At 41.3% G+C, this 57,671-nt stretch carries 50 protein-coding genes (1 of these 50 running past the window's edge); 35 read left to right on the top strand and 15 right to left on the bottom strand.

The window, feature by feature from the left end; all coding sequences use genetic code 11:
* Position 1 precedes the first annotated feature (1 nt).
* The 9 genes from R2Q16_RS18225 (at position 2) to R2Q16_RS18185 (ending at position 7,586) form a co-directional block, all read left to right on the top strand.
* The gene (locus R2Q16_RS18225) at positions 2 to 130 is read left to right on the top strand and encodes a hypothetical protein (RefSeq protein WP_316739193.1); all 129 of its coding nucleotides are present in this window, start codon (positions 2 to 4) and stop codon (positions 128 to 130) included.
* A gap of 409 nt (positions 131 to 539) precedes the next feature.
* Positions 540 to 1,886, top strand: a complete 1,347-nt coding sequence (locus tag R2Q16_RS18220; RefSeq protein WP_316739192.1) for a HAMP domain-containing sensor histidine kinase — start codon at positions 540 to 542, stop codon at positions 1,884 to 1,886.
* Between the two features lie 203 nt (positions 1,887 to 2,089).
* Positions 2,090 to 2,809, top strand: a complete 720-nt coding sequence (locus tag R2Q16_RS18215) for a LytTR family DNA-binding domain-containing protein (protein WP_316739189.1) — start codon at positions 2,090 to 2,092, stop codon at positions 2,807 to 2,809.
* 303 nt (positions 2,810 to 3,112) lie between these two features.
* The gene (locus R2Q16_RS18210) at positions 3,113 to 4,387 is read left to right on the top strand and encodes an OmpA family protein (protein WP_316739187.1); all 1,275 of its coding nucleotides are present in this window, start codon (positions 3,113 to 3,115) and stop codon (positions 4,385 to 4,387) included.
* Positions 4,388 to 4,404: 17 nt separating this feature from the next.
* Positions 4,405 to 4,986, top strand: a complete 582-nt coding sequence (locus R2Q16_RS18205) for a hypothetical protein (RefSeq protein WP_316739186.1) — start codon at positions 4,405 to 4,407, stop codon at positions 4,984 to 4,986.
* Between the two features lie 78 nt (positions 4,987 to 5,064).
* The gene (locus tag R2Q16_RS18200) at positions 5,065 to 6,078 is read left to right on the top strand and encodes a hypothetical protein (RefSeq protein WP_316739184.1); all 1,014 of its coding nucleotides are present in this window, start codon (positions 5,065 to 5,067) and stop codon (positions 6,076 to 6,078) included.
* Positions 6,079 to 6,102: 24 nt separating this feature from the next.
* Positions 6,103 to 6,489 (top strand): hypothetical protein, encoded by a 387-nt coding sequence (locus tag R2Q16_RS18195; RefSeq protein ID WP_316739183.1) that lies wholly within the window; start codon positions 6,103 to 6,105, stop codon positions 6,487 to 6,489.
* Positions 6,490 to 6,541: 52 nt separating this feature from the next.
* Entirely contained in the window at positions 6,542 to 6,727 is a 186-nt protein-coding gene (locus R2Q16_RS18190) for a CsbD family protein (protein ID WP_316739181.1), read from the top strand.
* A 403-nt stretch (positions 6,728 to 7,130) separates the two neighbouring features.
* A complete protein-coding gene (locus tag R2Q16_RS18185) occupies positions 7,131 to 7,586 on the top strand; it encodes a PA2169 family four-helix-bundle protein (protein ID WP_316739180.1) in 456 nt (151 codons plus the stop codon).
* A gap of 73 nt (positions 7,587 to 7,659) precedes the next feature.
* Here the strand turns inward: R2Q16_RS18185 and R2Q16_RS18180 are convergent, their stop codons facing one another.
* Positions 7,660 to 8,190 carry a sigma-70 family RNA polymerase sigma factor gene (locus R2Q16_RS18180; protein ID WP_316739178.1) on the bottom strand — a complete coding sequence of 177 codons (531 nt, stop codon included), beginning with the start codon at positions 8,188 to 8,190 and terminating at the stop codon, positions 7,660 to 7,662.
* A gap of 409 nt (positions 8,191 to 8,599) precedes the next feature.
* Here R2Q16_RS18180 and R2Q16_RS18175 point away from each other — a divergent pair, with 409 nt between their 5' ends.
* The 3 genes from R2Q16_RS18175 to R2Q16_RS18165 are packed head-to-tail and all read left to right on the top strand — an operon-like array spanning position 8,600 to position 12,028.
* Positions 8,600 to 9,154: a ferritin-like domain-containing protein gene (locus R2Q16_RS18175; RefSeq protein ID WP_316739176.1), complete on the top strand. Its 555-nt coding sequence runs from the start codon at positions 8,600 to 8,602 to the stop codon at positions 9,152 to 9,154.
* A gap of 13 nt (positions 9,155 to 9,167) precedes the next feature.
* On the top strand, positions 9,168 to 11,360 hold the full coding sequence (locus R2Q16_RS18170; RefSeq protein ID WP_316739175.1) for a catalase: 2,193 nt from the start codon (positions 9,168 to 9,170) through the stop codon (positions 11,358 to 11,360).
* Between the two features lie 56 nt (positions 11,361 to 11,416).
* Positions 11,417 to 12,028, top strand: a complete 612-nt coding sequence (locus R2Q16_RS18165; protein ID WP_316739174.1) for a hypothetical protein — start codon at positions 11,417 to 11,419, stop codon at positions 12,026 to 12,028.
* On the opposite strand, the gene R2Q16_RS18160 is transcribed toward R2Q16_RS18165, so the two are convergent.
* Positions 12,025 to 12,501, bottom strand: coding sequence for an ankyrin repeat domain-containing protein (locus tag R2Q16_RS18160; RefSeq protein ID WP_316739173.1), 477 nt, complete (start codon positions 12,499 to 12,501; stop codon positions 12,025 to 12,027). The two genes, R2Q16_RS18165 and R2Q16_RS18160, sit on opposite strands and share 4 nt — an antisense overlap.
* Positions 12,502 to 12,779: 278 nt before the next feature.
* Between R2Q16_RS18160 and R2Q16_RS18155 the strand changes: the two genes are divergently transcribed.
* From R2Q16_RS18155 to R2Q16_RS18145, 3 genes are all read left to right on the top strand, one after another.
* On the top strand, positions 12,780 to 14,489 hold the full coding sequence (locus R2Q16_RS18155; protein ID WP_316739172.1) for an ATP-binding protein: 1,710 nt from the start codon (positions 12,780 to 12,782) through the stop codon (positions 14,487 to 14,489).
* Between the two features lie 176 nt (positions 14,490 to 14,665).
* Positions 14,666 to 16,177 (top strand): PAS domain-containing protein, encoded by a 1,512-nt coding sequence (locus R2Q16_RS18150; protein WP_316739171.1) that lies wholly within the window; start codon positions 14,666 to 14,668, stop codon positions 16,175 to 16,177.
* Positions 16,152 to 16,529, top strand: coding sequence for a PleD family two-component system response regulator (locus tag R2Q16_RS18145; protein WP_316739170.1), 378 nt, complete (start codon positions 16,152 to 16,154; stop codon positions 16,527 to 16,529). The genes R2Q16_RS18150 and R2Q16_RS18145 overlap by 26 nt, the downstream gene beginning before the upstream one ends.
* Positions 16,530 to 16,534: 5 nt before the next feature.
* On the opposite strand, the gene R2Q16_RS18140 is transcribed toward R2Q16_RS18145, so the two are convergent.
* Positions 16,535 to 16,906: a response regulator transcription factor gene (locus R2Q16_RS18140; protein WP_316739169.1), complete on the bottom strand. Its 372-nt coding sequence runs from the start codon at positions 16,904 to 16,906 to the stop codon at positions 16,535 to 16,537.
* Positions 16,907 to 17,381: 475 nt separating this feature from the next.
* Here R2Q16_RS18140 and R2Q16_RS18135 point away from each other — a divergent pair, with 475 nt between their 5' ends.
* From R2Q16_RS18135 to R2Q16_RS18060, 16 genes are all read left to right on the top strand, one after another.
* Positions 17,382 to 18,710, top strand: coding sequence for a putative sensor domain DACNV-containing protein (locus R2Q16_RS18135; RefSeq protein WP_316739167.1), 1,329 nt, complete (start codon positions 17,382 to 17,384; stop codon positions 18,708 to 18,710).
* Between the two features lie 631 nt (positions 18,711 to 19,341).
* A complete protein-coding gene (locus R2Q16_RS18130; protein ID WP_316739166.1) occupies positions 19,342 to 19,746 on the top strand; it encodes a single-stranded DNA-binding protein in 405 nt (134 codons plus the stop codon).
* A 39-nt stretch (positions 19,747 to 19,785) separates the two neighbouring features.
* Complete coding sequence (locus R2Q16_RS18125) at positions 19,786 to 20,871, top strand: DUF932 domain-containing protein (protein ID WP_316739163.1); 1,086 nt, start codon at positions 19,786 to 19,788, stop codon at positions 20,869 to 20,871.
* Between the two features lie 44 nt (positions 20,872 to 20,915).
* Positions 20,916 to 21,143, top strand: coding sequence for a hypothetical protein (locus R2Q16_RS18120; protein ID WP_316739161.1), 228 nt, complete (start codon positions 20,916 to 20,918; stop codon positions 21,141 to 21,143).
* Complete coding sequence (locus R2Q16_RS18115) at positions 21,140 to 21,652, top strand: PRTRC system protein E (protein ID WP_316739159.1); 513 nt, start codon at positions 21,140 to 21,142, stop codon at positions 21,650 to 21,652. Before R2Q16_RS18120 ends, R2Q16_RS18115 begins: the two co-directional genes overlap by 4 nt.
* Positions 21,653 to 21,663: 11 nt before the next feature.
* Positions 21,664 to 21,882: a PRTRC system protein C gene (locus R2Q16_RS18110; protein ID WP_316739157.1), complete on the top strand. Its 219-nt coding sequence runs from the start codon at positions 21,664 to 21,666 to the stop codon at positions 21,880 to 21,882.
* A gap of 20 nt (positions 21,883 to 21,902) precedes the next feature.
* Positions 21,903 to 23,057: a hypothetical protein gene (locus R2Q16_RS18105; protein WP_316739156.1), complete on the top strand. Its 1,155-nt coding sequence runs from the start codon at positions 21,903 to 21,905 to the stop codon at positions 23,055 to 23,057.
* A complete protein-coding gene (locus tag R2Q16_RS18100) occupies positions 23,054 to 23,767 on the top strand; it encodes a PRTRC system protein B (protein WP_316739155.1) in 714 nt (237 codons plus the stop codon). The genes R2Q16_RS18105 and R2Q16_RS18100 overlap by 4 nt, the downstream gene beginning before the upstream one ends.
* Entirely contained in the window at positions 23,764 to 24,552 is a 789-nt protein-coding gene (locus R2Q16_RS18095) for a PRTRC system ThiF family protein (RefSeq protein ID WP_316739152.1), read from the top strand. The genes R2Q16_RS18100 and R2Q16_RS18095 overlap by 4 nt, the downstream gene beginning before the upstream one ends.
* Positions 24,553 to 24,926: 374 nt before the next feature.
* Positions 24,927 to 29,321 (top strand): two-component regulator propeller domain-containing protein, encoded by a 4,395-nt coding sequence (locus R2Q16_RS18090; RefSeq protein ID WP_316739149.1) that lies wholly within the window; start codon positions 24,927 to 24,929, stop codon positions 29,319 to 29,321.
* A gap of 129 nt (positions 29,322 to 29,450) precedes the next feature.
* On the top strand, positions 29,451 to 32,711 hold the full coding sequence (locus tag R2Q16_RS18085; RefSeq protein WP_316739148.1) for a TonB-dependent receptor: 3,261 nt from the start codon (positions 29,451 to 29,453) through the stop codon (positions 32,709 to 32,711).
* A gap of 10 nt (positions 32,712 to 32,721) precedes the next feature.
* Complete coding sequence (locus tag R2Q16_RS18080) at positions 32,722 to 34,578, top strand: RagB/SusD family nutrient uptake outer membrane protein (RefSeq protein WP_316739146.1); 1,857 nt, start codon at positions 32,722 to 32,724, stop codon at positions 34,576 to 34,578.
* Between the two features lie 59 nt (positions 34,579 to 34,637).
* The gene (locus R2Q16_RS18075) at positions 34,638 to 35,411 is read left to right on the top strand and encodes a rhamnogalacturonan acetylesterase (protein ID WP_316739144.1); all 774 of its coding nucleotides are present in this window, start codon (positions 34,638 to 34,640) and stop codon (positions 35,409 to 35,411) included.
* 7 nt (positions 35,412 to 35,418) lie between these two features.
* The gene (locus R2Q16_RS18070; RefSeq protein ID WP_316739141.1) at positions 35,419 to 36,225 is read left to right on the top strand and encodes a rhamnogalacturonan acetylesterase; all 807 of its coding nucleotides are present in this window, start codon (positions 35,419 to 35,421) and stop codon (positions 36,223 to 36,225) included.
* Between the two features lie 3 nt (positions 36,226 to 36,228).
* Positions 36,229 to 37,251 carry an alpha/beta hydrolase gene (locus R2Q16_RS18065; protein ID WP_316739140.1) on the top strand — a complete coding sequence of 341 codons (1,023 nt, stop codon included), beginning with the start codon at positions 36,229 to 36,231 and terminating at the stop codon, positions 37,249 to 37,251.
* A gap of 167 nt (positions 37,252 to 37,418) precedes the next feature.
* Complete coding sequence (locus tag R2Q16_RS18060) at positions 37,419 to 37,985, top strand: hypothetical protein (RefSeq protein ID WP_316739138.1); 567 nt, start codon at positions 37,419 to 37,421, stop codon at positions 37,983 to 37,985.
* A gap of 330 nt (positions 37,986 to 38,315) precedes the next feature.
* On the opposite strand, the gene R2Q16_RS18055 is transcribed toward R2Q16_RS18060, so the two are convergent.
* Both R2Q16_RS18055 and R2Q16_RS18050 read right to left on the bottom strand, forming a co-directional pair.
* Positions 38,316 to 39,200 (bottom strand): helix-turn-helix transcriptional regulator, encoded by an 885-nt coding sequence (locus R2Q16_RS18055; RefSeq protein WP_316739137.1) that lies wholly within the window; start codon positions 39,198 to 39,200, stop codon positions 38,316 to 38,318.
* A gap of 87 nt (positions 39,201 to 39,287) precedes the next feature.
* A complete protein-coding gene (locus tag R2Q16_RS18050; RefSeq protein ID WP_316739135.1) occupies positions 39,288 to 39,698 on the bottom strand; it encodes a nuclear transport factor 2 family protein in 411 nt (136 codons plus the stop codon).
* Between the two features lie 308 nt (positions 39,699 to 40,006).
* Between R2Q16_RS18050 and cynS the strand changes: the two genes are divergently transcribed.
* A complete protein-coding gene (cynS, locus tag R2Q16_RS18045; protein ID WP_316739133.1) occupies positions 40,007 to 40,450 on the top strand; it encodes a cyanase in 444 nt (147 codons plus the stop codon).
* Between the two features lie 561 nt (positions 40,451 to 41,011).
* On the opposite strand, the gene R2Q16_RS18040 is transcribed toward cynS, so the two are convergent.
* Positions 41,012 to 41,878 (bottom strand): LysR family transcriptional regulator, encoded by an 867-nt coding sequence (locus R2Q16_RS18040; protein ID WP_316739131.1) that lies wholly within the window; start codon positions 41,876 to 41,878, stop codon positions 41,012 to 41,014.
* An 81-nt stretch (positions 41,879 to 41,959) separates the two neighbouring features.
* Here R2Q16_RS18040 and R2Q16_RS18035 point away from each other — a divergent pair, with 81 nt between their 5' ends.
* Positions 41,960 to 42,928 carry an alpha/beta hydrolase gene (locus R2Q16_RS18035; RefSeq protein WP_316739130.1) on the top strand — a complete coding sequence of 323 codons (969 nt, stop codon included), beginning with the start codon at positions 41,960 to 41,962 and terminating at the stop codon, positions 42,926 to 42,928.
* 545 nt (positions 42,929 to 43,473) lie between these two features.
* Here the strand turns inward: R2Q16_RS18035 and R2Q16_RS18030 are convergent.
* From R2Q16_RS18030 to R2Q16_RS18015, 4 genes are all read right to left on the bottom strand, one after another.
* The gene (locus tag R2Q16_RS18030) at positions 43,474 to 44,613 is read right to left on the bottom strand and encodes an acyltransferase family protein (RefSeq protein ID WP_316739129.1); all 1,140 of its coding nucleotides are present in this window, start codon (positions 44,611 to 44,613) and stop codon (positions 43,474 to 43,476) included.
* A 116-nt stretch (positions 44,614 to 44,729) separates the two neighbouring features.
* Positions 44,730 to 45,359 (bottom strand): LytTR family DNA-binding domain-containing protein, encoded by a 630-nt coding sequence (locus tag R2Q16_RS18025; RefSeq protein ID WP_316739127.1) that lies wholly within the window; start codon positions 45,357 to 45,359, stop codon positions 44,730 to 44,732.
* Between the two features lie 642 nt (positions 45,360 to 46,001).
* Entirely contained in the window at positions 46,002 to 46,700 is a 699-nt protein-coding gene (locus tag R2Q16_RS18020; RefSeq protein ID WP_316739125.1) for a LytTR family DNA-binding domain-containing protein, read from the bottom strand.
* A gap of 18 nt (positions 46,701 to 46,718) precedes the next feature.
* On the bottom strand, positions 46,719 to 47,789 hold the full coding sequence (locus tag R2Q16_RS18015; RefSeq protein WP_316739124.1) for a sensor histidine kinase: 1,071 nt from the start codon (positions 47,787 to 47,789) through the stop codon (positions 46,719 to 46,721).
* Positions 47,790 to 47,996: 207 nt separating this feature from the next.
* On the opposite strand from R2Q16_RS18015, the gene R2Q16_RS18010 reads away from it, so the two are divergent.
* Positions 47,997 to 49,199 (top strand): serine hydrolase domain-containing protein, encoded by a 1,203-nt coding sequence (locus R2Q16_RS18010; RefSeq protein WP_316739123.1) that lies wholly within the window; start codon positions 47,997 to 47,999, stop codon positions 49,197 to 49,199.
* Between the two features lie 705 nt (positions 49,200 to 49,904).
* Positions 49,905 to 50,774, top strand: a complete 870-nt coding sequence (gene bla / locus R2Q16_RS18005) for a subclass B3 metallo-beta-lactamase (RefSeq protein WP_316739122.1) — start codon at positions 49,905 to 49,907, stop codon at positions 50,772 to 50,774.
* A 546-nt stretch (positions 50,775 to 51,320) separates the two neighbouring features.
* On the opposite strand, the gene R2Q16_RS18000 is transcribed toward bla, so the two are convergent.
* The 5 genes from R2Q16_RS18000 to treZ all read right to left on the bottom strand — a co-directional run.
* Positions 51,321 to 51,920, bottom strand: a complete 600-nt coding sequence (locus R2Q16_RS18000; RefSeq protein WP_316739121.1) for a ferritin-like domain-containing protein — start codon at positions 51,918 to 51,920, stop codon at positions 51,321 to 51,323.
* 205 nt (positions 51,921 to 52,125) lie between these two features.
* Positions 52,126 to 52,404, bottom strand: a complete 279-nt coding sequence (locus R2Q16_RS17995) for a hypothetical protein (protein WP_316739120.1) — start codon at positions 52,402 to 52,404, stop codon at positions 52,126 to 52,128.
* Between the two features lie 75 nt (positions 52,405 to 52,479).
* A complete protein-coding gene (locus tag R2Q16_RS17990; RefSeq protein WP_316739118.1) occupies positions 52,480 to 52,845 on the bottom strand; it encodes a response regulator transcription factor in 366 nt (121 codons plus the stop codon).
* A gap of 93 nt (positions 52,846 to 52,938) precedes the next feature.
* Positions 52,939 to 56,994: a malto-oligosyltrehalose synthase gene (treY, locus tag R2Q16_RS17985; protein ID WP_316739117.1), complete on the bottom strand. Its 4,056-nt coding sequence runs from the start codon at positions 56,992 to 56,994 to the stop codon at positions 52,939 to 52,941.
* Positions 56,995 to 57,671, bottom strand: partial view of a malto-oligosyltrehalose trehalohydrolase gene (treZ, locus tag R2Q16_RS17980; protein ID WP_316739115.1) — the final stretch only. The gene runs 1,165 nt beyond the window's last position; 677 of the gene's 1,842 nt are visible here — the last part of the coding sequence; its start codon lies off the right edge, out of view; the stop codon is at positions 56,995 to 56,997. It abuts the gene before it with no gap.

Raw genomic sequence — 57,671 nt, 5'->3', positions numbered from 1 at the left:
GATGATTGAGATTAAACTGACCACTTTACCAATTAGTGCGGTTTCACTATATTTTTTTTCACCCTGGCCGCCTCTACCTGAAGTTGGCTATTGGCATTTTGGCGGTGAGGGGGCAATTGGTTTGGTATAGTATTGCGCACAGGGCTTATGTAAGTATCTGATATTTAAATTTTACAGCACTAAAATTTGAAACTATTTTTGATGGATAACTGTTAATAGTGCTAATTTAATGAAGCACAATAAATATGGTTGACTACCGAAAATCAAATAGTATTACCCGAATAATTAGAAAACTGCTTAGTATCTTTCTGGTTTTCACATTTATCATTGCCGGAGGCTCATATATTTTACGTCATACAATAAATGCCAAATTAGACCGCCTGAGCAGCCAACTAGGCAACCCTGGCCATCAACCTAAAATCAGTAAATTATTATTTGATTTAAATTTATCTGAAAACAGTTTCAGAAAAGCCAGTTCAAACGGAAATGAAGAGGAGTTATTAGCTTATAAGCAACAGCTTAGCTCCATTTTTGCGAAAATGGAAACGATTATAAGTTATTATAAACCAGCTAATAATACTGATACCCCACAAAGCAAGGCACAAATTGCCCATGCGTTGCAGAAAAAACTCAAGGTATCTCAGCAACTGTTTGACCTGCAGAAAAGGTTTACATTCCTGCTTGATAAAACAACCGTTAATACGGTAAGAGATTACGCCACCAATCCCTCAGGAACTATTCCTCCGGATACAGCCGTATCTGTGCGCAAAGAATCCGCAAACAGGGGTCTTATAGAACGACTCAAAGATGCCGTGCAGAATAAATCAGAAGTTAAAGTTGTCACAATTCGCACTAAAAAGGTACAGGATGGCAATATTCCGCAAGATCCGGTATTGATAAAGCAAATTGGGCAACAATACGGTCGATTGATGCATTCAAACCAGGAATTGATTTTAGCAAATCTGAGCCTGTTGACCCAACTGAGACAAGTCTTGCTGGATTTCCAGGCTATAGACCAGATGGCCTTTGAGCAGAGTCGGGAAAAAATTCTTGAAGAATACAAATCAACTTCACAGGATTTAAATATCTACACGGCTGTAGCTACAGCTTTCGTTTTACTGTTTATCATTTTGTTGCTGATTTATATTCGTAAAGCAGCTTTAGCAGAACGAAGATACATCAGAGAGAATTTACGGGCAGTTCGGTTAGCCGGTCAGCGATCGGAAATATTGGCTATTATGAGCCATGAAATACGAAATAAACTCATGGCAATAAATGGTGCTGTTTTTATGCTCAGGAGAACACAGCTAAAAGAGGATCAGGAATCCAAAGTGACCTCTATAAATTTAGCTTCATCATTATTACTGGAAACTGTGAACAATGTACTTGATGTGAGTAAATTTGAGCAGAATCCAGATGAAGAGAACCTGTCCATTTTTTCTCCCTACGAAGCGATCAGCGATTCTGTCGAAGCTATGCGATTTATGGCTGAGCGGAAAAACCTTGATTTAAATTTCAGCTTTGAAGGAAATGACATTTTGCAGGTTCAGGGTGATAGTCTGCGACTTAAGCAGGTGCTTATCAATTTACTGAGTAATGCTATAAAGTATACAGATGAAGGCTCAATTAGTTTGTCGGCTAAAATTGAGCAAGAAAATAATCTTCCTTTATTAAGCGTATCTGTGAAAGATACCGGCTCGGGTATTTCTAAAAGTAAGCAAGGAAAGTTATTCACACCTTTTTATCAGGCCGGAGGTAAAAAGCAGGGTACCGGGTTAGGTTTATACCTTTGCCGCCAGCTTATTAATCAGCAAGGTGGCCAGATATTCCTTGAGAGTGATGAAGGTCAGGGCTGTACAGTAAGTTTCCTTATTCCGTACAAATAAATTTGCGAGTTTAAGGTTACTAAAAAGAACACTTAGTTTCGTCGGTGATCAGAAACCTTTATTCTGATACCATCTCATGGGGCAAAACGTATGGCTGTTCAGATTTTTAATTTCCAAAGATAAAGTTACCTTTGAGGCATAATGAATGCCTTAATGCTCAGTTACACTCCAAACCTTATAATTTCATCTAGTCCGACAATACTATGAGGACAAAATTAAATTGTATAATCATCGATGATGATCTGGAGGTTAGTAATTTCGTGGCAGATTTTGTCAGGGAAACGTCTTTCCTTGAGTTGGTTTCTGTTCACAGCAATCCTGTAGAAACGATAGATTTAATCGGTAAATTAAGCATAGACCTTATCATATTAGATATCAATCTTCCCGGTATTGATGGAATGAGCTTCGCCAAATCCCTTTATGACCAATATGGAAGGGATATGCCAAGAATAATCTTCATCAGTGGTTCTGGAGATTATGCATCCGAAGGGTATAAAGTGGATGCAATTGATTACCTTTTGAAACCATTTACCTATGAGGATTTTTTTAAGGCTGCTTTCAAGGCTAGAAATCATTTATCAGCCATCGTTCAAAAACCTGATACTGTAGAATTTGTCTTTCTTAAAGTAGAACATGAGCTTATCCGCGTTCCGTTTAATGAAATTCTTTATGGCGAAAGTCAAAAAGATTACATTAAGGTATTTACAAAAGAGGGCAAAATGATTACCGCTTTATCTACCATGAAAACGATGGAGAGTCTTTTGCCCGCGAACCGTTTTATGCGTATCCACAGATCTTTTATCGTAGCGTTGGATAAAATTGATGCAATTCAAAATTATACCGTTAAAATTGGAAAAGCAGTCATTCCGGTATCGGTTCAGTATCGACCGCAATTCAAATCTCATTTCAAATCCTGGCTTTAAGCTAATCTGTTATTTTTCTTGACGATTAAAACCAATCTTCTGTCGGATAGATTGCGCTTTCTGTCGAACCAATTCCTGCACCAAAATTCATCTTCTTTACTTTGTTTGGATTTATTTAGCAATGTGATGGCTTATCAGAACTGAAAACGTTGATAGCTAATCGTCTGCTATAGCTATTGGATTATAGTGAATTATTGAATCCTGCCAAGATGCGGAATTTTCAATTGCCATTTTAGAATGATAGCTTATTTATCCTCTAAGTTTTGGGAATAATTAATAATTAATAACACAAAAAAAATGAATATGAATTTTACGAAATCAATGATGACGATTGGCCTTTTGAGCCTTTCAACACAGTTGTTTGCCCAAGATGAACCTAACGCAGCAGGCAGGTTCGGCAAGCAGTCTTTAAGAACCTGGAGTATTGGTGCCCATGGGGGTATCTTAAGCCAGAATACATTTTTGGGAGGCGGAAGTGTTAAAGCGAGGGAGTTTAAGAGCATTGGTTATGGTGCTTTCATCAAAAAGCAGATTCTCCCTGCCTTAGGCCTTCAGGCTGATTTTGTTCGCGGGGAAATCAAGACTTTGAATTCTACAAGCACAATTGAACAAAGAAACAGTATCAACTGGTCAGGATCATTAACTGCCGTATTGAATATTGCAAACTTTAGCCTGAATACTGAAAATGCGGTGTTGATACCCTACCTAAAAGCTGGTGCAGGTTATATGTCTTCGGATTCCAGATTGGCAAGCGTTGATGTCTTCGCCGACAGGGAAGGCTGGTTCATCCCGACAGGCGTTGGGTTTAAATTTGGTGTGGCCAGAGGTATCAATATTGACCTGGGCTATGACATCAACTTCATAAAGTCTTCGCCTACGGTTAAAAATGTTTACAACGAAGGCAGATTCTCTTATGCACATGCCGGACTTGAGTTCTCGCTTGGTAACAGCGAAAATTCCCAGTTGCAAAACTACAGTGCTGTTGCAGACCTGCGCAAACAAAGCGCAGAGGAAAGTGCTGAACTCCGCAGGGCATTATCTACAGCGGAGCAAAATGCAGCGAGAGACCGTGAACAGTATGCAAAAGATCTTGCGGATGATGACAACGATGGTGTAGCCAATAAGTTTGATAAATGCCCGGGCACTCCGGCTGCAACCGTTGTCGATGGGTCAGGCTGTCCGTTAACGGTCACTCAAACGATTTTAAAAGAAACTACCGTTATAACAGAAGCTGACCGTAAAATTGTCAGGGATGCGATTTCAAACCTTGAATTTGACCTTGGAAAATCAACCATCCGTACTAAATCATACTCGACGCTGAACAGGGTCGCATCGCTGTTAATCGAGAAAAACTTCAGCCTTAAACTGGCCGGGCATACAGATAACACCGGTGGAAGAGAGTTGAATCTTCGTTTATCGAAAGAGCGTGCAGAATCCGTAAAAACATACCTGGTTTCCCAGGGCGTAAATGCATCAAGGGTTGAAGCAACCGGATACGGACCAGACCAGCCAATATCAACGAATAAAACTGCTGCCGGCAGACAGGAAAACCGCCGTGTGGAATTCACTTTATATTAATCAATAAAACATCAATCATGAAAAAATTTTTAGCAGGCATAATCATTTCTGCAACAACAATCCTTGCAGCCAATGCCCAGATACAGAAAGGCAACGTAATGGTGGGTGGCAACCTGACCAACATCAACTTAGGCCTGGACGATCCAAAAATCTTCAGTGTGGACATCACGCCAAAAGCTGCCTGGTTCATTCAGGATAATGTAGCCTTAGGTGGTTATGTGAATTTTGGTTTGCAAACTGCAAAAAACTCCAACACAACAACCAGTTATGGTGTGGGTGCCTTAGGTCGTTACTATACCGGAAAAGATGTTGAGGTGCTGCGCCATGGCCGTTTCTTCGCAGAAGCAACTGTTGGTATTGGAGGCGTTAATGTCAGCAAAGGCGGCGGTAACACCAATGGACTTAACCTGAGTGTTGGTCCCGGCTTCGCCTATTTCATTACGCCGAATATCGGCCTGGAGACCTTATTAAAATACAATGGATTGGTAGGTTTTGGAAGTTCGACAACCCAGAACAATCTTAATCTGTCTTTCGGTTTCCAGATTTATCTGCCAGGCCAAAAAACTGCAAATAAGGTTAAAGGTGACCTGACCAATTAATATAAATTTTCTTAGGCTGCTTTCTTATGAAGGCAGCTTAAAAAAACACATAAATCATTACCTAACCAATTATATAAAATGGAACACAAGATTCAAACTGCAGGAGATAAATCTGTATTGGGTTTTATCAGTCGCTTATCCTGGGGAGCAATAATTGCTGGCGTACTCATTGCTATCGCTGTACAACTTTTACTAAGCTTTCTCGGTCTTGGCATTGGCTTCGGGAGTATTAATCCTTTGGATGAAGCAAAACCATTTAGCGGATTAGGAATGGGTGCTTTGGTCTGGTGGATAGTAAGCATGTTGATTTCCGTTTTCAGCGGCGGATGGGTTGCAGGGTGGTTTTCAAGCCATGTCCAAAGAACTGACTTAGTGCTTCACGGTTTACTGACATGGTGCTTGCTTACTTTTCTTAATATGTATTTAATCACGTCATCAGTAGGCAAAATTATAGGCGGTGCAGGTTCAGTGATCACTAAAGGATTTTCTCTAGCCGGTGAAGGAATAAAAGCGGTTGCACCAGAAGCAGGCAAAATGGTTAAAGACCAGTTAGGCGTTGATGAAAACACTTTCGGAAAAATGAAACAGGAGGCTGAACGCTTGTTGAAGCAGACTGAAAAGAAAGAGCTTCAGCCCGGCAGTCTGGATAAAAAAATAAACCAGGCATCAGGGGAAGGAAAATCTACAGGAAAAGAAATTTTAGAAAACCCGCAAGAGGCCCAACAGCGGATAGATGCTTTGATATCAAAACTTTTCTCTCAAAACGATTCTACTTTCGAAGCAGCAGACAAAGAGGCTTTAGTAAATATTGTAAGAAATAGAACAGGGAAAAGTCAGGCTGAATCTGAGCAGATTGTAGATAACTGGATTACAACAATTAAAACTGCCCGGGAAAAGGTACAGGAAGTTAAGGCGCAAGCAGAAGCAAAAGCCAGGGAAGTTGGTGATGAAATGGCTTCGGCGCTTTCAAAATTTGCTTTATTCTCCTTCTTCGGAATGCTTGTAGGCGCTGTAAGTGCCAGCTATGGTGCCATTATTGCCTCAAATAAAAGGCTTGTAGTTGTGCAGGAAGTACCTGAAAGCAGCATATAAATTTAAAATCTTAAATTTTAATTTATGACCAAAGGGAAAAAAATTGGAAGCATTTTCGCAATTATAGCTGTTTTGCTTATTGGCGGTATAATCTATTATAATCATTTCTTTGTTTTTGGTGAGGGTGTTAAAGCCGGCGAGCTAAATTACATAGTAAAAAAGGGTTATATCTTCAAAACCAATGAGGGAAAGCTCATTCAAAGCGGAGTTCGCTCCAGGCAAACCGGCACTTTAGAAAACAACGAATTTGAGTTTTCCGTTTCAGATGAAAACATAGCGAAGCAGATGATGGGCAACAGCGGAAAATTTTATGAATTGCACTATAAGGAATACAAAAATAACCTGCCGTGGCGGGGTTTCAGCAGATACGTTGTAGACAGCGTTTACGCATCTAAAGATATCCCGAAGTGATGCTTTGAGATTATATAATTAACCAAAATAAATTCACCCTAAACACAAAACAATGGACAAATTAGAATTAAAAGGCGCCTGGAATGAGCTTAAGGGAAAAGTAAAACAGGCTTATGCAGATTTAACTGACGATGATTTGAAGTATGAAGATGGTAAAGAGGATGAGCTTTACGGCAAATTGCAACAGAAAACAGGTAAAACCCGTGAGCAGGTTACCGATTGGTTAAAATCATTGTAAGATCATGGTTTACAGGCTTCCATTTAGTGGAGGCCTGTCCCATATGTATGGATGACTGATGTCGACTGCCTTTGATTCCCACAAAAGGTGACAATATAAGCTTCCCTGAAAATCCTGTGATTATTACCGCGTATTCTCTATTTTTACTTGGCTCCAGGCCATTGCAATATGTTGTTTTTGAACTGAATTGCGAATATTGCCAGTAAAATTAGGATGAGATTTCCTACCTCAGGTTGTAGTCTTGTATTAATTTATAAAAGTACATTATAGCGTGTCTTGACGATATCAAAGTTCAGATTGTGTTGATTCTGTGTTATAAATCTTGCTGCATTATCGTTCATAATTCCAGGTTTTATGAAAACATATTGTCAATTCAAATGTTGTTAAAGTAAAATATATAACAATGGAAAATTCAGAAAAAACAGTAGAAATATTAAACGACCTTATCCAAATCAATAATGACAGGGCCGATGGCTTTGATAAAGCATCATCAGATTTAGCTGAAGAAAATATTGACCTGAAAGCAACTTTTGATAAACTGTCATCTGATAGCCGTAGCAATGTGATCGAACTAGCCGGGTTAGTTGGCAGACATGCTGAAACTCCCGATACAGGTAATACTATTTTAGGAACGCTTCACAGGGCTTGGATTGATATTAAAGCTAGTTTCGGTGGCGACGACCGCCATAGTATTTTAGCGGAATGCGAACGTGGTGAAGATGCTATCAAAAAAGCATACCGCGATGCGCTAACTGAAAATGAACTTGGAGAAAACGTTAGAAGTGTGCTATTAAAACAGCAAGGAGAAATTAACATCAGTCACGATGCGATCAAGGCTTTAAGGGATGTACACGCTTAAAGGATAAATCTCTTTAAAAAGAAAGCCGCTAATTCTAAAATTAGCGGCTTTCTTGTATAATTTGATACTGGTATTAAGCCATACCTTTTTTATAATCGTATTTCGCATACGTTGTTAAGTACTCTTTTAGGAGTTTTCTTGCGATGTGAATTCTTGTCTTCACCGTTCCTATGGGCATGTTCAACTCTTCCGCTATCTCATGATATTTAAAACCCTCGAAGTGGCTGATGAAAGGTTTAGAATAACATTCAGGAATGCTTTTCAAAGCTATCTGGATGTCTTTCATGATCATTGAGCCTTCTGCGCTATTTCGACTCGCGCTTAAACTTAAGTCACTGGAACTAAGTTCGTCTGTTTTAGTAATAAGCGATTGGGATCTTACCTTTCTTCTGTAATCATTGATGAAGGTATTTTTCATGATCGTAAATAACCAACCCTTTAGATTGCTGCCCTCTTCAAATTGTGCGTGATATTTGAAAGCTTTTACCATCGTATCCTGAACAAGATCGTTTGCATTTTCAGCATCATTGGTATATCTCATTGCAAACTGCAGAAGATAGGGAGCGAGCGTTGATGTCTGTTTACTGAATTCAGTAGTCGTCATAAGATTTGGTTTAAGTCTTGGTTGGCTATAGCAAATTATAGACCAAGATTTACATCGAGATTGAGGTCATGGATAACCTTCGAAACTTTATCCTCCTACGTTCATTAAACCATTCATTATTGAAGTTTTGGATTTAGAAGCTGTGCGAAAATGTATACATCTGACATCATTTAATTGACATCATGAGGCTATTCACAACTATACATAAAACCATAAGGTTTTAAGCTTCAAGCTATGCAGAGTGCGCCATACCAAGCTGTGGATTCCTGGGAACGGGTGACGTTGACTATATAACTCAGGCCTGGAAATTTGTGTTCACCATCTTTCGGAACGGATTCATGAAAGATATCCAAAACTTATACACAGATTTTAGGGTTGTAATGATACTACAAAATAGACACCTATCATCATGAAAACAAAACAGCCACAAAAAGATTCAAAATTCACCAATGAGGGTGAATCCCTTGCATTAAGCCCATTGAATGAACTTTTCAAGGATTCCATCGCTGACCTATACTGGGCAGAAAACCACCTGGTCAAATCACTGCCCAAAATGATCTCCGCGGCCACGGCTCCTACACTGCAAAAAGCAATAGAGGCCCATCTTCTGGAAACCAAAGAACATGTAGCCAGGTTAGAGCAGATTTTTGAATTATTGGGTAATAAACCGATAGCCAAAAAATGCGATGCAATGGAAGGTATAACCAAGGAAGCAGAAGGCATTGTTGAGGAAACGCCACCAGGTACTTCGACCAGGGATGTCGGGATTATCCTCGCATCCCAAAAGGTAGAGCATTATGAAATAGCAAGCTATAGCGGTCTTATCAGGTTAGCTGAAACACTAGGGTTATCTGAAGTATCCGCTATTCTCCACCAAACGCTGGCTGAGGAGCAACTTGCAGATGAAAAGTTAACCAGTCTGGCGGAAGAAAAGTTAAATCAACAGGCTTCCAAAGAAGCGTAAAAAGGAAAATATTATGGCTAAGAAAACATCCGACAAAAATCGCACACCTGTTCAGCAGGATAATATTAAAACGGACAAATTGCAATCCTTTACAACCCAGGCAAGCGGGCAATCAATGACGACCAACCACGGAGTGAAAATTAACGATGATCAGAATTCGCTCAAGGCAGGCGATAGGGGGGCGACACTTCTTGAGGATTTTATCCTTCGGGAAAAAATAACCCACTTCGATCATGAGCGGATACCCGAACGCGTCGTTCATGCCCGGGGTTCGGCTGCCCACGGCATATTCAAGGTTTACGAAGATATGTCGGAAATCACCCGTGCGGCTTTTTTGTGTGACCCTGGTGCGGAAACACCCGTTTTTGTCCGCTTTTCAACGGTAGCCGGCTCACGTGGTTCCAGCGATCTGGCAAGGGATGTACGCGGCTTCGCTGTTAAATTCTATACCCAGGAAGGTAATTTTGACCTTGTCGGGAACAACATGCCCGTTTTCTTTATACAGGATGCCATGAAATTTCCGGATCTGATTCACGCCGTTAAACCCGAACCTGATAACGAAATGCCCCAGGCGGCATCTGCACACGATACTTTCTGGGACTTTATATCGCAATTGCCTGAGTCTGCCCATATGGTTATGTGGGCAATGAGCGATCGCGCCCTGCCCAGAAGCTACCGAATGATGGAGGGCTTTGGTGTCCACACCTTCCGATTGGTTAACGCTAAGGGTATTTCTAGTTTCGTGAAATTCCACTGGAAGCCCCTTCTTGGTGTTCACGCTGTAGCCTGGGATGAAGCACAGAATATTTCAGGTAAGGATCCTGATTTCCACAGACGGGATCTGTGGGACGCTATCGAATCCGGTGCCTTTCCGGAGTGGGAGCTTGGTGTTCAGATCGTTCCGGAGGAAGATGAATTTAAATTCGGTTTTGATCTTTTGGATCCCACTAAACTGATTCCTGAAGAGCTGGTACCAGTCCAGCGTATCGGCAAAATGACGCTGAACAGAAACACTGAAAATTTCTTTTCCGAAACAGAGCAGGTTGCCTTTCATGTAGGACATGTGGTTCCCGGCATTGACTTTACAAATGATCCATTATTGCAGGGACGACTATTTTCTTACACTGATACGCAGCTGATCAGGTTGGGCGGGCCGAATTTTCATGAGATCCCAATAAACAGACCTGTTGTTCCTGTACACAATAACCAACGAGACGGTTATATGCGTCAGACCATTAATAAAGGCAAGACCAGCTATGGACCGAACGCAATTGCCCAAAATGATCCCCAACAGGTAAAAGAAGCAGACGGGGGCTTTGTGAGCCACAATGAGCGTATTGATTCCAAGAAAATAAGGGCAAGAAGCCGGAGTTTCTTCGATCATTTTTCTCAGGCAAGAATGTTCTTCAATTCACAGAGTGATCCTGAAAAAAACCACATCATAGATGCACTTAGTTTTGAGCTTGGGAAAGTTAAAGGAGTTGAAATCAGAGAAAGAATGCTGGCTTTACTTACCCAAATCGATAAAGGACTTGCCACCGAAGTTGCGTATGCGCTTGGTTTGCATATCCCCGAAATCCATTTAGCGGATCTTAATAATAGTATCCCGGCTGATGGAGAAAAAAGCGATTATACCTCCATCAATCCCACCGGGGACATACTAAAATCTGATGCGCTGAGCATGGCGTTTACCGTGAAGGATACCATTCAAACCAGAAAAATTGCTATTCTCGCAGCAGATGGCGTGGATGAAAACGCTTTAGGCAAAGTAAAAGACTCGCTGTTAGCAGCCGGTGCGGTTGTGCACATCATTGCACCCAAGCTCGGAAACATAATTGGTGATCAACATGCTGAAATTGCCGTGGACGAAAGCTTTTTAACGGCGGCTTCCGTGTTGTACGATGCAGTATATATACCAGCTGGGCTAAACTCGGTAGCGACCCTGCAAGCTGAAGCTGATGCGATACATTTCTTAAATGAATCGTTTAAACATTGTAAGGCCATCGCGGCGGACCAGGCCGCGATACAGGTATTGGAAGCAACTTATTTTTATAAAAAACTTCCTGCTGAGTATTCAAAGGAAACCGTAATGCGTGAGGGTGTACTGCTATCTGATAACCTTGATGAACTTTGCGAAATATTTATCGGGATGATCGCTATGCACAGGTTTTGGGAACGGGAGAACCCTAGAAAAATTCCAGCCTAAAAATATAAATCCTTAAGCGAAGGCCTTTAACGGCCTTCGCTCTTTTTTGATTTTTTATGGAAGAGCAGTTAGAAAATTATTTGGTTTCGGTTCATCGCTATGGTACCCGAATGGATGTCGTTGAAAAGCGGGAATTCGGTAGCGAAAAGCTGGCGAAAGATTTTTTTAAAAAATATAGCAAGAGATTGCTCGAGGTGAACAGGTGGGGAGCGTTTGCGGGGTTATCGGCATTTCAGCTCATCACAAATAAAGGGATTCGAAAGCAGGGACAGGCTGTGGTGGGCGATTTCATCAGGATAGATATTCCAGGGCCAGGCTCTCAAAACGGCAGGGGATATGACTGGGTAATCATTGAAGAGATCGGGGAATTTAATTCAGAAAATAGTCAGGTCCTGGCGATGAGGGTGAGGCCCTGTCCGCATCCGCTTTCCAAAGAGGAAGGCGTTGCCCATTTCCTGACAGCTGAAGCCACTTCAACTTTCTTGATCAGGCAAAAAGGTAACGCTGTATTTTCGCAGGAGCATGGTAGGAATGAAATAGCCAATACCCAGCAAGGAAACTTATATGATAAAGGAAGGAACTTTGCGGTAGGGATGGCCGCAAAACTAGGCCTGTCCTTTCCACAGTGGAAAAGTCTGCTCAAGGGGCTAATCTTTGGTTCTGATTAACCCTTTGTCTTAAATAAGGCCATTCCAGCCTCATTACCCTGTAGAGCCGCGAGCTCTATCGCAGTCTGCCCATTCTTATCTTCAATATCCGCCCTGGCACCACTTCTTAAAAGAAAATCTAAAATTTCGTTTCGTCCAAACATTGCCGCGAACATCAACGCGGTCCCGCCGTTTCCATGTTGAAGGTCCAGGTCGGCACCACTGTCAACCAGTAGCTTAACGATATCAGCATAGCCCTTAAAAGACGCGCCCATTAGTGCTGTATTCCCACCGTAATCAGACGCATTGACGTCTGCTCCTGCATCAATTAGCATTCGTGCCGCATCAAGCTGATTATTATAACAGGCTATAATCAATGCGTTGTATCCCTTTTCATCCCGATGATTGAGATCTGCTTTTTGATTGATCAGTTCTTCTAAGACTTCGGTTTCTCCTATCCTGGCGGCTGGAATAAGCAGTTCGTTAATGTTCATGGAATTAAAACCAAATTGGCTCCCTAAAGTTTTAAAGAATATGATGCCGCTATTCTTTTAATGAATTCCCAGTGCAACCGGTAACCTTAAATCAGATTGAGTCCAGAAACGTTATTGCTTAAAACGTCTGGTTGTGGCGGGGCTGATGATTTTTGCGATTCGTGATTTTCTATTTATTTTTGGAAACTTAGACTGCAACAACCCATTGAGCGGTAGCGGTTAACTGCTCCTTGGCGACCTGTCTTATCGGTATAGTCTGTAACATATAAAAATTTAGGTTGAATAAAAACGCTACACTTGGCGCTCATTACCCTTTGAATGCCACTGAAATTGTCAACTTGTTAACAGATGGCCCGCAGGCCACTGTAATATTTTCTTCCCGAGACTTGCATATTGGATTTATCAATAATGCGATGCTTGCGCTTTGGAATAAAGTAGGCTTAGCGCCTGGTTTGACACTCACTGAGGCAGCTCCTGAATTTGATAGTTTTATTCCAATCCTGCAAAAAGTTTGGGATACCGGCAGGGCGTTCGTAGCCATCAACACTTTTGCTGATGTGGTACATGATACAAAGCTCGTATCCACACCTTTTGATTTTGAGTACAAGCCGATATTGGATTCTGAAGGAAAAACGATTGCCATCATTAATTCTGCTGTTAAAGTAACCGATCGCATGATCATTGCTGAGGATCTTGAAAAAATGGCTGCGGTAGAGCATGAATTGAACATAAGTCTTAAGGGCTCCAATGAAAAACTGGAATCCCTTAATGAAGAATACATGGCCACAATCCAGGAACTCAATGACCTCACACAACAGCTTGGTAAGGTCAATGAAGAATACACCGCCTCAAACGAAGAGCTCATTGCAACCCTTGAAGAAGTAGCAATATTAAACCAGCAACTGACAAAAGCAAACCTTGCATTAAATACTTTAATTGGTGATCTTGAGATCAATAAAGCCCAGCTTAATAACGCGCTTCAAGCTGCAAATCTTGGTAGCTATGACTTAGATTTGCAAACACTTAAAATGGACTGTAGCGACCAGTGCAAAATTAATTTTGGCATACCGGTTTCGGAAAAATTTGATTTTGAAGATTTGCTGCTCGCCATCACCCCTGAGTTCAGAGACGTTGTGCAAAGCAGGGTGAGGGAATCGATTGAATCCAATACCCCTTACAATATGGAGTATCAGATCAACAGGCCTGATGGGTCTGTTCATTGGATACAGGCAAACGGCTCCCCCCAATATACCACTGACGGCCAACCAAAAAAAATGGTTGGTGTCACACAGTTGATTACTGAGAAAAAGAACTATCAGGCGAAAAAAGACGAATTTCTTTCGGTAGCCAGTCATGAATTAAAAACGCCAATTACTGTCCTCAAGGCAAATCTTCAGTTACTCGACAAATTGAAACCCCAGATTGAAAGTCCTATGGTTGTCAAGTTGATTGACTCTTGTGGAAGGAGTATGGAACGAATCAACCTAATGCTGGTTGAGCTGCTTGATGTAGGTAAATATGCGGATGGGAAAATAGAGCTTAGACTGAGCAGGTTTAATGTGAAGGACCTGCTTGCAAATTCAATACTTCACATTTCGCCTGAAAATCAGGCAAAGCTGATTATTGAACCTGTAGATATAGAGGTACAAGCTGATGAAAACCGGTTGGAGCAGGTTTTGATTAATTTTGTAAACAATGCTTTCAAGTATGCGCCAAGCGGGGAACAAGTGATTATTTCAGCTAAGCAGGTTGATCACCATTTACTGGTATCTGTAAGCGATTTTGGTGAGGGGATACCCAAAGATCACATCCACCGGTTATTCGATAGATACTGGCAGGGGGATAAAAAACAGCAGAATAATACCGGACTGGGCCTTGGACTATATATATGCGCCGAGATAATTAACAGGCATCATGGTCAACTTGGGGTAGAGAGCGAGCAGGGTCATGGCAGCACCTTTTGGTTCAAGGTGCCACTTGAACAATAAATTATCGCGTTTTTTTCTCAATATTTACAATTTCTTTTAATTATTAAAACGATTCGACTGAAATTGTGTTATACCACATAGTTAAATGTGACACACTTAGGTTTTCGCCAAATAAATTAAAAGACAAGACATTGCATACATTTCAAAAAGGTAAATTCCTTTTCTCGGGCTCCACAATGGCAGATAGTTTCGAGCTTATGACCAAAGCACTTGATGCCTCAATTTCAGGAATAATCATCACCGACCATAAACAACCGGACAATCCAATAGTTTACTGTAATGCTGCTTTCGAAAAGATCAGCGGATATGACAGGAATGAAATTATTGGACATAACTGCAGGTTTTTACAGGCAGACGACAGGAGCCAGCCTGAACGTGCAACTCTTGCAAAAAGCGTAATGGACGGTGTGGACTGCACTGTGGAAATCAGGAACTATAGAAAAAACGGTGACCTGTTCTGGAATGAACTATATATGTCTCCCGTGAAAGATGCAGCCGGAGAGATCACGCATTTTATCGGGGTGCAGAATGATGTAACCGAACGTAAAAAAGTTGAGCATGATTTGCGTCAGCAAAAGTCAATGATGGAAAGCAAGATCGAGGAACGAACCCTGGCATTACGCGATAGTCAGGCATTTTTGACCAGTATCATTGAAACGGTTCGTGAGGGCCTGTTGGTTCTAGACCCCAATTTTAAGGTTATCAGTGCCAATTACCACTTTTTGCGCACTTTCAAAGTAACTGCTGAAGAAACTGTCGGGAAACAGCTTTATGCCCTAGGCAACAACCAGTGGGATATTCCACAACTGCGTGAGCTTTTGGTTACGATATTACCCACCAATAATCCGGTAGTGGATTTTGAGGTGGAGCACGATTTTCCACACATTGGAAAAAAGCTGATGCTGCTTAATGCCCACCGCATTGAGCTGGAAGGTCAGTTCAAAGACCAGATACTCCTGGCAATTGAAGACATCACCGAGCGAAAGGAAATTGAGCGCAGAAAGGATGACTTCCTGTCCATTGCCAGCCATGAACTGAAGACACCATTGACTACCATCAAAGGGTACATGCAGGTACTTGAAAGAAATAAGCCAAAAGATGCACCGGAGAAGTTTACTACCACTCTTGGTAAAGTCAGCCACTATGTCGAGCGGTTGAATAATCTGATATCGGAACTTTTGGATATGTCCAGGATTCAGACCGGTAATATCGAGCTGCATGAAGCAAGCGTTGATTTTGATAAAATGATAACGGAGGTAGTTGATGGCATTCAGGCATCTGCACCAAACCATCGCATCATCCTCAAAGGAAAAACAGAAGCAATAATTCTTGCCGATGAATCCCATATTATCCAGGTGTTGAACAATCTTCTGTCCAATGCGATTAAATACGGGCCTGATTCCAATGCTATAGAGGTTCATATTTCGAATGTTAGTGAATATGTTAAGGTATCTGTCAAGGATTTTGGGGTGGGAATGACCATCGAAGATACCAAACGGGTTTTTGAGCGTTTCTTCAGGGGGAATGAAGTTCAGAAGCGTTTTCCGGGAATGGGTATAGGTCTTTACGTATGCGATCAGATCATTAAGAATCACAAGGGGACGCTTTGGGTAGAAAGTGAAAAGGGAAAGGGATCCACTTTTAGTTTTACTTTGCCTAAAAATGGAAAGGAAGCAGGTGGGAAGTAAAAAAATATTGATATGTGATGACGATGAGGGCATCCTGGACGTTCTGGAATTGATTCTGGAAGAAACGGGACACACTGTAATTCCTGAAATAAATAGTCTTAATGTTCGTGCAGTGCTGGACAAGCAGCAACCCGACCTGGTTATCTTGGATCTTTGGATGCCGGTACTTTCCGGGGATCAGATACTTCAGATGATTCGAAGTACGCCAGCTTATCAGGATTTGCCGGTAATCATCATTTCCGCAAGCAGGGATGGCGAGCAGATTGCAAGTGAACATTCCGCATCCGCATTCATCGCTAAACCATTTGACTATGATAACCTATTGGCGGTTGTGGACAAATTGATAAACTAGTAAAGCTATTCACTTGCCGAATTATCAATCTGCGTTCTAACCTTGTCCAGGAAATTCTCCATATCAAAAGGTTTGGCAATAAACCCTTCGGCTGAGCATCCACGGGCCACCTCGTCAACACTTGCATGCGCGCTCATGATTATAACAGGTGATTTGGTCAGCATGCTCTCCGATTTTAATTTTGCGCAAACATCAATTCCCGAACCATCCGGGAGCATTACATCAAGAATAAAAAGATCCGGGATATCCTTTGCATCCCGGTTCATAAAATCATGGACATTCGCAAATGATTCCACAACATAGTTCTCTGATTCCAGCATAAGTTTCACCACCTCGCGTATATCCTGGTCGTCTTCCAGCACGAATATTTTTCCCATTACCCTTGTAAAAATAAAACCTTAAATTTTCCCTGTTCCTCAAACTTCGGATAGCCGTAATTTAAGCGCTACGCAAAGTAGCAGGTTGAAATTAAAGACGTTAGTCTTTATTATAACTAACCCAGAGACCGTTATTTTGTTTAATGGTTAATTAAATATTTTATTTTTTTTTGCTCACTTTCCAGGTTCGCTAATTCCTGTGCCGAAAAAGCGTGAACGAAAACGCTCTTGCAGCCTTTACGCGAATTAATACTCCTTAAGGGTGTGTGTTTTAACCAAATCTGACTGGTCAATTTTATCGTATCTAGTCGGTTGAGGACTTTAGAAAATCCGGAATAAATCTAGCTTCGGTGTTGAGCTATGATTAGTCCAGGCATAAACAAGCACTCCTGAATACTATCAATTTTGTGCTCGCGGGCGCAAACGATTTCTACTGTCGCATGTTTGTAGAGTAAATTAAGTTAACTTACACATTTTGGAATATTCACGCCCACAGGATTTAGCATTACTGGTACAAAACAAGCTCAAGCTTAAAAAAGCAAGCGCTACACTTCCTGATCTTAAGGTTCTGGAGGATCTCTTTGATTGTCTTTTTTATTCCAGCATGTGCAAGGAGGAAAGCGAACTCATCAGGGTTACCGTTACCTTCATTGATCCTGAAAATCCGGATCCCGCACCTCCGGGCAATATTGTCCCTGAGCGTTGGAGCTGTATTTCTTTTGAGAAGCATATAACTATGACCTCAAAGGCACTTGCCAAGCTCTCCAAGGCGGCGGATCCGGCAAGTTCATCCCTTGCAGTATATTATGATGATAAGGGCTCCCTATACATTTGGGGGATGATTGATCAGGCGATGCACTATCAGAATTTTCTGAACTATGAATCCGATACCGGATCAGAGCAACCCGGGTTATTCCAGGTGTCCGTTAGCGATATCGGGACGCTGAATGTGCTCTTCGATTATGAACTCCTGGCAACATTGAAGCAAAATGTATTGGTCAAGCGTTATCTTGATGTTTTGACTATTGGTCCAATCTCTAAAATATTCCGGAAGAATGCAGACTTTTTGAAGCTCGCCCTCAGTGAGTATATTAAACTGGTACATCCTGGGGAAAGTTTTGAAGACTGGGAAGACTTTTTAGATGGGCTCTGGATTCAGACTTTCTCAAGACTTTTGTTAAAAATCCAGAATTACCAGCATGGAGGGGCTATTTTAATTGCTGATGATAGTTCCGATCTGGATGTGAAATACAGGATACATTACGAACGCCTAAAACTTTCAATGGTTTCTCACGCCAAGGCAGCAATTGATAATTATGTATCTGAGGCGAGCATTGCCGGGGATTTAGACAGCGGTAGGCGCTCGGTAAGTAAATCTCTTTACCGCAGGGAAGCGGAGTCGCTTTACCATAAGAAAGCAACAGCAGATGAAATCAAGGGAGCAATCAGCTTTATTGCCTCACAGAGTTGTGTGGACGGGGTTATTTTGTTTGACCGGACGATGGTCAGCAATGGTTTTGGTGCGGTCTTGAGGGCAAAGAAAATGCCACGCAAAATTTATGTTTCTTCAACTGCTACCGCAACCCCAAAATCGCTGGCGCCCCATGATCCCAAACATTATGGAACTCGGCACCGCTCAATGATCGCTTACTGCTGGAACCATCCCACTGCGCTGGGACTCGTTATTTCTCAAGATGGGGACATCAGGGTTTTCTCAAAAATTGAAGACAAACTGATAATGTGGGAGAACATCAAGACCCAGCAATACATGACCGGAAAATCTCATAAATCAAGCAACAGGTAGTGCTGAATTGCATACCGCCATGCGATTGGTTGTTGACTAATATTATGGTTTCTTACAGTTATGGTACCATTTTAAACCAATCGAATTGACTCTAAAGTAGAAGTTTTAATGAATTTGTTTCCTGGCCAGATAGCATCAATCGCCCTGGTCTATCCAGGTAATGTTCTGTACAGGTCATCAGGTTTAAAAGTAAGATTTGGCCTGACTGGATTTTTAGGTCAGAATCTGTAGTCTTATGGTTTAGGCTTAATTCCCCTACATCTTGTGTTTCATATGCTTTCCCGTATGTTTTTAGGCATCCGGGCGGGCTATCCGCTCATACTCCTGTGGGCCTTATCCTCTGGGCCTGTATCCGCTGCTATCCCTGATGCGGCTGGTTCTGTAAATCAATCACTATTTATTTTTTCAACGAAACGGATAAAAAGGCTGCGAATATCGCATGCCCCGCTTGCTGCGTACGCATAATGTTTCCGCTTCGCGGAACCACCCTCCGGGACTTATAGTACTCCACCGCTTTCGGCATTGCGGGATTTCTGGCTTTCTTTTTTTCCGTTTTTTCTTTTGAAAAATTTTTCGGGAAGGGCGGTGGGAAAGGAAAGAGAAATCAAATTTTTTACTTAAAAATCCAACAATGGAAATTACAGGAAGATTAACCGCTGATGCAGTGGTGAGAAAAGTCAATGAAGACAAAAAAGTGGTGAGATTTAGTATAGCCCTAAACGACAGCTACCGCTCGGGGGACGAGCGCAAAGAGGTAACCACATTTATAGAATGTGCCTACTGGAGGAATGAGGGGATTGCCGAGTATTTGAACAAGGGGAATTTGGTACAGGTCTACGGGCGCATAGGGGTGAATGCCTACCTGTCCGGCAACAATGAGCCAAAAGCATCGATTACTTTCCATGTTTCTGAAATCAAACTCTTTGGAGGTGGTAGCCAAAATGCTCCCGCTAAAAAGAAAGTCGAAACTGAAAAAGCGGTACAGGAAACCGCAAAGGATAGCATAGACGATGTCGAGGGCGATCTGCCTTTCTAGGCTTATTAATTATCAATTCATTTTTAAAAAATAAACATCATGGCACATAACTTAAATTATAACAGCAATACAGGCAAACACAGTTTTTTCTCGGTTAAGGAAAAAGCATGGCACGGCTTAGGCACAATCGTGCAGGATTACCCCACATCAGCCGAGGCGATGAAATTCGCGGGACTGGATTACACGGTCGAAAAAAGACCGCTTTTCACCTTTGATGGTGTTCAGATGCAAATCGAAAAGGAATTGCAGGGGGAGGGCATAGATTTGAATCCACAAAAGGATATTGCCGTACCCAATTACTCGGCAACTGTACGCACCGACAATGATGTGGTTTTGGGGGTGGTCGGCAAAGACTACCATGTCGTACAGAACGTCGATGCTTTCTCCTTTTTTGACAGCATCGTCGGCGGTGGGGATGGCATCCAGTATGAAACCGCAGGCGCACTTGGCAAAGGGGAACGCATATTCATCACCGCCAAACTGCCCGATTATATCCGTGTCGGAAAAGCCGATCTGATTGAGCAGTACCTCTTTCTGACTACCTCGCATGATGGCTTCGGAAGTATTACTGCCGCTTTTACCCCTGTGCGCATTGTCTGCAACAATACCCTGAATGCCGCGATGAAAACCGCACGCAATGCCATTCGCATCCGCCATTCTTCGGGGGCATCCGACAGGCTCTCGCAGGCGCACAGCCTTATGGGCATATCCTCAAAACTTGGTGCGGAACTCGGGGAAATTTTCAACCATTGGAGCACAGTCCGCATCAGCGATACCGAAGTCAAAAAACTTATTCAGCTTGCAATGGCACCAAATAGGGAGGTACTCGCCAAACTTGAAAAAGGTATACAGGATGAAGCATCCGCCTGTTACCGCAACATCGTGGAGGAGGTCTACAGCTACGCGATGAGCAACCCCTCGCAAAGCCTTGACACCACAAGGGGGACTGTTTTCGGTGCTTACAATGCCGTAACGGGTTATTTTCAGAACGTGCGCAAGTTCAAGGATAATGATGCCAAATTCTGCTCCATCACAGAAGGGACAGCCAGACAGCGGGCGCAGACCGCATTCGACCTTTGTAACACCTTTTCCAAAACCAGTGAAATCGTATTGTCTAAAAATTAATCACACGGGGGCAGGCGCTGCCTGCCCTTATAAAAATAAGCACCATGAGCATTTTATCTGAAATCTCCGAGCGCAAAGCCATTTTGGAAGCCGCCAAGACCCTGCGCCATTTTGAAAGGTTCGGCTTGCTTCTGCTTTCCGCCGCAGATGCAGAAGATTTACGCAAAGCGGAAACCCTGCTAAAGGGTATTATCGAAAGTAATGGTTACGCCATCCGTTTCAGCAAAAAACGAGGCACGACAATTTTGAAACTTAAATCCCCAACACAATGAAAACGAATTTTTTTAGGATGCTCCACCGCCTCAATCCCACAGGGGATTGGGTGATAAGCATCGCCGCAAAGGAAACGCAAATGGTACTTTCCATTCGCCTGTCAAATGATGGCATGGGCAAAAATATTCCGCCAATGTTGCTTTCGGGAACGCCCGAAGAACTTGACGAGGGTTTTTACGACAGCATGGAGAAGCCTGTGGAACGCACTATCGCACTGTTTCTTAACCTTGCCGAATATACCCAAAGCCTCGAAAATGCCAAAGCGGCATTAAAGGAAAAAGCAGGGGCAAAGCCTGCGAAAAATGCGGATAATGTTTCCGCTAATGACAATAAAAAATCAGCTTTCGAGGAAGTTATCAAAAAGGTGCAGGAAATGAGTGCCAACTGCAAATATGCCGATGCACTCGCCATATTGCCTGCCGTAACGGATTATCCTGATAAAGCAGGCGAACTCGAGAAGCTTAAAGCTGAACTCGAAAGGAAAAATGCACAGCTTAGTTTACTTTAAACCCCTATACCATGCTATCCGCCACTATTTTAAAAAGGGTTTTTCTGCACAAGGTGCAGGAAAACGACCTACCACTCGCAGACCCCAACCCCTCACTGTCACCCCAGGAGGTGATGGATTTTTATTCGGGGACATACCCCGCACTGACCACAGCCAGGGCGGAGGGTCCCGAAATCGTGGACGACCGCATCCAGTACCGCTTCATCACCACCCTTGGCACAAAAGGTTAAACCATGAAAAACAAAGCAAAATGTATAGCCATCAAACCCCATTCAAACCAGTGGCATCTCCACCAGTCGCTCGGCAATTTTATCCGTTCCCTAGACCGAAGGAAGGAGGCATCGGAAACGGTAACCCAAGACCCAAACTCGAAAGCCATGCCATCGCCACTCATGTTCCAAGACCTGCTTTTTTAAGGCAGGCACATCCGCCCAAAACAGGCAAGCCTGCCATAGAACTTAAGTCCTACCGTAAGGTGGAGTTTGGGTTCTCCGCTTCGATGGCTAACCTGTGCGCCCTTTATGGATTGAATGTGCCAACACCCGAGGGACTTTTCCCGATGAACATACAAAAGTCTTATGCTTTAGTCAGCGCCGCCTTGGAGGAAAAATGCAGGGATTTACAGCTTCGCATCATGCAGGATGAAAACGGAAGGGTTAGCCTTGCCACCATAAAAACATTCAATACCAAAACCACGCTGTATTATCTGCCGCTTTCCGGTCTGTGGGAACTGATGAAAAAAAAGGATCGTAAAAGGGAATCCGCACTCCTGCTTTCCATGCTGTCCTATCTTTACCAAATTGCAGGCGTTCCGCATTACTGCGAAACATACGCCTACCTTGGCGAAATCTATGAGATGGTTGCCGAATGGGAAGACGAGCAAATGGAGGAGTATGAAGATTGTGATCAAGAAAACGAAAATTACCGCAGGCATCTCAGGGATCATTATTCACTCCTCTATTCGGCAGGGGGGATGCTGCTTTCGCTCATGGCGGATGCTAAGAACCTTGAGCGATTTTCATGCAGGGTTCGCTGTTACCGTCCAAGGGATAAAACAGGCGAGAACCTGCTTGCCTGCGCACGAGGACTGTTTGCGCTATATCGCCGTTTCCCTAACCGCTCCATTATGGATAGGATGGCAGAGCCTTTCGGCGACGACTGCGATGAAAGGAACATCCGATCTGACCAGTACATCAGTTTTTACTGGAGTAATAACGACTGCCTCTTTGATAATGCAATGGAATATGTCAACTCTGAACTCGGGGAACTCTGCGCAATGGAAGAACCCCAAAGCATCCAGTCTTTCGATATGCCGCAGGCGACCGAAAGCCATGATTTTTCCTTTGAGGAAAAGTTTTTTGACTTGCTGAATGACCTTACCGATATTTTAAACGAACTGCAATGAAAGACATCACCCAACTTTTTGCCGAAAGCTATCTGCCTGTAAAAGCATTGCTTTTCTATGCCTCCAATATGGATAGTTCCTGTTACGTGGAAAGCCACGACCTTGATGCGGATGGCAGGGCAACAAACATTCATCCCCTTAACTTTAGGGAATGCGCCGAACTCGCTGAAAAACTCCGTGCAGGGGTGAATAACTCTGGCAACTTCCTGCACCACGACAGCCTGCTCCCCGAATCCCTGTTATGGTATGCACCCCGAAAAGATGGCGGCGCAATTTGGTACACCCCGAAAAGGAAAGCCAGTCTTTTTTTCTCCCCATCCCTCGGCATCCCCGATGGGGAAGCTTGTCTGCCCCCACTCTTGTGGAAAGCCTCAAAAACGGGTTTGCAGGTTTGGGCATTGCACGGCGGGGAAAGACCGCAGGCGGACACACCGCTTTTCCTTGCCCCGTTTTTTAATATCTACGGCGATGCCCGTGTCTGCATGGGCAATGTCCGCACCGAGATACAGGGAAACTGTAGCCTGTTGGACTTCATCAGCCTTTGGGAAAAATATTTCTTCGCAAGCCACTTTTCGCACCTCTTGGTAGATACCTCCCCCGTGAAAATGAATATTGTTCAATTGTGGCAGGGTTTAATCAATACGGAAAAAGATTTCCCCTTGAATCAGCTTAAAAAATCAGCCTTGAAACTCAAAGATATACTGCCATGAAACCTGCAAAAGACAAAATCCATTTCGTTGCACCCTACTTGTTAAACCCAACCAACCCTGTCTCGGTCAACCTCATCGGGGCAGGGGGGACAGGCTCGCAGGTGCTCACCTCCCTCGCACGCATGAACTATGCGCTCAACAACCTCGGTCACGCAGGGCTGTCCGTCACCATTTTCGATCCCGACAGTGTGGAACAGCCAAACCTAGGCAGGCAACTGTTCAGTGAACACGAGATTGGCATGAATAAAGCAGTAGTCATTTCCAACCGTGTCAACCGCTTTTTCGGTACAAACTGGAAAGGAATCCCCCAACGCTTTCCCTCCCCATTGGATACCAATGACATTAACTGTATGGCAAACATCACCCTTTCCTGCGTCGACAGCGTATCCTCGAGGCGCGAAATCGGGGAATCCCTAGACAAATTTTCCCGAAATTTCAGCCACAGGGATAATCCCCTGTACTGGATGGATTTCGGTAATTCAAGGGACTCTGGACAGGTCCTGCTTTGTTCGCTTGGGAAAATCGCACAGCCGAAATCCAGAATATTTGAGACCGTCCCCGTTTTGCCGCCGTTTATTTCTGCATTCCAAAGCGAACACTCCGAAGTGGATGAGCCAAGCTGTTCCCTTGCGCAGGCACTCGGCAAGCAGGATCTTTTCATTAACTCCACAATCGCCAACCTGGGCGCATCCCTGTTCTGGTCAATGCTCCGTGAGGGTATGCTGAAATACAAAGGCTTTTATCTGAACCTGAAGGATTTTAAAACACAGCCGATTAGGCTTTAATTATTAGGTACTGGTAAAAATCGGCCGTCCGCTGGACGGCGCGAAGCCTCGCGTCCTGCGGACACTCGGCTGGAGTTAATGCAGGTCAGCCACGATAAAAGTTATTTACCTTCATCCACTCTTTTTGCCCTGCTGTCTGTTGTCCGCTCGCTAAATTCACAATTGCAAGCCTGGTCATGATTTAGCTGTATTTTGATTTCCGGCGAGATGTAGAATCGCATCTGCGAACCCATCCGATTCGTTTTTTTGTTATATAAAATAACGGACTGGACCTATTTTGAAAACAACGGTATCGATTGCACAACTTTATCTCTTCAATATTTGGTTTATTAAGCCCAAGTATATTAACTTGTCTCCAGCCAAATAGATAAGAAATGTCAAAAGCCATAATTATAAACTTCGGTTTGTTTTTGTTGCTCCTGTCGTCCCACACAGTAGCTCAATTAAGAGGAACAGTGCAACATTATTCTACAGAAGATGGTCTTTCACATAACCGTATCATGTGCATGCTACGGGATCATGACGGATTTATGTGGTTTGGAACATGGGATGGTTTGAACCGTTTTGATGGCCATAAATTCGTTGTATACAAATCCAGACCTGGCGACCTTTCAAGCCTTGGAAGTAGTAGGATAGAAGCTATGATCGAGGATAACTCAGGTAATTTGTGGTTGAGGGCCTATGACAACCGCATATATAGATTTAATAAGAAGACCCAACAGTTTTTTTATCTTGATCTCATACCGAAAAACACTAATGGCAGGCTTGGCCCTCCTGTTTTTGATAAAATCCTGCTCATTGGAGACAATCACATTTGTATTACAACAAAACGCCACGGGGTATTCATTGTTTCTAACCTAACCGCTCAAGAGCCGGAGGCTTTACACCTTTCGGCCAGTAGCATCAAACCGCTTAGGCTAGCCTCCAATGATATTCGGGGAGCTTTTAAAGATTTAGGCTCCAATTTGTGGTTAATCACTGATAAAGGTGTTTGCTCCATTAATTTTTCGAAAACAAATACAGCCTCCCAGAAGGTAATGGTAGAAAAAAAAATCCCGGGAGCTTTTATCAGTATCGCTGATGACAGGCAATATCTTTACCTCGGAACTGCCACTGGTCGCTTGTTGCGGCTCGAAAAAAGAACAGGATCTGTAATATCCAAAGAAATATCCAAAAATGCCCTTACATCAATATTGTGTTCCAAAAATAACAGGAATCTTTTCATCACCACCATTAAAGCAGAGGTGATTACCGCCACCAGGGATTTGGAATTAATAAGAACTGAACAAATGTTTCAATCAGGCGCTTTCTTTTCTTCATATGAGGATTCCAGGGGATATCTCTGGTTGCAGGCAAAAAATTACGGTGTCGTGAGGTACAGCCCCTTTGTTGGAAAGTTCAGCACCTTTGAGCAGCGTTCCGATGCTTACTTCGATAGGGAAAAGAATTTTTTTAAAGTTTTCGAAGACCCATACGGTTTGGTATGGGTCAGCATGAGAAGTGGTGGTTTCGGATATTTTGATGAACCCAATAATAAAATAGCTTATTTTTATAATGAACCCGGAGGAAGCAATACTTTTTTTTCCAACCTTACAATACTCTCTTATTTGGATCCTCTGGGGAACTTATGGATACATGCAGACGACAAGGGGCTCAATAAGATAATCTTCGCAAGAAATAAATTCGATACCAAAACTCTCGTACAAAATACGATTAACCGTTCTCAGAATGAGATCAGGGGAATCTTCAATGATAACCGAAACCGGCTCTGGCTGGCATCGAAAGCTGGTGAGTTATATGTCATCAAGGATGGTATCAGGCAGAATATTGAATTTACCAATATCCCGGTCCAAGGCATAGGAATTATATATAGTATTATTCAGGATAACCAGGGTAGAATGTGGTTTGGCACAAGGGGAGATGGACTGTTTAGGGCAGATCCTTTAAATGAAACTCAAACCAGATTTGCTTTAAAGCAATACAAAACTGATGATTTAAACAAATTCAGCCTTAGCAGCAACAATATTTATGCACTCTATAAAGACAAGCGCAATAATATATGGGTGGGCACATACGGGGGAGGGGTAAATATCGTAGATGACAGCACTGGCCAAACCCGATTCATAAACAAGAATAATTCAGCCGGTTTACTGTTCAATGAGAGGTTTTTAAAGGTCAGGCATTTAAACGAAGATTTTGACAGAAATATTTGGGTTGCCACCACGGACGGACTGCTGATTCTTTCAAGGAATGTAGCCGCACCAGATAAAATAGCCACAAAATTTTACCAAAAAATTCCAGGTGATAGCCTGAGTCTCAGCAAGAGTGATATTCAATATATTTTTAGGGATTCAAAAAATAAAATGTGGCTTGCGACTTCAGGAGGAGGGCTTAATGAGGCCATAGGAAGCAAGCCTCTCACCAAGTTACAATTCAGGTCATATACAATAAAAGACGGCTTTCCAAGTGATTATATCGTTGGATGTGTTCAGGATGAATCCAATTTCCTGTGGCTAGCCACGGAGAATGGTTTAAGCAAATTCAATATGCACAGCCATAAAATCTCTAATTATGATTATTATGACGGACTTCCAAAATCTGGCTTTTCCGAAGCTTCATGCTTAAAGTTGCCATCTGGAAAGCTGGTCTTTGGAACTCTGAGCGGTTATGTTTCATTCTTTCCAAGGGATATTACAAATGTTAAGATATCCTCAAAATTGGTATTCACTAATTTACTCATAAATAATTCGGAAGCCAGGATAGATGGAAAAATACTTTTCAAGGACATCAATGAGACACAGGCAATCAAAGTAAAATATGATGAGAACACGATAAGCCTGGACTATAATGTACTGGATTATCGTCCGGGGAATAAACAATCATATGCATACAGATTACTTGGTTATGATAGCACCTGGCGTGACAATAAGAATGAACGGCGCGTCACTTACACCAATCTGCCGCCAGGTAGTTATGATTTGCAGATCAAAAGCTTAAACACGGAGGCTTATACGTTTCCGCCAAGAAAAAATATTAAAATTAAAATATTACCACCCTTTTATCTGACTTGGTGGGCCTACCTAATTTACCTCATCCTCCTTGTAGTTTTCTTTGAGGTCATCAGGAGAATCGTGATAACTATGATAAGGTTACGACAACGCATAGTGGTTGGTCAGAAAATGGCTGACCTGAAAATTAATTTTTTCACTAAAGTCTCCCATGAATTAAGAACGCCTCTTACACTAATTCTTAACCCAATAGAAGAAATACGCAAAGACAGTTCGCTCTCTATCCTGAATCGGCAACATGCAGATTTGGTGAAAAAAAATGCGGACAGGCTTCTGAAATTTATCAATCAGCTTCTGGACCATAGCAAGCTTGAAAACGGTCAGGCGAAACTGGAGCAATCATCATTCTATATTATTGGATTTTTAAAAGGCGTATGTTCATATTTTATGGATATTTCTCTCGAAAAAAACATAGAGCTGGTTCTAAAGGAGACTCAGGAAGACTTCCTGGTGTGTCTTGACATTGAAAAATTGGATGTGGTCATTTATAATGTGCTTGCCAATGCTTTTAAATTTACTGGTAGGGATAAGCGAATCTCCATCTCTGTAACCAGAAATAATGATCAATTTACGATTGAAATTGCCGACCAGGGCGGCGGCGTCCCCGAAGCGAGCTTAAAAGAAATTTTTGAGTTATATTATGTTGGCGAACAAGAAACTAAAGCTGCTGTTAAGGGTACTGGTATTGGTTTGGCTTTATCAAAAGAGTTAACCGAAATCCAATCCGGCAGTATAATGGCGTATAACAACGAGCAGAATGGACTGACGGTTTGTATCAAACTACCCATAGGCATGCCCCTTCCAACCAGCAGGGTAGAAGTAGCCCAAAACATACAGGTTTTACCCGGCTATACGATTGATGGCTCTGGAGCACCAACTCCCTTTCAAGTAAAAGATATCACAGTATCCGGCACCGACCCCTTGCTTCTCCTGGTTGAGGATAGCGGTGAGCTGAGGAACTTCCTGGCAAACCAGCTCAAAGCACATTACCGGGTCGAAGTAGCGGCAAATGGGGAAGAGGGCTTAAGGATTGCCATTGATAAATTGCCTGATATTATTCTAAGTGATGTGATGATGCCTGTGATGGACGGTATTGAAATGCTGGACAACTTAAAGTCCAACGTATTGACAAGCCATATCCCTGTGGTACTCCTGACAGCAAGATCATCAGTAGAACATCAGCTTGAAGGAATCAAATACGGAGCAGATTACTACCTCACAAAGCCTTTCAACAATGACCTGCTTTTAGCTTGTATGGAGAGTTTGATTGGTCAAAGGCAAAAGTTGATGCAGCGGTTTTTATCAACCAATAAGTCTTTGTCTATTGGACCCAGCCAGATTATCATAACGGATATTGATGAATCATTCTTATTAAAGGTAGTTGATTTCCTTGAAGAACGCATGGGGGAGTCAGATTTCAACATCGAGAACATTGCAGAATCCATGAACATGGGCCGCTCAACTTTTTACAAAAAACTTAAAAGTCTGACCACACTTAATCCTGTTGAATTTGTTACTGAAATCAGGTTGAAGCGTGCCCAGCAGTACCTGGAATCGGGTACATACACCATTGCTGAAATAGCGTACAAGGTTGGATTTAAAAACGCAAAATATTTTAGCACCTGTTTTAAAGAAAAGTATAAAATCTCACCATCAGAATATCAAAGGCGGCATAAGGGGGATTTGAGGTCAGAAAAATAAGCCTGTATCAATTTACCAACCATTTCTACCAAAAATCAAACCCCTATTTTGGACCTATATTATAAGTTTGCTATTAGTATCTGCTAACCCAATACGGCAGGGAATAACCAAATATTAATAGATTAATTTATGAGAAAAGTTCTACAGCAAATTTTGCTAATGCTTTTTGTTAGCTCAGCATTAGCCCAGACTTTGACAATTTCTGGTAAGGTGACAGACGAGAATGGCGATAGCCTGCCTGGTGTCAGTATTAAACTAAAAGGTTCCGGGGTGGGGATCGTAAGTTCGGATGATGGCAGATTCAGTATAAACAATATCACCCAGAAGTCCACACTGACCTTTAGCTCCATAGGTTATAAAACCAAAGAAATCAGCATTGGCAACCAATCCGTCGTTAATATCAAAATGGAACTGGACAGTAAGGTCCTGGAGGAGGTGGTTGCCATCGGATACCAGACTGTTAAACGTCGGGATCTTACCGGTGCAGTTTCATCCGTATCAGCAAAGGATCTCAAGGACAACCCTACCCTTTCTGCGGCAGAGGCACTGCAGGGTAAACTAGCAGGCGTTCAGGTAACTGTTTCAGAGGGTGCCCCCGGCGCTCAGGCAGATATTTACATCAGGGGTAGGGGCTCAATTACTCAAAGTGGTTCACCTTTGTACATTGTCGATGGCGTACAGCTCGATAATGCACTGAATACCTTATCCCCGCAGGACATTGAATCAATAGATGTCCTAAAAGATGCAGCATCCACATCAATTTATGGAGCCCGGGGAGCGAACGGGGTTGTGATTATTACCACTAAAGGTGGAAAGGATACTCAGGGGAAAACAAGTGTAACCTACAATAATTCGCTATCTATCCAGCAGTTGCCGAAAGAACTTGAAGTCATGTCTCCATATGAATTTGTTGAATTTCAGTACGAGCGGGCAAAAATTACTGGTGATACAACAGTGCTCTCCCGTTATTACAGGACTGGCAATCCATATATCGTTGTAACCAACCTCAAAGGTCTTGAACCAATCAATTGGCAGGATAAGCTCTTTGGAAGAAATGCTTTTATGCAGACACACAATTTAAGTGTTTCGGGCGGAACAAAGCAAACCCAGTATAACCTGAGTGCGACATATAACGATCAGGACGGTTTGCTCCTGTACACCAAATACCGGAGGGGATTAATTAATTTCAGGTTCGACCACCAGGCAACAAAGAAACTTAAAGTTGGCTTCAATGTTAGGTATAACAATAACCAGCTGGATGGCCAGGGAACATCAGATGTCGGTGGAGCAGCAAGCAATAATTTAAGACAGATTGTTCGCTATCAGCCGCTGTTATTGCCGGGCCAGGAAGAGGATTTTTATGATGTGAACCAAGCCAATGCAACAGCAGGAAATGGACTTTCGCTGATTAATCCGCTTAAGGAGTTGCAAAACCAGTACCGTAAAAAGTCTAACAATGTTTTAAATCTCAGCGCAAATGTGACCTATCAGCTTTCTAAAAAGATAACTTTTAGATCCATTGCAGCCATCGACTTCAACAACAATACAAACAGGTCTTTCGATGACACGGTAACTTATAATTCTCGTACAACAGGCGGCAAACAGCCATTGTTGTTATTGGCCACAGCAAATAGCAGGACCATAAACAACTCGAATACCTTGAGCTTTGACGAGAGTAGTATTTTTGGTTCCAAACATGCAATCAATATACTTGTCGGACATGAGCTCTACCAGACTTATCAAACTACAAGCTTACTAGATTTACGTAATTTTCCTGTTGGAACAAGCCCAAATCAGGCATTTGCAAACTACAGTCTCGCGCAAACAGTTATCCCGCCAACGGTATCTGAAGTTCCCATCAATAACCTGTCGTTTTTTTCCAGACTAAGTTATAATTTCAAGCAGCGCTATTTTGCAACCTTCAATGTCAGGGCTGATGGAAGTTCTATATTCGGCCCAAAAAATCGTTGGGGTTATTTTCCCTCAGGTTCATTGGCATGGAGAGTTTCAGAAGAAAACTTTTTAAAGAACAAATCCTTCCTTTCAGAACTTAAACTTAGATTAAGTTATGGCTCTATCGGAAATAATAGGATCACCCCTTTCTCTTATGGAAACTTTTTTGCCTCCGGTAGATCATATTTTCTGAATGACCTTTTCACTTTCGGTTCTTCGACAGTTGGCCTTGGCAATCCCAATTTGCAGTGGGAATCCCAAATATCAAGAAATGCGGGCTTGGATGCAGCATTTTTCAAAGGCCGGCTTTCACTTACTTTTGACGCCTATAGGAATACAACAAGTCAGCTTCTGATAAATAATGTTATTCCCGCAAATTCAGGATATAACAGTCAGTTTCAGAATGTTGGGGCAACACAAAATACAGGTTTTGAATTACAGCTAAATGGAGTGATAGTACAGTCGAAATCATTTAAATGGTCAGCAAACTTTAACATTTCAACAAATAAAAATATTATTAAAAGCCTAGGTGCCCAACAGCAGTTCTTAGCGAATTCCGGATATTTCAACACCAGTCAGCAACCTGCTGATTTCCTGGTAAAAGTTGGTGAAGAGGTTGGGACATTCTGGGGACTGAAAAATGATGGCTATTACAAGGTTTCGGATTTTAATGCTGCTCCTTATAGTAATCCGGCATACCCATGGGCAACAACAAGATATACCTTAAAACCGGGTGTTCCTGTTTCCGCCATTAGTTCTTCTACCATTCAGCCTGGGAGCCAAAAATTTGTGGATACAAACGGAGATGGAATAATCAATACAGCGGATTACACGGTTTTAGGTCGCGCACTCCCTAGGGTGATTGGTGGCTTTGGCCAACAGTTTAGCTGGAAGAATTTCGACGCATCTATATTTGTTAATTATTCACTTGGAAGTAAGGTTGCAAACTACAATAAACTGGAATTTACCAGTAGCTATACCAATGGAGCAAATCTTTTGTCACTCTTCAATGACCGTTATCGCACGATTGACCCTAATACCGGTGTTCAGCTACAGGGCGTTCCTAGCGCCGCTATCGGGGTAATCGGCGCATCACCAGAGATTCTGAATGCTCAAAATTCCAATGCCCAGTACTGGATTCCTGTTCAGGGAATTGAATGGAGTAATAGCCAGTCTTTCGCCATAGAAAATGGTTCCTTCCTTAGATTGAACAATGTAACCTTGGGATATACGCTTCCTTCGACTTTGAGTACAAAGCTCAAAATAGCAAGTTTAAGGGTCTTTATTACAGGCAATAACCTGGGGACAATAACAGGATATTCGGGTTATGACCCGGATGTGAGTACCCGCCGCGCCACCCCTATTACAGCAGGTGTTGACTACTCCGCCTATCCAAAATCAAGGGTTTACGTTGCTGGCGTCAATGTTACATTTTAAAAAAAAAGTTATGAAAAAAACATTTTTAAATAGATTAAGACAATGGGTTTTATTAATAGCCCTATTCTCGGTTTTATCGGTTTCATGCAAAAAGTTTCTGGAGCCTGAGCCAGTATCTTCATTTAGTCAAAATTTTGTATTCAGTAATGTACCTTATGCAAAGTCCGCAGTGATTGGTATTTATAATAGTTTATCAACACAGAATGCTTATGGGTTGTATCTGAGTGGCTATTACCCTTATGACACAGACGAAATGATGGGCGCAGGAGGCAATCAAAGGGATAATGAAAGAAGGGACCTAGCCCGCTATAACATCATATCTTCCAATGGTGGCTTATCCACTGTCTACAGCAATTGTTACGCAGGTATCGAGCGTGCGAATATATGTATTCAGCAAATTCCACTTATGGACCTTTACAACAATGGTTCACCTCAACAAAAAGCGCAGTTAAGAAGGCTTCACGGAGAAGCCCTTGCCTTAAGAGCCCAATTTTACTTCGACTTGATTAAGCATTGGGGTGATGTTCCGGCGACATTTAGCCCATCTGCGGAATCCACTGATCTTTTTCTTCCTAAAACAAATAGGGACTCTATATACAATCGGATTATTGAAGATTTAAAAACAGCTGCGGATTTAGTGCCCTGGAGAACTCAGGTTCCGACCCTTGGCGATGTCGCTGATGAGCGCCTGACAAAAGGTGGCATCAAGGCCTTAAGGGCCAGGATTGCTTTGGCAAGAGGAGGATACTCCCTCCGCAGGGAATCTAAGCAAATGGAACGTCGTGCAGATTACCTCAAGTTCTATGCTATAGCAAGAGATGAATGTGCCGAAATTATTTCACGTAGGGATCAACATACCTTAAATCCCAGCTATAAATCGGTTTGGAAAGATTATGTGTGTAGCAGAATTGCCAATGAACCAAATGGTGAAATTATGTTCCAGGTGGCAGAGGGTGGTGCAACGGGCACAACTGATGGAAGGATCGGGATATATAACGGGACAAGGTTTGCGGGGGTTGGCGGCGGCTCTCCAATGATTTTGCCAACATACTATTATTCCTTTGACTCAACTGACGTTCGCAGGGACGTAACCGCCGCGCCATACGAAACCAAGACCGATGGGATAAATAGGACCGGACATGCGATAACAAGTATTTACGATGGCAAATATAGAAGGGAATGGTGGGCCAATCCAACAAATCCTACAAATGCCACACTTTTCTCGGGTATAAACTGGGTACTGATTAGATTTTCTGACGTACTATTGATGTATGCGGAATCAGTTAATGAAATAAACCGTGGTGCTACCCCTGAAGCAGTAGCCGCTGTCGCGGAAGTGAGCAGGAGAGGTCATGCAGGAAACAACGCGCTGGTCCCTGCCATCCCGACAGACTACCTCGGGTTTTTTAAATTCATTGTAAGGGAACGATATCTGGAATTCGGATCAGAGGGAATCCGCAAGTATGACCTCATACGCTGGAATTTACTCCAAACTGCATTAAACGAAACCAGGGTGAATCTTGGTAATTTTGGAGCTGCCACTCCGGTTGCTATGAATGCACCTACTTATATGGCTTCTCCAGCGAGTTATTGTCTGGTCAATACACTTCCCCAGGGTATGTTTTACTTTAATGCAACCTCTGCGGACGATTCAAGGATATGGGCCAACAGTTTATATCAACCTGCGCCACTGATTGCTCCAGCGGGAACGACGCGGGTGCCATGGGTAGGCTATAATCAGATTAATCCTGTCTACACGAGTCTCTTCGCATTTGCATTTCAGCCCAATAAGAGTGAACTGTATCCTATATACGTCAATGTGATTAATGCCAGCGCCGGTGTGCTCACTCAGGATTACGGCTACTAAATAATACGGTCAGCAGACTAAAAATCTGCTGACTATTTTTGAATTATAAAATATAGACCATGATAATTGAAAGTAAAAAAAGCCGATGGCTAATATTTTTTCTCCCGCTACTGCTATCCTTTATTGCACCTCCCGCTACAGTAAAGGTATACCTGGCCGGAGATTCAACAATGGCTGAAAAAAAAAGGAACGCATATCCTGAAACCGGGTGGGGGATGCCTTTTTCACATTTCTTTGACAGTACCGTAGCCGTTGAGAATTTTGCTCGTAACGGGCGGAGTACGAAAACATTTATCGCAGAAAATCTCTGGAATGAAATTTTTACCAGGTTAAACCCTGGTGATTATGTTTTTATACAGTTCGGGCACAATGATGAAGTTCCAACTAAGTCGGCAGCCACAACTCAGCTTGAGTTTGAGGCCAACCTTCGCAGGTTCATCATCGAAAGCAGATCAAAGAATGCAATCCCAGTGCTGCTAACGCCTGTGGCCAGACGAAAGTTTAACGAGGTTGGCAACATACAGGAAACACATGCTGCCTACGCCTCAATTATCAGAAAGTTATCTGCAGAACTAATGGTTCCGCTTATCGACATGGATAAAGATACGCAGGTCTTCCTGCAGCAATTGGGGCCAGTGGATTCCAAAAGATTGTTCAACCATTTGGAGCCGGGTGAGAATCCAAACTATCCGGATGGGATAAAGGATGACACACACCTTAATGAATTAGGGGCAAGGAAATTTGCCACAATGGCTTTAATGAGGGTGAAATCCTTGAAATTGGAACTCGCGAACAGAATCATTAAACCCGTTCTTTCCAAAAAAAACAAATAATTAAAAAATGAAAATCAATAACATCATATTATATACACTGGTAATTATATTTTGCTGCGCTTTTAGCATCAAAAAGGATAAAAAAGTCAATGTCTATCTGGTCGGGGATTCTACTGTCTGTTCTTATGGAACAGAACGTGCACCGCTTACAGGTTGGGGAATGCCGTTTGCCAATTATTTCAATAGTTCCGTAACGATTAAAAACCAGGCAAAAGGAGGGAGGAGTACCCGTACATTTATCTCTGAAGGTCTTTGGAAATCCGTTTATGACAGTCTGCAGGTAGGTGACTTTGTATTGATTCAGTTTGGGCATAATGACGAAGCTAAGCAGCCGGAGTATGCCGACAGATATACACCTGTAAACGATTACAAAAATAACCTCCTGAAATTAATAGCCGAAACGCGTTCCAGACAGGCAATTCCTATACTTATAACACCCGTGAGCAGGATGAACTTCGATAAAAATGGCACTGCACTGGAAACACATACCGAATATTCAGCTGCTATGAAAGATGTCGCAGAAAAAAGTAATACTGTGGTCATTGATTTAGATAAACAAAGCAGGGAATTATATCAAAATACCGGACCATTGATGACCAAATACATCTTCATGACCCTGGATTCAGGGGAACATCCGAATTATCCTAATGGGAGTCATGATAATACCCATTTCAGTGAGTATGGAGCACGCCTGATAGCAGAAATTATATTGAAGCAACTGACAGACAAACATGTTGCCATTGCTTCCGAAATTGTTGATGCAAAAAAAAATAAGAGCAATTCAGTTGCGGGAGACGTGATAAATCATAAATAGGCCATGGAGAAAAGTCGAGTGATATTGATAAATACAGAGGGCATTATTGTAAAAATATCTATCCTCATATTCATTCTATGCTTCATTAGTCAAATAGTCAAGGGGCAGGCAAAAAACAACATACCCAAAGATACCTCTTACAGTGTATCAAACGTTTACAGGCAGATTCATAAGCAGTATCCATACGCAGTCCCCGCGAAAGATATCGCAGGGGCGAATATCAGGCAGGTGAGGAACCTTACCTACCTGACACTAAAAAACACAAAATTTGGGTCTAGAGATTTGCATTTGGATATATTCCGCCCAGACAACAAAGCCTTACTGCCTGCAGTCATTATGATTCATGGGGGTGGGTGGCGTTCAGGAGATAAATCCATGGAGGTGCCGCTTGCCCAGCTGGTGGCAATTCAGGGATTTGTAACGATTCCCGTTGAATACCAGCTATCTCTGGAGGCACCTTATCCGGCAGCTGTGTTGAATATTAAGTCCGCTATTAGATGGGTAAAGGCAAACGCTAAAGCGTATTTAATTGATACTAATCGCATTGCAATTTCCGGAACCTCTGCGGGAGGGCAACTGGCAGCCCTGGTAGGTACAACCAACAACGTCTCAAAATTTGAAAGCCCGGAGTGTAATCTTAAGACTACCAGCACCGTACACGCTGTAATTAATATCGATGGTGTAATCAGTTTTCTTGCACCCGCTTCTTTAAACCTGGTTCGTAAAGCAGATTCGATGGACATCACCTGGCTGGGTGGAACCTTTGAAGAACGGCCTCAGATCTGGAAAGATGCATCTGCTGGATTCTGGGCCAATGAGAAAACTGTTCCAATATTATTTTTGAATAGTGGTTATTCACGTTTTCATGCTGGCCAGGATGAACTGGTAGCAAGTATGGAGGAGTGGGGGATATATCATGAAGTTCATAAACTGAATGTACAGGTACACCCCTTCTGGTTATTTCAGCCATGGGCGGATGAGACAGCAGCTTACATGACTGCGTTTATGAAAAAAGTCCTGAGATAGATACTTTTCAACGCTGTCACTTTATTTATCACATTATGGATATCATTTCCGGCTAATTACCTACTGGCTTTTTTCTATTCTGGCGATGAAGTTTTTATTTAGGGAATCCTGTAAACATCATTTCTCAACAATAAAAAAGGCAGAATCAAAAACAACTAGTTATAATCATGAACGATGAAACCACTTCGCATTTTAATACTTTGGAATCAATACGCAAAGCGTTAACAAGGTATAACCTCAGCGCAACTTCAGATGTAGATCTTTTCGTTCCTAAGCAATGGGAGCTTAAAATAATATCTGATTTTGTAAGCAGGATGAAGTCAACGGATGCATACGTTGTAAAAAATAATAAGCGGGTTTATTTAACCAGCGATTGTGGGCTCCAATCAGCAACACCGCACGGAATTAAGTGTAATAAACGTCGATTCACAACTTTATTGAGGCTTAAAAGACTATATACTTACGCAATTTGTGCCAAATTTGCAGTTGCAGAAGAAGCAGTTATTTATCTTGATAAAAGAGACATAATCAGACTGCAGCTATATAATGCCTGCAATACTGCGAAAATATATTTATTTCAACAGGATATCTTCTCATCTTTTTCTGAGGCTTATCAAAAAAAAAATATCGCGACTGCCGGCTCAGGGTACTTTGTCTCCGGTAGCAAATTTAATTCCGGGAATGAGTCAAACTTTGTTAGAAGAATTTCTAAATTGAAGGTTATACTGATTTAAGAGATTAAGAGAGCATGTACATATGCTAAAATACAAAGGGCTTTATCTCAATTCAAAAGAGTTTAAACATAACAGTTTAAGCTCATTTGTATTTAGTCATCATAAAATCTGCCCTCCACAGCATTGGACTCAAGCCTTACATCATGCGGGCACCCGGCTGGGTTATTTGAAGGATAACTAGGACCATTCCTGTTTTGTCGGCTTGTTTTTACATAGAGAGGTTACTGAAAAATAAACGGTACGCCACAAGCATGGATACGCCTGGGTAGGTTGAGAAAGAAACTCAGAAAAAGGAGGATGCGGTAAAGCTTAAATAACAATTGATTTCTTTTAGAAGGATTTCAACCTCAAAGACTTTCTAAAGGTTTCAGGGGATACGCCTTCCTGATTTTTAAACAGTTTGCAAAAATAGGAGTTGTCGCTGAAATTAAGTTCATATGCGATTTGCGTTACTGTTAATTTAAGGTTGATCAACATACGCTTAGCCTCCAAAACAATCCTGTTTCTGATTAAATTTCCTGCAGATAAGCCGATTTGCTCTTTGCATATAGCGTTTAGGTAACTTGGTGTGACAAACAACAATTCGGCGTAATCTTTAGGTAAGCGCAACTCCAGATAATGCTTGTCTATTAACTCTTCAAAATTTCTGAATACAGTTTTATTGTGGCTTTCTCTATTTTCTACATCGATAGATTCCCCTTTTATTTCTGAGATGAAGATGAAGAATTCTAATAAAGTGATCCTGAGTTTGTCCAAACGGAATTTGCCTGCACCATTTGCTTGCGTTACAGCTCTGTCTAAAAGCTCTTTAGCGTATAGCCTGTTTTGCTCATCAATGTCTAAAACCGAATGCTGAACGCGGCCGTTCAGAAAAGTGAAATTATTTAGATATTGATTATTCAACAGGAAAGATTTAAAGAAATCTGTAGAAAAATTGATGACATACCCATCCATATTGCCTTCAAAATTCCAGCCGTGCACCTGACCAGGAGCCATAAAATAACAATGAAATGGAGTTATTTCGAATTTTTCAAAATCAATGGTGTGGCTGCCACTGCCATTGGTGAAAAATATGAGGTGGTAAAAGTCGTGGCGATGGGGGAAATGCAGTTTCCTCATTGATTTTAAATAAGGGGCCAGGGGCTGCGCGATAATGTCATCTTCCTGTGAATAAGAAAATTTGCAGATGTCATATACCGGAATATCGTGTTTCATGTGTATCCTCTCCTTTTTCTCTAAGTAAAGGTAGTTAAGAAATTTAATTATTAGGGGGAAGAAATTATTCTGCCCCTATATCAATGCTTAAAGCTTTCGGTCTGCTTCATTAATGGGTACATCATTGATACTTGCGTATCTTTTCTGCATTAATCCATTTTCATCAAATTCCCAATTCTCATTTCCATATGCACGAAACCATTGGCCCTCAATGTTGTGAAATTCGTATTCGAAACGTACCGCGATTTTGTTAGCAGTGAAAGCCCAAAGCTCTTTCTTAAGTTTATATTGAAACTCGTTTTCCCATTTGGCGGTCAGGAATTTGACTATTGCTTCGCGACCAGCTAAAAAACTGGAACGGTTACGCCATTCGCTATCTGCTGTATAGGCTTTTGATATTCTTTCCGGGTCTTGTGTGTTCCAGGCATCTTCTGCCATTTGAACTTTTTGTATCGCCGTTTCGTAGGTGAAAGGAGGCAATGGGAATTTTTGTTCCATGATGTTTGATTTTTTTAAAATAAATTATATCCCAAAGGTATTATCTGGCACATCGCATTTATGGAGGTATTTATCTCAGATGCGGTACAATTTGTATATTTTAATATCATGCCCTGAATTTTGGATTCATGATTTCCTCGGGACACTATATATTAAAGTAGTTTCGAGTCCCTGTAAAGGTTCAACACCCTGTTTGTCAAATGTTCGTTGCTATAAGATACTTTTAATCAAATTGTACCGCAGGTCGATTAAATAATACCACCTGCAGAATTACATATGGGACTACATTTGTCAGAAAAATAAATGATATGGAAAAGAAAACATTGATGGAGCAAATTAATGCCGGCAAAAAAAGGAAGAATGTCAGTTACGCAGAACTGGCAAAAGCAATTGGTGCGAGTGAAGTTTGGACCGTCCATGCGTTATTACGTCAGGCAACGCTGAATGAGCATGATGCCAATACCATAGGCGAAATGCTAGGTTTGTCGCCGGAAATTATTGATGCCTTACAATCTATACCTACCAAAGGACATGAAGATACTGGGTATCCCCTTGATCCGACATTGTACCGCTTACACGAAATGATGCAGAGTTTTGGCCCTTCAATCAAACTGCTGATTAATGAGAAGTTTGGCGATGGCGCAATGAGTGGTATCAGTTTTCATATGGATGTCGAACGATTGGAAAGTACTGACGGACCTCTTGTGAAGCTCACTATGACTGGCAAGTATTTACCGTTCAACAAATTTTAATGACCAGGATAGCACCAATAATTTACATAAATGAAGATGAATGTTATCGTTCGCTAAAAAGGCCAGGCTTGGAAATTTGATTACATTTAGCTGCTGCGGCTGGAGCATTACGATTTTCGATAACCGAAACATTGCTATTTTATGTCACCTGGTAACATACCAGGTGAGCCTCATTTGCATGAGCCTAAAGCGCTTCGGCAAGCGGTCTCTCAAATTCAAACTACGCACGCGTTCTTTGTACGGAAAATTTGGCTTGCATTTGGCAAATTATTCGTAGAAGATTGACCAGTCAAAAGAAAAGGCTACTGTTATATGTTCTCTTCGGTGGTAATACTTTACAATTAGTATGATAAATATGATTTTCAAACCATAATAAGTGAATGTTTTGTTGGTATTAGAGCACCCAATTTCACTATCCCCGATAGGTTGGTTTCATACATATTAGGCCATTCCATCACTTTGATATTTTTTGTCTTTGCATGATCAATGCTGCCATAAAAGCATAAGCGAAAGAAAGATTATGTTAAAACCCTTCCTTTCCTTTTTTCAGGATCAAATTGATTATTCATCAGCCTTACATATACTTAAAAACGCATTCAGCGCAGGTGAAGGGGGGATATCCTTTCTGTATACCAAGATAGTAGTCATCATTCCTAACTCTCTGGGAAGGGTTAATGTCTTGATATTTCTGCTATTGTAGAATGTTGAAATAATCTCTTTTGGCAAAAAACTAAATCCTATGCCCGATTCTATAAAATTAATTACACCCTCAATCGAATTAACTTCTGTCTTATGATATTTTGAAATGCCCTTGCTTACAAGCCAGGAATCAAGCCTAGACCTGAATACACAGCCTTGATCGAAGACAACAGCTTTTAAGGGGAACTGTTTTAATAAATCTTGCAAACTTCTGCAGGTTGATGGAACAACTGCAATAATTTCTTCCGTTTTGATTTCAATTTGCTCAAGTTGTGAAATATCCAAAGGTGCGGGAATGAAAGCAGCATCCAGTCTATAATTCAATACCCTGTTTAAAAGATTCTCTTTGGTGTCTGATTTGAAATCCATGTTTACATGAGGAAATCTTTTCGATAGGGAATTAACCAGTTCGGGCCCTTTTAGCGCTATCATCGTTTCAAGGGCACCAATCTTAATCTGTCCCTTAACCACATCTTTCTTACCAATAGATTGTTTCGCCTCTTCGACTAAGTGATTTAATTTTTTACTATAAATCATAAGTGTCTCACCTGCCTGTGTTAATTCTACTTTTCTGGATGATCGTAGAAACAAAGCAGCATCGAACTCTTCCTCAAGGTTTTTAATACGGGCTGTTACATTGGACTGTACCGTGAACATCGCTTCTGCGGCTTTTGTGAAGCTACCATGATTTGCAACAGCTTCGAACAATTTTAAATCATTTAAATTCATTAATCATTATTTGTGATTTTATGTATCTGTTTAAATCATTTTTAAAGAACAAATGTATAGTTTAATTTTGTCATATAAAAAATGAAAGCTATTCAAATACTTACCACTATTGTGGTCTTAACCTTAACTAGTCCTAAGATGTCCAAATCACAACCAACACAAAAAACTGAGACCAGAGAATCTTCTTCAGCTACTCATAATCGTAAGATAGAAGTTCTTGGGCAAAATATCTTTTACCGCGAAGCTGGTCACGAAAATGCTCCGACTATTCTGCTGCTGCACGGATACCCCACCTCCTCCCATATGTTTAGAAACCTAATTCCTATCCTCAGCGCTAACTATCATGTCATTGCACCTGATCTCCCTGGTTTTGGATACAGTGATGCACCAGACAGGAATAAGTTTGCTTATACTTTTGATAATCTGGGGAAAATCATGCAGGGTTTTATTGATGTTTTAGCGTTAAAGCGTTTTGCAATCTATGTTTTCGATTACGGTGCACCAACGGGCTACAGATTAGCTTTAGCTAATCCTGAAAAAATAACTGGTATCATTTCCCAAAACGGAAACGCTTATTTGGAGGGACTTAGCTCAGGATGGAATCCCATCAAGAAATACTGGGCGAATGACACAAAAGAAAACAGGGATGCAATGAGATCATCATTTGTGAGCTTCGAAGCAACGAAATTTCAATACTATGAAGGTGTATCTGACCCCTCCCTAATTTCCCCAGAAACATATACACTGGACCAGTTTTTTCTTGACCGTCCAGATTCAAAAGAAAAGCAACTCGATTTGTTGCAGGATTATCAAACAAACGTAGCCCTGTATCCAAAATTCCAGGAATACTTCAGAACTTATAAACCAAAAATTTTAGCAGTTTGGGGAAATAAAGATCCATTCTTTTTGCCAGCTGGGGCAGAAGCTTATAAAAGAGATATTCCGGAAGCTAACATAAAATTTTACAATACAGGTCACTTTGCACTGGAGACGCACCTTTTAGAAATAGCAAATGACATTTTAATCTTCTTAAAGACACTCCCCAAATAAAAATCCTGCTATCAATAAGTGTTGCCATAATTTCAATTTGCTTTTTAGAAGTCAGTAATTGATCCTACTTATTCGCTAAATGGCTTATCGAAATTGCAAAGCAATACATTGAACAATGAGGGTCAAAAGCATGAACAGAAATATCATTGCGCTACAGCTTGTAAGCTGTAGCGTTATCGGAAATTCAATCGCAAAGTCATTGTTTTTATAATGCATTCAACAACCTTTTTTCAATTACAGTCTTCTGATGCATTTTTACTTCAGGTTGATGAAAGCGAGGAATAGTTTTACGAAATAAATGAATGATAAAGGTACAGCTGTTAATAATTGACTCAGCTATGGTCTGCTAATATTGACAAAAGCCCTATACTCAAATGAAGAAACTCCAATCGTTATAAAATGAAGTTTTAGTCAAAATATCATTCGCTGGCCTTGGATTTTCCATTATTTAGCGAAAAAATTTTCTACAATCTGATGCCCAGAATTTAAAGGATTCACATCAGGATTGGATTGATGTCAAGTTCACAAGATAATTTATTTGGTGATTATATGATTTTTTTTACGATTGGTATAAATAAAATAATCGAGCTCAACAAAAAACTACAGATAATGGCAAGGGGTGCTACGACCAAAGCCTTTATAGCTGGGTCAGCTGTCCAGTTTCTTACCCAGAGTGTAAGGCAGACAATTACCAGCGGATGAAAGATATATACCGAAAAACTGCAACGTGATAACCTGTCGAGCAACGGTGATGAGCAATTCCATGAAAACTTCGACCAGCTCAGCAATGCAACTATTATAGACAGGCCAATCCATTGTTCCCACAGCGCATATAGTAAAGATTGCCAGTGAAAACCACCAGAGTACCACGAAACCGGCATTTTCAATTTGATCTGAAGAACAATAAATATCGGGAAAAACAGCAGACCTATAAGCGCAGACCGTTTAAAAAAAGTACCAGTTTTTCGGGATAAATCATCAAACCAATTATTTCGTCGTGCAGCCAGCCCAACAATAAACAGTAAGATATATTGCGGGAAATGCCCTAATTGAAATCCCAATTGCTTAATCACCACCCCAACAGGGAATAGAATCCTGACTGTAAAGCTCACCAGACCCAGTAAAACCGCAAATATCAAAATTTTAGCAACCCTTGGCAGCGGTAATGATTTCTTAAATCTGATTTTCATCGTTGATTGACCCAACACGTAGATTAACGTAAATATCAACAGGGCAGCAACAAACCACATTACACCAGGGTCAACCCAGGTATCGTATCCGGATAAATATTGTAAGTATGTGATGTGGTTTCCATTTGCAAAATAAAAAACCAGAAAACTGATAAAAGGTGAAAGCACAAATGAATAGAATAATAAAGGAATTCCCAGTCTCAGCAATCTATCGCCAACAAACCGATGCAGACCTTTTCTATCCAAAGATGGGCCGATAAAATAGGCGGACAGCAGAAAGAAAAATCCCATAAAGAAAGATTGGTTGAGACTAACAAAAAGCTTCATAGGCAAAAGGGTAACAACATGGTTAGTTTTCTGAGTGAAATACCAACCATTTGAAGTGCTATAGGCGATGAAAATGTGGTGAAGTACCACGAGTACAGTTAGTAGTACTCGAATATTACTGACGTAATTGAGTTTATCTGATTTTGCAGATTGTGATGCTGATAACATAATAAAATTTGCTGGAGATTTAATTTTTGGATGTCTCCGACTGCAAAACTAAACCTACAAAATTGCAATTTTTAATTCCTGTTGCAGGCAACAAACCTTTGTTACGGACAACAAAGTCAAATAATAGTATTTTCCTGAAGCTGTTTATACAGATTGTTAAAATCTTCTAATTGAGCTCTTGAAACCGGAACCTTGGTCTGTGTATAATTGAAACCAAGCAGATAACCTTGAGCGTTGCCTGATACATTTTCGATCCAACGCATATTTACCAAATAGGCCCTGTGGCAACGAAAGAAGCCAGGATGTTGCGAAACCTGAGTATTAAAGGCGGTAAGGGAAATCCTTTTAAGTTCATTTTTGATCTGACCATTCTGATAGCACGTAAGCTCAAGATAATTCCCCTCTGCCCTGGCAAAAAGAAGATCGGAAAGAATTAAACTAAAATCGTCTTGTTTGACCTTTGTTTTGATAAAGAGTTTTAATGGGGGAGCGAACTTCTCTGGCTCAACACTCAATGGGGTAAACTGTAGAACGAATGGATCTCCTTTTTTAGATTGAAAATAGAAACTGGCTAACCTGAACATAAAATAAAAAAGTGTGCCCGCAACGAAGCTGTTGATTAATTCTTCCTTTAAATAGAACCATGACCAATTATTTCTATTATAATAAATGATATCACGCATCAAAAAGTTAGCCATACCTGTTAATAAGAAAACCATCCCTAGATGTACGTATTCCCAACTCAATTTCCAGTCTTTTAATCCCGAAAGGTCTCGTAAACAGTTAAGTATTGCAAAATAACAATATAGCATTATTGCCGGCGCCAACGCATGGATAACACATATAAAAAAATAATTCCACCTTTGTTCTGGCATGTTAACACCAAAAGGTTTAAAAAATAGCAGAAATGACAAAATGACCCCCAGGATAACACCTGAAGTCTTAAAGAGATTGCCAGTTAGGTAGCGTTCCGGATAATGGATATTTTTAAATAAATGATTTGTGTTAATGTACATGCTGGTTTTTCGGGCGATACTTTTGCCAAATCAAAAATATTGCAAAATATTTAATTATCGAGTCCGCTTTAGGAGGTTTATTTATCAAGCCAAAGATAATCTGGTGCAAAGAAACAGTCTCGCTAAACACATTTTTTACCATAACAATATTAATATCAGCTATCAAAGATGACGCTGAAATTCCAAAAGATTCAAGGCATTTACAATTTGTTCAGTTAGAATCCATTTATTTTTATTGCAGCTGCCTGGGACTCATTTACATCAATAGTCTTCGATCAGTAGACCTTTATTGGAATGCTATCAAATAAGCAGGATGATAAAATGTGTTGCTGGTATAAGGATTGAAAACGCTACCAAGCCAGTGTTTTCAGCTTAAGCTTGTAATTTCCTCAGTACATATTCTTTATAATTAGGTCCTATGGAAATGCTTTTTCCACCAACCATAATATCTTTTGAGGTAAAAGAGGCAATTTTATTAACGTTGATAATGAAAGAGCGGTGAATCCGGAGCAAAGGTAATGTCACAATATCCGCTTCCAGATCGCTGATCTTGTATTTTATGGTGATAGAGCCATTATCGAAAACGACAACGATATTATCCTTGAGGCTTTCAATATATAGGATATCATCTGTATCTAACCTGTGATTTCTAGACCCTGACTTTATAAAAAGGTAACTCTTTTGCATTGCTGTTGAGGCGACAGCGTTATCCGGGTTAACGGACCTTAAATACCGGTCAATAGATTTGAAAAACCGCTCAAATGTGATCGGTTTGAGAAGATAATCAATAATATCAAGATCATAACCATCTACAGCATACTCGCGGTGGGCGGTAGTAATTATCACCTCGGGCGGATCTTTTAAGCTTTTTAGAAAATCGATACCTGTCATCTGAGGCATTTTAATGTCCAGGAACATCAGGTCTATCTGAACGGTTCTTAAGATCTCCAGCGCCTTCACTGCAGTCGAGCAGGTAGCCACAACTTCCAGAGCATCCAATTGAGCGATATGGTTTTGAATCAGTTTAATAGCAAGTGGTTCATCATCCACTAAAAGACATTTTACTTTCATAAGGCCAAAGCTAATTTGTTAAACTTCATTTAAATCAATTTCTAATTCCACCTCATAGATGTTGTTGATTCTTTTTATATCGAGATGATATTGCGATGGATAAATCAGTTCAAGTTGGCGCGTGATGTTGGTTAAGCCAATGCCCTTGCTGGCGGTTTCTTCTCCTCCAACGAAACTGTTAGTGACCTTAAAAGTAAGTCGATTATGTTTCAGACGGAGGTAAATCGCGATATAAGGACTACCGGCATCAATACTCGCACCATGCTTAAACGCATTTTCCACTAAAGATAATAAGATCAGCGGTGCAATGCTTATTTCTTTCTCCGCATTATGATCAAAGCTTACCCTTAAGCGATCGTCATATCTGAGCTTTTCAAGAATTAAATAATTCTCAATTATTTTTATTTCGCCGGAAAGCGGCGCATAGGTTGTGTTGGACCTGTAAAGCATGTAATCCAGTATCTCTGATAGACCGGCAATCGAACTGGAGGTGACCGGGGAATTCATAAGCGATAGTGAATAGATATTGTTCAGCGTATTGAATAAAAAATGAGGATTTAATTGGTTTCGTAAAGCCTTGAGTTCCGTTTCCGCTTTTTCTTTCTCCAGTTTCAAGGCACACTGTTGGGTAACGTACTGATCGCGGATCAGTTTGACAAACGCAAATACCCACGCCGCAGAAAATGACAGGGAGAAGTAATGGGTAACTAATTTGGGCAGGTCAGTAAGAATTTGCCAGAGTGATTCCTGACCGAAAGGACGAGTTCTGATGAGCGGTTCCAACAGGTAGATAACAGCAACACGCGAGCAAGCAGATATCATGTAAGAACCCGCCAGAAAATAAATGAATACCTCAAAATAATTTTTTGACCGCATAAGCCTTGGAATGACCAGGTAAGCCAGGAAATAAGATGCCAGAATGGTGACTGACATATAATACATATGACGGTAAAGTACAACATCTAATTGCCTGTAATCCTCGGCATCGTAGCGGTTCATAAAAATTACCGCGACGCATAGCCAGAAAATTACATGACTTTTAAAACGATGGGTCAGGCTGTAACTAGCAATCTTTTCGATTAATGGCATGATCAAATATAAGCTAACGAAAGGTTATCCTCATAAAATGAGACAGAACCTTTAATATCCTTCCCGAAAAGCACGAAATAAAGTATGAAACCGAAATATCCTTGTTAATCCGATATCTATACCTACTTCAAACTTTTATGAAAGCGCCAAGCTCAAGACAGAAAAATTTATTTCAATTTTACCTAAGTTTTTTAAAAATCACTCAAAATGAGAGCACCTTTAATCGTAATAACTGTATTCTTATACATTCTGATTGGCATGCGTTCCTACGGACAGCAAGCTAATCAAGTCTCCGAAAAATTAAAATTTTCAATTGATAGCGTTATACTTAAAAGAATGAATGATGCCCAACTGGTAGGCCTCGGCGCGGCTATTATTATTGACAAGCAATTGGTTTGGTCGAAGGGTTACGGCTTTGCGGACCGGGAAAACAAAATACCCTTTACCACATCTACAATTATGAACATTGCATCGGTTTCGAAAACAATCACCGGCGCATGCATGATGAAAGCTGTGGAACAGGGAAGGGTTTCCCTTGATGAGGACATCAATACCTATCTGCCCTTTAAAATTCATAACCCATTCTTTCCCAACGAAAAGATTACTCTGAGGGACCTGGCGACACATACATCTTCCCTTAACGACCGATTTCCGTTTTACACCGACAGCCTTTATATTAATGGTAAAGATTCTCCGCTAGCGCTCTCAGACTTGCTGCAAAATTATTTTGTACCCGGTGGTAAATATTATACAAAAGAAAATTTCCTGAATCACAAACCGGGTACATATCGCGAATATTCAAACCTCGGTACCGCGCTGGCCGGCTACATCGTTGAACTTCGAACAGGTAAAAAACTTAACGACTACAGTAGAGAATTTCTTTTTAAACCCCTGAAGATGTATGATTCAGGCTGGTTCCTCTCCGAGATTGATCTCAAAAAGCACACTAAGCTTTATGAGAAAAACGTGGAAAGTCGCGTTCAATTAATTCCGTTATATGGAATGACCACTTATCCCGATGGTGGGGTACGTACATCTGTTAATGACCTGTCCCATTTCTTTATCTGCTTGCTTAACGATGGCAAATTTCAAAACAGCCGGGTTCTCCGGAAGAAGACGGTACAGGAGATGCTCCGGTTTCAGTTTGATGATGTGCACAGGCCTGAGAATGTAAAACCAAAACAACTGAATTCAGGGATTTTCTGGTCCACTAAATTGGGTGGAACACGTATCGGTCATAATGGCTCTGATCCGGGTGTAAGAACTTTTATGCTTTCGGATCTGAAAAAGGAAGTTGCGGTTATTCTGTTTTTCAATACCTCGCTATTGGAAAAAGACGAGGACGAATTTTTTGGTATCTATGATGAACTTTATAAATATGGCCTACGGGTTAGAAATGAGCGTCAATAAATGCAAACAACTCCTAGCGCAGAGGTTGCCATATTCAATTCAGTATTGCTTTGTAAACTAAACATAGTAAAAGACACCTTTACCAGCAGTCTCAAATTTGAAGGTAATACCCTCATAATCGAAATCAAAATTGGAGGCATGTACTTACCGATTAAACCAGCCACAAATAAATCGAGAACCCATGATTAATAAACATCAATAACCATTTATTACTATGAAAAAAAATATAATCATTTGTGCTAGCCTGATACTATTCAGCTTCACAAATATCAGGGCATAACGTGTTCTTGAGGAAATCGATAAGGCCACGGACAAGGCTGAGCGGGCCCGGTCGTACCGCAGACCGCACATTAAGCACTTAAGACGAGATCTTCAGCTTATTCGGCGAAAGAAAGACGGTACAGCCTATGCAACCAATACCACCGTCAAGCCCAGTGGTGTTGATTTTGCCAGGCTGAAAAGTCTAAATGAAAAGCTGCACTCCGCAAAGGGCGTCGAAAGCACCAAGATGAATTCAGCGCTTTAGAATCTTCAATTACGCTATTCCATGCCGATTCTACTTCGGTTGTATTCAAGACCTTGCAAAAAAACTGCACCCGATGTGTTCACAGAGAAGAATATTGAAGGTATGTTTACTGAATGTTCAGCAATTCCCTGGCTTATAGTTAGTATTAAAAAAAATAAATAGACTTTTGAATTCCAGTTATGAAAAGGTACCTGATGCTCCTGATAATTTTCCATAGTTTCTGCCTGGCCCAGGCACAAAAAGTAGTCGAGCCTTCCTCAGAAATGCATCCGGAGTGGTCAAGATCCTATCCGCCATTTAAAATTGTTGGAAACCTTTATTATATAGGTACTGCGGATCTTGCATGCTACCTGATCATAACGTCGAAAGGCAATATACTGATTAATACCGGTCTGGCATCATCCTCAACGCTGATAAAAGAAAACATTGAAGCTTTGGGCTTTAAACTTTCAGACACCAAAATACTTTTGACTACACAAGCGCACTATGACCATCTGGGTGCGATGGCTGAAATTAAGAAAGCTACAGGTGCTAAACTGATGGTTGACTACGCAGATGCGCAGGTGGTAGCTGATGGTGGGCTTTCAGATTATGATCATGATGGAAAGGTCCGCCTATTTAAACCGGTAAAAGTTGAACGTGTATTGCGTAATGCTGATGTTATCACACTTGGTGAAATGAAATTAACTATCCTTCATCATCCGGGGCATACCAAAGGCTCGTGTAGTTATTTATTTGATGTTAGGGATAAAATCCGAAAGTACAGGGTTTTGATCGCCAATATGCCCACCATTGTCACGAAGAAAAACTTTGCGGATATTCCCGCTTATCCAAATATCGCCAAAGATTACGCTTACACCTTGAACGCTATGAAGCATTTGAAATTCGATTTGTGGGTAGCATCGCATGGCATCCAGTTCGATCTTACTGAAAAACGCAAGCTGGGCAGTGCTTACAACCCTAAGGCTTTTATGGATAAGAAAAACTATTACGACCAAATTAATGATCTGCAAAAGGAATATGACCAAAAAAAAGCCGGTAGGCCTTGACCATTCTCAATAATTAATAAATGAAGAAGTAATAATGTAAATTAAGTCCTTATGATAGTTTAAAATGTTGTCCAAGCGCTTATTGTTGTATTCAAATTACCAATTTTCATAGGATAAGTTTAATCTAAACTGACTTCTGAATTATATAAACGTTATATTCTAAGATTCTTCACTTGACACCGGACTTTGTTCCACACTGACAGACTTCGTGGGTTTAAAGCGGCCTTTTAGCACAAGGCTAATAATTTTTTCTTCGAGCGGTTATTTACTTTCAGAGTCAATTAAAGCCTTCCAATGCATATTCCTGTCACCGGAAAGTGAAGCTTACAAACCCTCAATATGGTATCCAAGAAAGCTCATATGCATAACTCAGAACTCAATAATTCAGCCGATCGGATACCATGACTATCAATTCAAGAATAAACAAAAGGCACACTTTGGTGCCTTTTGTTACGCGAACATATTAGCAGACTATCCTTGAAGAAAAGAAGTTTCATGCTGGACAGTTGTAAGTGCTAAAAGTTCAGGGCCTTAGTGTAGTGCAAATTATTCCTCAGATGCTGCAGCGTTGATGCTGTTTTCTGCAATTTCGGTCAATGCAACGTCGGTGGCTTTCTCATTTTCAAGCGTCTGGTTCAATAGATCTGCCACATCTTCACGATCCATATTCAGTGCAAAAACCCTTAATGTACCATAGGTTGCAATTTCATAATGCTCAACCTTTTGTGCGGCCAGAATCAATCCAGCATCGCGAATCATGGTGCCTTTATCAGTATCTGAAATAATGCCATCTGCTTCTTCCAGCAAACCAGCCATGGCATCACATTTCTTCGCGGCCGCTTTCTCATCCAGTAATTCAAAAACCTGCTCCAGCGTTTTAATATGCTGTTCAGTTTCTGTTGTATGCTTATCAAAGGCCGCTGCTAATTCCGGACTGCTTGCTGCTTTCTTTAATTTAGGTAAAGCTTTAGCCAGGTGTTTTTCGGCCCAATAAATGTCTTTAAGCTCATCAACGAAAAATTCGTGAAATTCACTGTTTTCTATCTTCGCTGGTTTTCCATTCGCAGAAGATTTTGACCCTGTTTTTTTAGCAGTTGTATCTGCTGTGCTTTTTGCTGTCTTTGCAGCTGTTTTACTCGTAGCCATGTTTATGTCTTTTAAGGTGATGAGTAAACAACCACTGAAATTTTTTAAAGTTTGGTGCATTAATACCCATTTCTTTGGTGTTAATACGCTGGTTATTAGTGATTATATAAAGGATGTACCCAGCATATATCGAGAATACTCAACGACTGAGAGCAAATAATTAAAATGATGCTTCACTTTCATCTAAAAAGATAAATGGGTTGGATTATTCCAATTCACCTGCTCCCAGACCATCCAGTGGCCATCCTGATTGGTATTGAAAAGGAGCAGACTCGCCAGTCGTTTCATTAATTACCTGACCCGTGAAATCGTGAGCAACAAGGCCTTCCGCTTCCAAAACAGCCTTTGCAATTGCTGCATATTCCTTTACATCAAGTCCATTTTTAATTACATAAGATAATTGCCCCTGTTCGTCCCTTCTTTCTTCTACAATGGCTGCATCAAGGCGCTGCTTGATATGCTCCGGATTTTCAGTGTTTTTCATAAGACTATGATTATAATAATATGGTTTTTTCAAGGATCAGGTTACTGTATAATTATCTCAACCAGCAGAAAAATATCATGCGGACTGTAATTGTGCATTTACCCTTTTTATTAAGTCCGCCAATTCAAATGGCTTTGCAATGAAGTCATCCGCACGGCTTCTTAATTTCATCTTTGAAATTTCAGCATTTGCGGTAAGTAAAATCACCGCTATATTTTTCATTGAGCGGTCGAGCTTGATGTCATCGCAAACGCTAATGCCATGACCGTCTGGCAATACCACATCAATCAGGCAAAGGTTTGGTTTTGCTACCTGGATTGCAGATTTAAAGTCCGCCACATGCGTGTAGCCATTGACCTGGTAACCTTCATTTTTCAGGATGTCACTCAGTAGTCCAAGAATCTCCTCGTTATCTTCAAGGATGTAGATAGAATTTTTCATTTAAAAATTAATATTCCATCACAACAACACGCCGGCCTGTTTTGTTCGCTCTCCGCTTGTAATATTCATTTCAATTATGAGAGGTTAACAGGATTAAATCCGCCCATATCGCTCTGCTTCCAGGGCCAGTGCTTTGGCCAAAGATTCTTGCAAATCTTCAGGACGCATTCGCCAGGTCCAATTACCCTGATTTGTGCCGGGTACGTTCATCCGAGCCAACTCATCAAGCGATAAAATATCCTGCATGGGTAAAATGGCAAGATTAGCGGTAGAGCTATAGCACATCCTGAGCATAACCTGATTAATGCTCTTTTGAGAAACTTCAACACCTGTATATAAGGAAACACGCTTGCGGGTTTTGTCGTCAGCTTCTAAATTAAACCAACCTTTAACCGTATTATTATCATGCGTACCCGAATAGACAACCGTATTTGGCGAGAGAAAGTTATGTGGTGCATGTGGCGAAGATGGAAGTTGCTCGCTAAAAGCAAACTGCAATACCTTCATTCCCGGTAAATCAAAAGCATGCATGAGCGCATCCACATCCGGCGCACTTTCACCTAAATCTTCCGCGATAAAAGGCATTGAAGGGAACTGTTTTTTTATTACCTCAAAAAAATCAGCACCCGGCCCTTTAACCCATTCACCTCTAGTAGCATCCTTATCACTTGCAGGTACTTGCCAATAGGCTGCAAAGGCTCTGAAATGATCTAACCTCAAAATATCATAAAGTTTAAGATTCTGCTTCAGTCTGCCAATCCACCATTGGTAATTATCATTTTTCATCGCTTCCCAATCGAATATTGGCATGCCCCAGAGCTGCCCTGAAGCATTAAAATAATCAGGCGGTACACCGGCCACCTGTAATTTTTTCAAATCCCCGTCGAGTAAAAAATAACAAGGATTGGTCCATACTTCCACCGAATCTTCATCTACATAAAAAGGTAAATCGCCGATAATGCGTATGCCTTTCTCATTGGCATAAACTTTCAGGGCATGCCATTGCCTGAAGAAAATAAACTGCAACCAGCAAATTTCTTCGATTTCTTTGGCATAGTCTGTTTTGAAACTGGACAACGCGTCTGCCACCCGGAATTTATACTCATCAGACCAATGATACCATTCCTGGCCTTGCTGATGGTTTTTAATGGCTGCATATAGGGCATAATCAGCCAGCCAATAATTTTCCTCGTTTAAAAAGGTTTTAAATTCTGTTTTCAGTTTTGAACCTGTGGAGCGTTCAAAAGCCTGGAAGGCTTTTTTTAGCAGTGCACATTTATTTTCTTCCGAACGATCAAAATCAACATCGCCAATTTGTGGTAGCATTGCTTTTTCCAGATCATCTACTGATAGAAAACCTGCTTCGCAAAGCATCCATGGGTCAATCAATAAAGTGTTTCCGGCCATTGCCGAAGCACTTGAATAGGGAGAATGCCCGTTTGCGGCTTTAGTTGGGTTTAATGGTAAAATCTGCCAGTAATGCTGTTTGGCTTTTTGCAGGAAATCGATAAAATTACGGGCAGATCGGCCCATATCACCAACACCAAATTCTGAGTTTAAGGAGCTGAGGTGCAGCAACACGCCAGCCGACCTTTTTGGTTTCTGGTTAACTAAAGCAATCATCGCCAGTGGGAAATCCTCAAATAACTGCGCAGCTAAAATCCCCTCATTTAAAATATCTTTATGCCCATCCGTACCACTGAGCAAATCTCGCCAAGCGAGGGGAGCACCTAGCGGTAAGAGAATTTCAGTATCAACCCAGTCAAATTGCTTGGCATTAAATTCGCCACTTCCTGATAATTTAGCCATTCCAAGTGGCAGGGCCGTAATTATCCATTGCCCGTTCCATTCACGGGCGAAGGCGAATATTTGAGCTGAATACTTTCCTTTGGTTTTTAGCGGTATGTATCGTCCATGGCTGAAGAGTTTAGCATGTTCTTTTCTGAAATTAAGCAGGCGGGAAGCAAGCACAATTTTAATTTTCCCGCTTAACCTTTCTGTCCATAATTCCCCTATAGATTTGGTTTCACTTGCAGAATGTAAGCTAGAAATATTGCTTTCGAAATCAACGGCACGACGGTTATCCGGGTCTACGAGAGATAAATCCCATCTTTCGCTGCCTTGGTAAAAATCAGGAACGCCAGGTGCCGTACATTTAATAAGTAGCTGTCCTAAACTGTTCAGGATGGCATAATCTTGAATGCCTGCGATGAAATTCTGTATCTTTCTGAAGATTTCGCTATCCGTTTGGAGCATTGCTCGGCTAAGCGACTGTAAACCTTTTTCATAATTTTCATCAGGCGAAGCCCAATCTGACCTTTTCTTTGCTTCGCGAACAGCCTTCTCAATAAAACCATCCATTCTTAATGCAAAACCTTCCATCTCGAAGTCTTCATAAGGTAAAGCTCCAATCAGGGTTTGAATCAGCAGATAAAAGTCATTTAAGTGAACAGCTGCCAAGGTTGGAAAACTTTTTTCATCCTTTTCCATCACAGCCTTTAATTCCATCACAAATTCCTCCCATAGTTTTGGAACATGACTAAGCACATTTAACCTCGCCCTGAAATCTTCTCCCCGTTTGGTATCATGGGTGGAACTTGCGCTGAGGGCATGAGGCCAGAATTTAAAACGCTCCTGCATTTTTGCATGAAGATCTTCTATACCGGCGCCGAAATAAAGCGGAGAATCCCCAACTTCATTATGTGCGGTAAAGCGGTTATAAGTAAACATCAGGGTATCTTCAACACCTTTGGCCATCAAAGGACCGCTAAACTGCATGCAGCGCTGGTAAAATGCGCTCAGTTGTTGATTATAAATTTTATTTGCTTGTAAAGGCCGATTAATAAAAACATCTTCTATAATGCTAGCTGTTTTGCTTTGCAACTTATTAGCCTTTAATTCATCAATGATTGATAAAAGCCATTCGAGGTCTTCGCCTTGCATTGGAAAATCATAGCTGTAATAACGATAGACCGGTATGGCAATCAGTAGCTCAGCGAGTGCGGATTTAAAATCATCTCTATCAAAAGAAAAATCATAATTGTGGTTCAAATCATAAAAAAGCCTGCATAGATTTTCCAGCTCACCTTGCATATGCTGCGTTAAAATTGCCCTTTTCTTTTCTTTCATCAACAGTTGGGCAGATTGATGCTTCCCCGTGAAACGAAAATAAGTTTCATCAAAAGCCTTTTCGGCTGCACGGTTAGTAAATAGATTGTTGAGTTGCGATAAAAACTCATAGCCAGTTGTACCCGCCACCGGCCAGCTTGAAGGAAGTTGTTCTTCCTGTTCGAGAATTTTTTCGACAACGATATAACAGTCCTGACCTACTTTAGAACTTAACTTTTTCAAATAGCCCTCCACATCAAACAGCCCATCGACATGATCAATTCTTAAGCCTTGAAAAATACCTTGATGGCAAAGAGAAAGAATATAATGATGGTAATGATCAAATACATCTGCCAGTTGAATATTCAGGCAGATTAAGCTGTTAACGGTGAAAAAACGCCTGTAATTTATCCTTTCATCGGTTTCCTGCCAGTGGCAAAGACGGTAATGCTGGCTTTCAACTATCCGTAAAAGCGATTCGGAAGAGGTATTGAGGTTTGCCAGATTGGCATTGCTTAGCGCCCTCGCCGTGGCTGGATTAACTGGCCAATAATCTTCACCCGATTGAACAAAAAAGTCGCCATCTTTTGCACAAATTTGAATGGCACGATCTTCAATGGCATCGATAAGTGATTGACCTTGAAATGGCACCATTAGCCTACCATCGCCGGCATTGAAATCGATATCAAAATAATTTGAAAATACACTCTTCTGACCATTTTTAAGCACATCCATCAGCCAGCTATTTTGTGGGTTAAAGGCCATGTGGTTTGGTACGATGTCTTGAAGCCATTTCATGCCGAAATTTTTGAGTTTTGCAGACAGTGCGAACAGTTCCTTTTCAGTTCCGATTTCGGGATTAATCTCAAGCGGGCAGGTTACATCATAGCCATGAGTGGAACCCGGCGTAGCTTTAAAAATAGGCGAAGCGTATATGGTATCCACACCTAGTTTGTTTAGGTAAGGAAGAATTTTTTCAAAATCTTTAAAAGTAAAACCTTTATGGAACTGGATGCGGTAAGTAGAAACAGGTATGGTCATTTATCGTGTAAATATTAATATGGATTGTGCTTGAATAGATTTTGGAATGTTAGTAGTATTCGCTATCGGAATGGAGCCTCCGAATTGGATAGATGCAGAGGTCAGTGCCAATTTAAAACCCGATAAATCTCCCAAAAACGATAGTTCATGGTTGGAATCAGAAAAATTAAGGATGCATATCATCTGCTGGCCCGAAGCTTCCCGACGAACTAAAAGCAGGTTTTTATCTAAATGGGCTTTGGCTGAAGAATTTTTACGATCGGGCTGTAGGGCAGGGCTTGATTTTCTCAGTTTAATCAGTTTTTTATAATAATCAAACATCTGCTCATGTTTAATTTTATCCAGATTATTCCAGTCGAGCTTTGAGCGATTAAAAGTTTCTTCAGATGCCGGGTCTGGCAAATCACCTTCTGTATGAAAGTCGGCAAATTCCGCTTTGCGCCCATTTCGTACTGTTTCGATAAGTGAAGTTTCGCTATGATTAATGAAATATTGGAAAGGCTGGTTGCTCGACCATTCTTCCCCCATAAATATTAATGGTAAAAAAGGTGCACAAAATACTGCGCCGGCCATAACTTTAAGCAATTCAAAGCTGACTAACTGACTACTCCGTTCCCCGAGCATCCGGTTGCCAACCTGATCATGATTTTGGGAAAAAACAATAAACTGTTCACCAG

Origin of the sequence: Pedobacter aquatilis, from assembly GCF_032678425.1 — a bacterium.
In the GTDB taxonomy this organism is placed as follows: domain Bacteria; phylum Bacteroidota; class Bacteroidia; order Sphingobacteriales; family Sphingobacteriaceae; genus Pedobacter; species Pedobacter aquatilis_B.
The sequence above is the reverse complement of the archived record's forward strand: the minus strand, read 5'-3'. Positions and strand labels throughout refer to the sequence as shown.

Bases quoted from the DNA above. Each gene is read 5' to 3' on its own strand.
- R2Q16_RS18205 (WP_316739186.1), top strand. From the start codon at position 4,405: ATGAAAAAATTTTTAGCAGGCATAATCATTTCTGCAACAACAATCCTT.
- R2Q16_RS18130 (WP_316739166.1), top strand. From the start codon at position 19,342: ATGGAAATTACAGGAAGATTAACCGCTGATGCAGTGGTGAGAAAAGTC.
- R2Q16_RS18050 (WP_316739135.1), bottom strand. From the start codon at position 39,698: ATGGAACAAAAATTCCCATTGCCTCCTTTCACCTACGAAACGGCGATA.
- R2Q16_RS18030 (WP_316739129.1), bottom strand. From the start codon at position 44,613: ATGTTATCAGCATCACAATCTGCAAAATCAGATAAACTCAATTACGTC.
- R2Q16_RS18150 (WP_316739171.1), top strand. From the start codon at position 14,666: ATGGCAGATAGTTTCGAGCTTATGACCAAAGCACTTGATGCCTCAATT.
- R2Q16_RS18105 (WP_316739156.1), top strand. From the start codon at position 21,903: ATGTATAGCCATCAAACCCCATTCAAACCAGTGGCATCTCCACCAGTC.
- R2Q16_RS18115 (WP_316739159.1), top strand. From the start codon at position 21,140: ATGAAAACGAATTTTTTTAGGATGCTCCACCGCCTCAATCCCACAGGG.
- R2Q16_RS18055 (WP_316739137.1), bottom strand. From the start codon at position 39,200: ATGAAACACGATATTCCGGTATATGACATCTGCAAATTTTCTTATTCA.
- R2Q16_RS17990 (WP_316739118.1), bottom strand. From the start codon at position 52,845: ATGAAAAATTCTATCTACATCCTTGAAGATAACGAGGAGATTCTTGGA.
- R2Q16_RS18165 (WP_316739174.1), top strand. From the start codon at position 11,417: ATGGAAGAGCAGTTAGAAAATTATTTGGTTTCGGTTCATCGCTATGGT.
- R2Q16_RS18020 (WP_316739125.1), bottom strand. From the start codon at position 46,700: ATGAAAGTAAAATGTCTTTTAGTGGATGATGAACCACTTGCTATTAAA.
- R2Q16_RS18210 (WP_316739187.1), top strand. From the start codon at position 3,113: ATGAATTTTACGAAATCAATGATGACGATTGGCCTTTTGAGCCTTTCA.
- R2Q16_RS18010 (WP_316739123.1), top strand. From the start codon at position 47,997: ATGAGAGCACCTTTAATCGTAATAACTGTATTCTTATACATTCTGATT.
- R2Q16_RS18185 (WP_316739180.1), top strand. From the start codon at position 7,131: ATGGAAAATTCAGAAAAAACAGTAGAAATATTAAACGACCTTATCCAA.
- R2Q16_RS18085 (WP_316739148.1), top strand. From the start codon at position 29,451: ATGAGAAAAGTTCTACAGCAAATTTTGCTAATGCTTTTTGTTAGCTCA.
- R2Q16_RS18065 (WP_316739140.1), top strand. From the start codon at position 36,229: ATGGAGAAAAGTCGAGTGATATTGATAAATACAGAGGGCATTATTGTA.
- R2Q16_RS18225 (WP_316739193.1), top strand. From the start codon at position 2: ATGATTGAGATTAAACTGACCACTTTACCAATTAGTGCGGTTTCACTA.
- R2Q16_RS18110 (WP_316739157.1), top strand. From the start codon at position 21,664: ATGCTATCCGCCACTATTTTAAAAAGGGTTTTTCTGCACAAGGTGCAG.
- R2Q16_RS18140 (WP_316739169.1), bottom strand. From the start codon at position 16,906: ATGGGAAAAATATTCGTGCTGGAAGACGACCAGGATATACGCGAGGTG.
- R2Q16_RS18015 (WP_316739124.1), bottom strand. From the start codon at position 47,789: ATGCCATTAATCGAAAAGATTGCTAGTTACAGCCTGACCCATCGTTTT.
- R2Q16_RS18175 (WP_316739176.1), top strand. From the start codon at position 8,600: ATGAAAACAAAACAGCCACAAAAAGATTCAAAATTCACCAATGAGGGT.
- R2Q16_RS18075 (WP_316739144.1), top strand. From the start codon at position 34,638: ATGATAATTGAAAGTAAAAAAAGCCGATGGCTAATATTTTTTCTCCCG.
- R2Q16_RS18220 (WP_316739192.1), top strand. From the start codon at position 540: ATGGAAACGATTATAAGTTATTATAAACCAGCTAATAATACTGATACC.
- R2Q16_RS18160 (WP_316739173.1), bottom strand. From the start codon at position 12,501: ATGAACATTAACGAACTGCTTATTCCAGCCGCCAGGATAGGAGAAACC.
- R2Q16_RS18035 (WP_316739130.1), top strand. From the start codon at position 41,960: ATGAAAGCTATTCAAATACTTACCACTATTGTGGTCTTAACCTTAACT.
- bla (WP_316739122.1), top strand. From the start codon at position 49,905: ATGAAAAGGTACCTGATGCTCCTGATAATTTTCCATAGTTTCTGCCTG.
- R2Q16_RS18215 (WP_316739189.1), top strand. From the start codon at position 2,090: ATGAGGACAAAATTAAATTGTATAATCATCGATGATGATCTGGAGGTT.
- R2Q16_RS18095 (WP_316739152.1), top strand. From the start codon at position 23,764: ATGAAACCTGCAAAAGACAAAATCCATTTCGTTGCACCCTACTTGTTA.
- R2Q16_RS18190 (WP_316739181.1), top strand. From the start codon at position 6,542: ATGGACAAATTAGAATTAAAAGGCGCCTGGAATGAGCTTAAGGGAAAA.
- R2Q16_RS17995 (WP_316739120.1), bottom strand. From the start codon at position 52,404: ATGAAAAACACTGAAAATCCGGAGCATATCAAGCAGCGCCTTGATGCA.
- cynS (WP_316739133.1), top strand. From the start codon at position 40,007: ATGGAAAAGAAAACATTGATGGAGCAAATTAATGCCGGCAAAAAAAGG.
- R2Q16_RS18040 (WP_316739131.1), bottom strand. From the start codon at position 41,878: ATGAATTTAAATGATTTAAAATTGTTCGAAGCTGTTGCAAATCATGGT.
- R2Q16_RS18180 (WP_316739178.1), bottom strand. From the start codon at position 8,190: ATGACGACTACTGAATTCAGTAAACAGACATCAACGCTCGCTCCCTAT.
- R2Q16_RS18080 (WP_316739146.1), top strand. From the start codon at position 32,722: ATGAAAAAAACATTTTTAAATAGATTAAGACAATGGGTTTTATTAATA.
- R2Q16_RS18120 (WP_316739161.1), top strand. From the start codon at position 20,916: ATGAGCATTTTATCTGAAATCTCCGAGCGCAAAGCCATTTTGGAAGCC.
- R2Q16_RS18145 (WP_316739170.1), top strand. From the start codon at position 16,152: ATGGAAAGGAAGCAGGTGGGAAGTAAAAAAATATTGATATGTGATGAC.
- R2Q16_RS18170 (WP_316739175.1), top strand. From the start codon at position 9,168: ATGGCTAAGAAAACATCCGACAAAAATCGCACACCTGTTCAGCAGGAT.
- R2Q16_RS18195 (WP_316739183.1), top strand. From the start codon at position 6,103: ATGACCAAAGGGAAAAAAATTGGAAGCATTTTCGCAATTATAGCTGTT.
- R2Q16_RS18100 (WP_316739155.1), top strand. From the start codon at position 23,054: ATGAAAGACATCACCCAACTTTTTGCCGAAAGCTATCTGCCTGTAAAA.
- R2Q16_RS18060 (WP_316739138.1), top strand. From the start codon at position 37,419: ATGAACGATGAAACCACTTCGCATTTTAATACTTTGGAATCAATACGC.
- R2Q16_RS18000 (WP_316739121.1), bottom strand. From the start codon at position 51,920: ATGGCTACGAGTAAAACAGCTGCAAAGACAGCAAAAAGCACAGCAGAT.
- R2Q16_RS18090 (WP_316739149.1), top strand. From the start codon at position 24,927: ATGTCAAAAGCCATAATTATAAACTTCGGTTTGTTTTTGTTGCTCCTG.
- R2Q16_RS18125 (WP_316739163.1), top strand. From the start codon at position 19,786: ATGGCACATAACTTAAATTATAACAGCAATACAGGCAAACACAGTTTT.
- R2Q16_RS18200 (WP_316739184.1), top strand. From the start codon at position 5,065: ATGGAACACAAGATTCAAACTGCAGGAGATAAATCTGTATTGGGTTTT.
- R2Q16_RS18070 (WP_316739141.1), top strand. From the start codon at position 35,419: ATGAAAATCAATAACATCATATTATATACACTGGTAATTATATTTTGC.
- treY (WP_316739117.1), bottom strand. From the start codon at position 56,994: ATGACCATACCTGTTTCTACTTACCGCATCCAGTTCCATAAAGGTTTT.